At 40.1% G+C, this 47,298-nt stretch carries 38 protein-coding genes and 1 CRISPR repeat array (1 of these 39 running past the window's edge); of the genes, 13 read left to right on the top strand and 25 right to left on the bottom strand.

Annotation, left to right across the window (positions count from 1 at the left end; genetic code table 11):
• Window positions 1-275 precede the first annotated feature (275 nt).
• Together AC27FM_RS06470 and AC27FM_RS06465 are read right to left on the bottom strand one after the other, a co-directional pair.
• Window positions 276-1,817 (bottom strand): ABC-F family ATP-binding cassette domain-containing protein, encoded by a 1,542-nt coding sequence (locus tag AC27FM_RS06470; RefSeq protein ID WP_487086871.1) that lies wholly within the window; start codon window positions 1,815-1,817, stop codon window positions 276-278.
• Between the two features lie 116 nt (window positions 1,818-1,933).
• Window positions 1,934-3,169, bottom strand: a complete 1,236-nt coding sequence (locus AC27FM_RS06465) for an LCP family glycopolymer transferase (RefSeq protein WP_487086870.1) — start codon at window positions 3,167-3,169, stop codon at window positions 1,934-1,936.
• A 239-nt stretch (window positions 3,170-3,408) separates the two neighbouring features.
• On the opposite strand from AC27FM_RS06465, the gene AC27FM_RS06460 reads away from it, so the two are divergent.
• Genes AC27FM_RS06460 through AC27FM_RS06450 form a run of 3 tightly spaced genes read left to right on the top strand, consistent with a single transcriptional unit; the run spans window position 3,409 to window position 6,124 of the window.
• Window positions 3,409-4,158: a threonine/serine exporter family protein gene (locus tag AC27FM_RS06460; RefSeq protein WP_487086869.1), complete on the top strand. Its 750-nt coding sequence runs from the start codon at window positions 3,409-3,411 to the stop codon at window positions 4,156-4,158.
• A gap of 12 nt (window positions 4,159-4,170) precedes the next feature.
• A complete protein-coding gene (locus AC27FM_RS06455) occupies window positions 4,171-4,623 on the top strand; it encodes a threonine/serine exporter family protein (RefSeq protein ID WP_487086867.1) in 453 nt (150 codons plus the stop codon).
• A gap of 55 nt (window positions 4,624-4,678) precedes the next feature.
• Entirely contained in the window at window positions 4,679-6,124 is a 1,446-nt protein-coding gene (locus AC27FM_RS06450; protein WP_487086866.1) for an APC family permease, read from the top strand.
• 42 nt (window positions 6,125-6,166) lie between these two features.
• Here AC27FM_RS06450 and AC27FM_RS06445 read toward each other — a convergent pair whose 3' ends face one another.
• Genes AC27FM_RS06445 through AC27FM_RS06435 form a run of 3 tightly spaced genes read right to left on the bottom strand, consistent with a single transcriptional unit; the run spans window position 6,167 to window position 10,446 of the window.
• On the bottom strand, window positions 6,167-6,421 hold the full coding sequence (locus AC27FM_RS06445; protein WP_487086865.1) for a hypothetical protein: 255 nt from the start codon (window positions 6,419-6,421) through the stop codon (window positions 6,167-6,169).
• Between the two features lie 60 nt (window positions 6,422-6,481).
• Window positions 6,482-9,151 (bottom strand): transglycosylase domain-containing protein, encoded by a 2,670-nt coding sequence (locus tag AC27FM_RS06440; RefSeq protein WP_487086864.1) that lies wholly within the window; start codon window positions 9,149-9,151, stop codon window positions 6,482-6,484.
• An 8-nt stretch (window positions 9,152-9,159) separates the two neighbouring features.
• Complete coding sequence (locus AC27FM_RS06435) at window positions 9,160-10,446, bottom strand: hypothetical protein (protein ID WP_487086862.1); 1,287 nt, start codon at window positions 10,444-10,446, stop codon at window positions 9,160-9,162.
• Between the two features lie 74 nt (window positions 10,447-10,520).
• On the opposite strand from AC27FM_RS06435, the gene AC27FM_RS06430 reads away from it, so the two are divergent.
• Complete coding sequence (locus AC27FM_RS06430; protein ID WP_487086860.1) at window positions 10,521-11,447, top strand: hypothetical protein; 927 nt, start codon at window positions 10,521-10,523, stop codon at window positions 11,445-11,447.
• A gap of 198 nt (window positions 11,448-11,645) precedes the next feature.
• On the opposite strand, the gene AC27FM_RS06425 is transcribed toward AC27FM_RS06430, so the two are convergent.
• From AC27FM_RS06425 to dnaA, 13 genes are all read right to left on the bottom strand, one after another.
• The gene (locus AC27FM_RS06425; protein ID WP_487086858.1) at window positions 11,646-12,929 is read right to left on the bottom strand and encodes an adenylosuccinate synthase; all 1,284 of its coding nucleotides are present in this window, start codon (window positions 12,927-12,929) and stop codon (window positions 11,646-11,648) included.
• A 53-nt stretch (window positions 12,930-12,982) separates the two neighbouring features.
• Window positions 12,983-14,362: a replicative DNA helicase gene (gene dnaB / locus AC27FM_RS06420; RefSeq protein WP_487086856.1), complete on the bottom strand. Its 1,380-nt coding sequence runs from the start codon at window positions 14,360-14,362 to the stop codon at window positions 12,983-12,985.
• A 6-nt stretch (window positions 14,363-14,368) separates the two neighbouring features.
• Window positions 14,369-14,824: a 50S ribosomal protein L9 gene (gene rplI / locus AC27FM_RS06415; protein ID WP_487086854.1), complete on the bottom strand. Its 456-nt coding sequence runs from the start codon at window positions 14,822-14,824 to the stop codon at window positions 14,369-14,371.
• Between the two features lie 14 nt (window positions 14,825-14,838).
• Window positions 14,839-16,851 carry a DHH family phosphoesterase gene (locus tag AC27FM_RS06410; protein ID WP_487086853.1) on the bottom strand — a complete coding sequence of 671 codons (2,013 nt, stop codon included), beginning with the start codon at window positions 16,849-16,851 and terminating at the stop codon, window positions 14,839-14,841.
• A gap of 141 nt (window positions 16,852-16,992) precedes the next feature.
• Window positions 16,993-17,229: a 30S ribosomal protein S18 gene (gene rpsR / locus AC27FM_RS06405; RefSeq protein WP_057738857.1), complete on the bottom strand. Its 237-nt coding sequence runs from the start codon at window positions 17,227-17,229 to the stop codon at window positions 16,993-16,995.
• Window positions 17,230-17,249: 20 nt separating this feature from the next.
• Entirely contained in the window at window positions 17,250-17,819 is a 570-nt protein-coding gene (gene ssb / locus AC27FM_RS06400) for a single-stranded DNA-binding protein (protein WP_487086852.1), read from the bottom strand.
• Between the two features lie 36 nt (window positions 17,820-17,855).
• Window positions 17,856-18,146, bottom strand: coding sequence for a 30S ribosomal protein S6 (gene rpsF, locus AC27FM_RS06395; RefSeq protein WP_487086851.1), 291 nt, complete (start codon window positions 18,144-18,146; stop codon window positions 17,856-17,858).
• Between the two features lie 198 nt (window positions 18,147-18,344).
• On the bottom strand, window positions 18,345-20,855 hold the full coding sequence (gyrA, locus tag AC27FM_RS06390) for a DNA gyrase subunit A (protein ID WP_487086850.1): 2,511 nt from the start codon (window positions 20,853-20,855) through the stop codon (window positions 18,345-18,347).
• An 11-nt stretch (window positions 20,856-20,866) separates the two neighbouring features.
• The gene (gyrB, locus tag AC27FM_RS06385; RefSeq protein WP_487086848.1) at window positions 20,867-22,819 is read right to left on the bottom strand and encodes a DNA topoisomerase (ATP-hydrolyzing) subunit B; all 1,953 of its coding nucleotides are present in this window, start codon (window positions 22,817-22,819) and stop codon (window positions 20,867-20,869) included.
• Complete coding sequence (recF, locus tag AC27FM_RS06380; protein WP_487086847.1) at window positions 22,819-23,940, bottom strand: DNA replication/repair protein RecF; 1,122 nt, start codon at window positions 23,938-23,940, stop codon at window positions 22,819-22,821. The genes gyrB and recF overlap by 1 nt, the downstream gene beginning before the upstream one ends.
• Window positions 23,941-24,150 (bottom strand): S4 domain-containing protein YaaA, encoded by a 210-nt coding sequence (yaaA, locus tag AC27FM_RS06375; RefSeq protein ID WP_487086845.1) that lies wholly within the window; start codon window positions 24,148-24,150, stop codon window positions 23,941-23,943.
• A gap of 244 nt (window positions 24,151-24,394) precedes the next feature.
• Window positions 24,395-25,531, bottom strand: coding sequence for a DNA polymerase III subunit beta (gene dnaN / locus AC27FM_RS06370; protein WP_487086843.1), 1,137 nt, complete (start codon window positions 25,529-25,531; stop codon window positions 24,395-24,397).
• Between the two features lie 158 nt (window positions 25,532-25,689).
• A complete protein-coding gene (gene dnaA, locus AC27FM_RS06365; protein WP_487086841.1) occupies window positions 25,690-27,066 on the bottom strand; it encodes a chromosomal replication initiator protein DnaA in 1,377 nt (458 codons plus the stop codon).
• 514 nt (window positions 27,067-27,580) lie between these two features.
• Here dnaA and rpmH point away from each other — a divergent pair.
• The 7 genes from rpmH (at window position 27,581) to AC27FM_RS06330 (ending at window position 36,609) form a co-directional block, all read left to right on the top strand.
• Complete coding sequence (gene rpmH / locus AC27FM_RS06360; protein ID WP_010625561.1) at window positions 27,581-27,721, top strand: 50S ribosomal protein L34; 141 nt, start codon at window positions 27,581-27,583, stop codon at window positions 27,719-27,721.
• A 64-nt stretch (window positions 27,722-27,785) separates the two neighbouring features.
• Window positions 27,786-28,127 (top strand): ribonuclease P protein component, encoded by a 342-nt coding sequence (gene rnpA, locus AC27FM_RS06355; RefSeq protein WP_487086838.1) that lies wholly within the window; start codon window positions 27,786-27,788, stop codon window positions 28,125-28,127.
• Between the two features lie 30 nt (window positions 28,128-28,157).
• The gene (yidC, locus tag AC27FM_RS06350; protein WP_487086836.1) at window positions 28,158-29,000 is read left to right on the top strand and encodes a membrane protein insertase YidC; all 843 of its coding nucleotides are present in this window, start codon (window positions 28,158-28,160) and stop codon (window positions 28,998-29,000) included.
• Between the two features lie 197 nt (window positions 29,001-29,197).
• Window positions 29,198-30,586, top strand: coding sequence for a tRNA uridine-5-carboxymethylaminomethyl(34) synthesis GTPase MnmE (gene mnmE / locus AC27FM_RS06345; protein WP_487086834.1), 1,389 nt, complete (start codon window positions 29,198-29,200; stop codon window positions 30,584-30,586).
• Between the two features lie 15 nt (window positions 30,587-30,601).
• A complete protein-coding gene (gene mnmG, locus AC27FM_RS06340; RefSeq protein ID WP_487086833.1) occupies window positions 30,602-32,503 on the top strand; it encodes a tRNA uridine-5-carboxymethylaminomethyl(34) synthesis enzyme MnmG in 1,902 nt (633 codons plus the stop codon).
• Between the two features lie 174 nt (window positions 32,504-32,677).
• Window positions 32,678-35,458 (top strand): cation-translocating P-type ATPase, encoded by a 2,781-nt coding sequence (locus tag AC27FM_RS06335; RefSeq protein WP_487086900.1) that lies wholly within the window; start codon window positions 32,678-32,680, stop codon window positions 35,456-35,458.
• A 251-nt stretch (window positions 35,459-35,709) separates the two neighbouring features.
• On the top strand, window positions 35,710-36,609 hold the full coding sequence (locus AC27FM_RS06330) for a Gfo/Idh/MocA family protein (RefSeq protein WP_487086832.1): 900 nt from the start codon (window positions 35,710-35,712) through the stop codon (window positions 36,607-36,609).
• Window positions 36,610-36,709: 100 nt separating this feature from the next.
• On the opposite strand, the gene AC27FM_RS06325 is transcribed toward AC27FM_RS06330, so the two are convergent.
• The gene (locus AC27FM_RS06325) at window positions 36,710-38,080 is read right to left on the bottom strand and encodes an amino acid permease (RefSeq protein WP_487086830.1); all 1,371 of its coding nucleotides are present in this window, start codon (window positions 38,078-38,080) and stop codon (window positions 36,710-36,712) included.
• 121 nt (window positions 38,081-38,201) lie between these two features.
• Window positions 38,202-38,909 (bottom strand): glucosamine-6-phosphate deaminase, encoded by a 708-nt coding sequence (locus AC27FM_RS06320; RefSeq protein ID WP_487086829.1) that lies wholly within the window; start codon window positions 38,907-38,909, stop codon window positions 38,202-38,204.
• A 169-nt stretch (window positions 38,910-39,078) separates the two neighbouring features.
• Here AC27FM_RS06320 and AC27FM_RS06315 point away from each other — a divergent pair, with 169 nt between their 5' ends.
• Window positions 39,079-39,927 (top strand): alpha/beta fold hydrolase, encoded by an 849-nt coding sequence (locus AC27FM_RS06315; protein ID WP_487086827.1) that lies wholly within the window; start codon window positions 39,079-39,081, stop codon window positions 39,925-39,927.
• A 247-nt stretch (window positions 39,928-40,174) separates the two neighbouring features.
• Window positions 40,175-40,474: a CRISPR direct-repeat array (repeat unit 36 nt; unit sequence GGTTCTAAGCTACATGAAATGACGTACTACTAAAAC).
• A 125-nt stretch (window positions 40,475-40,599) separates the two neighbouring features.
• On the opposite strand, the gene csn2 is transcribed toward AC27FM_RS06315, so the two are convergent.
• The 5 genes from csn2 to cas9 all read right to left on the bottom strand — a co-directional run bounded on the left by csn2 (window position 40,600) and on the right by cas9 (window position 46,709).
• Window positions 40,600-41,310, bottom strand: coding sequence for a type II-A CRISPR-associated protein Csn2 (gene csn2, locus AC27FM_RS06310; protein ID WP_487086825.1), 711 nt, complete (start codon window positions 41,308-41,310; stop codon window positions 40,600-40,602).
• Complete coding sequence (cas2, locus tag AC27FM_RS06305) at window positions 41,307-41,627, bottom strand: CRISPR-associated endonuclease Cas2 (RefSeq protein ID WP_487086823.1); 321 nt, start codon at window positions 41,625-41,627, stop codon at window positions 41,307-41,309. The genes csn2 and cas2 overlap by 4 nt, the downstream gene beginning before the upstream one ends.
• Entirely contained in the window at window positions 41,617-42,087 is a 471-nt protein-coding gene (gene cas1, locus AC27FM_RS06300; protein WP_487086821.1) for a type II CRISPR-associated endonuclease Cas1, read from the bottom strand. Before cas1 ends, cas2 begins: the two co-directional genes overlap by 11 nt.
• Window positions 42,084-42,494, bottom strand: a complete 411-nt coding sequence (locus AC27FM_RS06295) for a CRISPR-associated endonuclease Cas1 (RefSeq protein ID WP_487086819.1) — start codon at window positions 42,492-42,494, stop codon at window positions 42,084-42,086. Before AC27FM_RS06295 ends, cas1 begins: the two co-directional genes overlap by 4 nt.
• Window positions 42,495-42,647: 153 nt before the next feature.
• On the bottom strand, window positions 42,648-46,709 hold the full coding sequence (cas9, locus tag AC27FM_RS06290; protein ID WP_487086817.1) for a type II CRISPR RNA-guided endonuclease Cas9: 4,062 nt from the start codon (window positions 46,707-46,709) through the stop codon (window positions 42,648-42,650).
• Window positions 46,710-46,876: 167 nt separating this feature from the next.
• On the opposite strand from cas9, the gene AC27FM_RS06285 reads away from it, so the two are divergent.
• Window positions 46,877-47,298: the 5' portion of a cysteine hydrolase family protein gene (locus AC27FM_RS06285; protein WP_487086815.1), read on the top strand. It continues 136 nt past the right edge of the window; the window shows 422 of its 558 coding nt (coding positions 1-422); the start codon lies at window positions 46,877-46,879; its stop codon lies off the right edge, out of view.

Raw genomic sequence — 47,298 nt, 5'->3', positions numbered from 1 at the left:
AAAACTTTAAACCTTAATTAAAAGGCCTACACAATTGATTGTTAAAACTTTGTTCAGTTTTCAAAGGTCTACCGTTGATAAGAAGTGAACTTCTTAACAAGCGACTTAATTATCTTATCAAGCAGTCAACATAATGTCAAGCACTTTTTAAAATAATTTTTCAACGAGATGAGAAGTTAAAAGCTCTCAAGTCGTTGTCGCCGTTGCTGTGTCGCAACAACAGGTAATATATTACTATTCAAGTAACACCTTTGCAAGTACTTTTTGAAAAAAAGTTAATTTTTTTTGATTTTCTCTATATCTAGGACTTTATCTATCCAATCACTACTGTAAAAATCCTCTTCGTGAGTAACGAGAATCATTGATCCATCATAGTTTCTAAGCCCTTTACGTAGAGCTGCCTTACTCTCGTCGTCCAAGTGATTGGTCGGTTCGTCCATGAATAAGAAGTTTGTTGGATCGAACATCAAGTCAGCTAATTTGACCTTAGTCTGCTCCCCACCAGAGAGTGAACGAATGTTAGACATGATCTGTTGGTTGGTCAATCCCGTCCTAGCCAAGACCCGTCGCACTTCTTTTCCATCCTTATCAGGGTGATCGCGACTGACGATCTGGAATGGTGTCTCCATGTTATTGTTCCAGACTAGATCCTGTTTGAAGTAGCCGACCTTAACTACCTCTGAAAAGTCAAAATTACCTTCGATCGGCTTGATTTGGCCTAACAAGGTCTTGATCAACGTCGATTTACCGATACCATTGAATCCCTTGATGACCATTTTCTCACCACTGACGATCGAGAAGTTAAGTTTTTGCTCAAATAAAGCTTGGTCGTAGCCAATCTTCAGGTCATTGACTTCCAATAACATTCTAGTACTAGGGATCTCAGCGTATGGGAAGCCAAAACTACCGATTTTTTTATTACCAGGTGGCGTCAAGACGTCCATATGGGCTAATTGTTTCTCCCGACTTTTGGCACTCTTAGACCTAGTCCCAGCCTTAAACTTGCGAATATAAGCCTTCGTCTTAGCGATTTTTTCCTGCTGTTTAACGTAAGCCTTCATATAAGTTTCTTTATTAGCTGATTTTTGCTTTTGAACTTGCTTCAAATTACCAGTATATTTTGTGATCTTACCAAACTCGATATCTGCGATACAATTGACGATCTTATCCAAGAAATTATAATCATGAGAAATAACAATGAAGGCACCTTCAAAATTATTTAAATAATCCGACAACCATTCGATATGATTAGTATCCAAATAGTTCGTTGGCTCATCTAATAAGATCATATCTGGCTTCTCCAATAGGATCTTTGCCAAGATGATCTTCGAACGTTGACCACCACTTAACTTAGAGACGTCGTGATCATAACCGATCGCATCTAGCCCCAATCCAGTTGCTACTTGTTCGATCTTAGTATCCAATTCATAGAAGTCATTAGCATCCAAGAGCTCTTGCAGTCTCCCAGCCTTAACTAAATCGTCTTCGTTTGGTTCATTCATATAGATTTCAGTCAACTTGTCATTCGCTTCATATAGATCACTAAAAGCCGTCTGTAGATATTCTCTGACTGAAATCCCCTCAACTAGTCGCGCTTGTTGATCCAGATAACCCACTGTCAGATGTTTCTGCCAAGTGATCTTACCTTCATCTGGTTCGATCTGTCCGGTCAATATTTTGATAAAAGTCGACTTACCGACCCCGTTTTGACCAGTGATCCCCAAATGATCTTCTTTATTTACTTGTAAACTTGCATCGTCATACAGTCTCTTGTCCAAAAACTGTTGCGTCAAGTCATGTACCTCTAAAACACTCATATTTATCTCCTTATTTCACTAAAACTATAACAGACGAGCTCGTGCCAACAAAAAAATTGAACTAATAAAGGCTGGGACAAAATCTCATCCCAGCCTCCTCGAATCAATCTATTCTATTAGTAATTATTTGGACCCGTGCTGTTGCCACCAAAACTGCCTTCAGTACTCGTTCCAAAACTTGTCCCACCCGTCGAACCGGTAGAACTTGTCGAAGTCACCTTTGTTTCGTAATTTTGTGTCTGTGTTCCTGTGTAATTAAATGAGAATCCAAGTTTCTCATTATACTTGTTTAATTTAGTCTCTTGATTATTCAATGTTTCTTGAGAGAGATCGAGTTGTTTTCTCAACTTATTAGATACTCTTTGTAATTCCTTAGTTGAAGCGATCTCGTAAGATGAGCCATCGATCATTGAACCGAAGCCTTGAACGTGGTCTGAGCCAATATTCTTAGCAGCACCACTATAATTCAAGAACATCGATTGCATGTCGGTAAAGCTCAAATTAGTCGTCATCGAATTAGAAATACTATCTAAGACTTTTTGATAACGAGTGAAAGTCTTTGCAGATGCGGCACTCTTGATGATAGCCGTGATAACTTGACGTTGACGCTTTTGTCGGCCATAGTCACCTTCAGGATCTTCATATCTCATTCGAGAGTAATCCAAGGCTTGTTTACCATTCAAGTGCATCTTGCCTTTTTTGAAAACCGAGGCCTTCTCACCAGTGTCACCATAGGAGAAGCTAAACGGTACATCAACATCAACACCACCAACGGCATTGACGATCTTCGTCAAGGAGTTGAAGTCGACTTTGACGTAATAATCGATCGGCACGTTCAAGAGCTTTTCAGTCGTTACGACCGCGCTCTCCTCGTTACCAACATTATAAGCTGAATTGATCTTAGCTATCTTATTGGTATTATTGTCAACGCCCTTCCAGATCTGAGCCATAGTATCACGTGGTACAGATACCATGGTAGTCTTATTGGTCTTAGGGTTGACCGTTACAACGATCATCGTATCAGAATTACCACGATAATCAGTCTCTGTATCTCTAACTCCATCATCGGTCGTATCAACACCCAATAACAAGATCGAAACTGGTTTTTTGTTACTGATCTTAGCCGAAGGTGTCTTGCCATCAAGAGCTTTGTACGTATTTCCCAGAGAATTTTGGGCTTGAGCATACAATCTGAATCCGTAAGCACCAACAACGAAGAAAACTACTAGAAGCGTCAGTCCCAGCACCTTTAAGAAAGGATGCTTGCCACCGCCACCGCCGTTACCACTCGATAAGGCTTTGTTTCTAGAAATTTTTCTTCCTTCTCTAGACATATTATTGTTATTGTCCATTATAAACTCCAATTAGTGTATCAGAAATTACTAACTACCATCTAATTATATATAGATAGAATGCAATTATACAGCTATTTTTAACCATCGGTATTAAAATAAGCACACAACTGCATTAGACACTATTATAAAAGTTTAATCAAAACTGTCAAATTGACATTTCAAAAAACAGGTTGACGTTATATTTTTTTACAACGATAATTGTTACGTTTTATATCATTCTCAAGGGGGGCTTAACAATGAGAAAAACTAGTACCGAACGGGTCTCAGAATTATGCCTAAAAACAGGCTATCTACTCATCAACGGTGGTGCCGAATCTTATCGAATCGAAGATACTATAGAAAGAATCGGTTCTTCGCTCGGTCATGAGGTAAACTGTTATGTAACAGTCACGGCCGTCTTCGTTGAGGTCGATGGTAAAAACTCAAAATTCATCAAGTCTTCCTTAGGTGGGACCAACCTGCAGATGATCGATGACATCAATACTTTGTCACGTCATCTGGCACAACGAAAGCTCAGTCCCAAAGATTTCACGATTGAGATCGAAAAAATCTATCAAGACAAGCACACGACTGACTTTCCCTTTTATGTCAAAGCTTTTGGAGCTGGTCTAGTTGCTATGGCACCGATGCTCTTATTCAAGATGCCGATATTTGACTTCGTGTACTGTTTTATCATCGGTACGATCGGATACGGTATTTCTTATTATCTAGCCAGATTATCTCGTATGCCTTACGCTGATTTATTTATTTCAGGGTTTGCGATCGCACTTCTTTCTATATTATTAGGACGCTTTGGTCTAGTCGACCAATACCACAACATCATCATCGGTGCGATCATGCCCTTAGTACCAGGTGTGGCGATCACCAATGCGATCAGAGAACTCGTCATGCGGCACGCCTTGAGTTCAGCGGTAAAGTTTCTCGATGCCATGTTAGTTGCTAGCAGTATCGGCTTTGGTATCGCTACGGCGTTAATTTTATTTTAGGAGGTGTACGAAGTGACAGCCTTATTATTAAATATCATCTTAAGTTCTGCCTCAGCGGTAGGATTTTCATTAATTACTAACGCGCCTCATCGCGTAGCTGGTATCATTGGTTTAACTGGTGGATTAAGTTGGACTGCTTTTTGGATCTTGAAAAATTGGTTACACGTCAATATATTACTAGCGAACTTCGTGGGGGCACTAGTGATCGGATTGATGACTTATTACCTTGCTCGCAAGTTCAAGATACCAGAGAACATCATCTACATCCCTTGTCTCGTCAATTTAGTTCCGGGGGGAAATGCTTATCGAACGATTCTTTATATGGTTCAAAATCGCTATATCGATTCATTGGAACAAGCTATAACGACTTTTTTGATTGCCTCATTCCTAGCGGTTGGTCTGTTCTCATCACAGTATTTGATTTCGATCTTCAACGGAATCGTTTATTTTAGGAAAAGACGATAGTCACTAAGCTCGATTACAAATGGATGCGGGTGCGCTTCCTTAGGAGGGTGTCTTCATGTTAGAAAATAATAATGCTAGAACTTTAAGATGGTGGAATATTTCTTTGATCGGTTTCACAGCTGTCTGGAGTTTTAATAATGTCATCAATAACTTCGCTAATCAGGGAGTAACGGTAATCACATCTTGGTTTTTGATCATGTTCTTATACTTCATGCCTTATACGATGATGGTCGGACAATTAGGGGCGACTTTTCAAAACTCAGGTGGTGGCGTCAGTTCTTGGATCAAAGTGTTGGCGAACAACCAACTGGCTTACTTTGCCGCTTGGACGTACTGGGTAGTTCACATCCCTTACCTAGCTCAAAAACCACAGATCATCATGATCAGCCTGGGGTGGCTCTTAGAGGGGAATGGCTCGTTCGTCAACACGAGTTCTCCAATATTAGTTCAGGGATTGAGCTTAGTGATCTTCTTGATCTTTGCTTGGATCGCCAGTAAGGGCGTAACTACCTTAAATAATATCGGTAGTATCGCTGGTATCGCCATGTTCTTCATGTCGATGTTGTTTATCATCTTAGGTGTCAGTGCACCTTTCATCACTGATATCAAAATTGCTACACCAAATATGTCAGACATCCATACTTACATCCCCAAGTTTGACATGCAATATTTCACGACTATCTCGATGTTAGTCTTCGCTGTCGGTGGCTGTGAGAAGATCTCGCCATATGTCAACAAGACTAAAAATGCTTCCAAGGAATTTCCGATCGGAATGACTATAATGGCCGTGATGGTCGTCGTTTCAGCTATCGTAGGTTCCTTTGCGGTCGGGATGATCATCGATTCCAACCATATTCCTAGTGACTTGATGGCTAACGGTACTTATATAGCCTTTCAATACCTAGGTGAGAGTTTTCACGTCGGCAACTTGTTCGTCTGGGCCTTTGCTTTGACTAATGCCTTTGCGACCGCCGCATCGCTGGCTATCTCGATCGACGCACCACTGCGGATACTGTTGAATGACGCTGACAAGCACTATATTCCTGAGTCATTGAGTAAGAAGAACAAGCACGGTATCGCTATCAACGGTTACAAGATGACAGCCATCTTAGTTTCCATCTTGATCATCGTACCGGCACTAGGTATCAATGGAACCAACGACTTGTATAATTGGTTACTCAATCTCAATTCTATCGTCATGCCAATGCGTTATCTCTGGGTCTTCTTAGCCTTCATGCTCTTGTCGATGCACTTAGATAAGTTCAAGACTGACTACATGTTCGTGAAGAATAAATACGTCGGTTTTGGAATCGGTCTCTGGGCCTTCATCCTGACGAGTTTTGCCTGCATCATGGGAATAGTTCCTAAGATGACGATGGCTTCAGACCCATCCTCGTGGTGGTTCCAATTGGCGCTCAACATCGCTACTCCGATCATCTTGATCCTATTAGGGTTCATCTTGCCAGCCATTGCTAAACGGACCAATAACTTACAGATATAATAAAAAAAAAAAACGGCCCCCCATTAAGGGAGCCGTTTTTGATTACAATACTTTTTTGAGATTAGGAACTTTTCCTGCTTCAGTAGCTTCTGAAGCAACGTCTAATGCACCGTCATTCAGAATAAAACTGTCTTCTTTTTGACAACGAGGACATTTCAAGGTGACATCAGATTTTTCTGAGCCATCTTCGTTATAACCCAAACTCTTGATCGCAGCAATCTGCATTGCTGGATGCTCACAATGGTAACACTTAAAAATCAACATTCTTCTTTCAACAAATTCGTCCGCTAAAGCCATGATCGTAACCTCCAGTTATCATTTTCCTTTAATATAACTGAATCCGGAGGTTAACTCAATCTAATTGCTGGGACTTGTATTGGAATCAGTGTTTGAACTACCGTCAACATTTAATTTGAGATCGGGAGCAGTGCCACCATAACTCCTGATTTCGTTCATGATATCGATCAATTTTTGTTTCTGAGCTTCCTTGTCGGAATCGTCATTCTTATAAGCATCTTTGACCTTTTGTAGTTGGGTATCGTATTGCGTCTGTAACTTAGCGACTTTATCTTTTCGTTCTTGTTCTCGCTGGCTTTCTAATGCTTCTTTTTGAGCATCATAGCTGGCGATCTTTTTATTATCCTTTTCAGACTGGAACATCGCCTGACTCATATTGAGCGCTTTTTGTAATTGTAAGATTTGATTATTAAATTTGATCTTAGCACTCTGTCGTTTGACGTTCGCATTCAAATAACGGATCTTCTGGATCTGATCTAGCTTTTTATCGTACTGAGATTGCTTTTTGATCGGGGTCTCATTGTACTTATCGATTGCCCTCTGCACTTTACGCTCACGACTGAATTCTTCTTTTTTAGTCAGATGATAGATGATTCGATAATCCATGTTGTAGAGACGTTTTGAATTCTTAGTCTCTTGAGTTTGATTGAACTTTTTAAAATCAGTCTCGATGATATCTTGGATACTAGGCTTCTCATTGCTGGCGACTACAGTCAAGTTATCACCACTGACTTTGACCGTGCTGGGCTTCTTGAAGTCAGTGTCTTTTTCTTTCAATTGATCGACCAAGTACTCACCTTCAGCCTTAAAAGTCGACATCGGTAGCGACTGTTCATTTCCACTCAGCGTTGAAGGTACATCATTACCAGTCCAGTTAGCGATCGTGAAATTCTTAGTCATCCCGACAAAATACGAGTCTTTAGTATTGTCAGTCGTACCTGTCTTACCAGCAGTGTGACTGTAATTGTCTAAGGAAGCTGCCTTCCCCAAGCCATCGGTGATGACTGACTGCATCGTATTGAGCATCATATAACTGGCATTAGTCGTATAGATCTTCTTCTTCAAGTGTGTATTCTGATAAATATATCGCTCGTGAGAAGTGTCATAAATACTAGTCAGATTACTTGGATGGACAAACTGACCGCTACGGGAGAAGGAGCTGTACGCTGAAGCCATCTCCGTCGTCGTAACACCATAGGTGAAGCCTCCGATAGCAATGATCGGATTGTTGTCCTGTGGCGTCAGTCTGGCGAATTCCATCTTCGTCAAGTCATCGTAATACGTGTGCTTAGTATCTGACTCCGCCAACTTATAAGCGACAGTATTGATCGAGTTCGCTAATGCATGTCGGACAGTCGTCTTACCAGTATAGCCGCTGTACCAGTTAGTGATCTTACCACCATCGACAGCCGAATCGACGACTGAACTCTGTGGTAGATACCCGCGTTCAAAGGCTGGAGCGTACGCTGTCAGTGGTTTAGCTGATGAACCCGGTTGACGATAACCATTGATAGCTCGATTGACCTGATCGCCTTCAGTCGTCCGGCCGCCGACGATCGCCAAGACATCCCCAGTTTTATTGTCGATCACAGTACTAGAGACTTGTGGCGCCAGCTTACCGTGCACATCTCTACCTGTATAAGCCTGGTATTGTTTTTGGACGATACTTTCGATCTGGTTTTGTAGGTCCATATCGATCGAGGTGTGAATACTGTAACCACCGTCCATCAACTCACCATGTGCTCGCTCATAAGCTTGCTGATACTTAGTGTTGTAATCCGTTCGCTGTGCATCAGTATCGAATTTGTATTTCATCGTGAAACCAGATGACTTCATCAATTCTTCAGTCGCATTGAAGACGGCGTAACTCAGAGCGTAATTGTTCGAGACGTCATTGTCATACTTATGTTCATTGACCTTCAGTCCTAAGGGACGTTGTCGAGCGTTATGATAGACCTTTTTACTGATCAGGCCGTTCTCATAGAATATAGACAAGACCATGTTGCGCCGCAACAAGGAACGTTTTGGATAGTTAACTGGGTCATAGTAGATCGGATTATTAGGGATGCCGACGAGCATAGCTACTTTATCGATCGATAAATCTCTTTGATCCTGAGAGAAATAATATTTGGCTGCTGAACTGAAGCCATATGAACCATGTCCCATATAGACATCATTGATATAAAACTCCAAAATTTGTTTTTTGGTGAATTTTTTTTCTAACTGTTGTGCGATGACCATCTCTTTGAGTTTTCGATTCAGCGTCTGTGATTGGTCCTTGAGGACAACGTTCTTAACCAATTGTTGTGTCAAAGTCGAACCACCTTCGACTCGTTGATGGAGCACTCTAGAAAAGAGTGAACGGACAATGGCGTATGGATCAACTCCATGATGGATATAAAAGCGCTGATCCTCCACCTTAACTAGCCCCTTAGTTATCTTCTGGTTGATTTCATTTATCGGTGTATAATCAGAACTCGACTGTGACAGTTTTTTGATAACTTTACCGTTACGATCATATATAACGGTGCTGTTTTTTGGCTTAAAATCACTCTTTGTCAGTCCCTGACTGTATGAATAACCATCAGCGATGTTATTTTTGATATCATAACCGTACTTGGCCCAGAACAAACCAATGCTCCCCAAAAACAAGACCACGATAACTAAGATGATCCAAGGCCATTTTCTATGTCGTTTAATATGTTTCTTTCTAAGATTCTTCTCTCTCATAATGACCTCTAATTAACATAGAATGTGATACCTGAAGATACTTCAGATTTCAAACTCGATAGACTTGATGAACTGACTTGCAAGCTGTTGTTGTAACTAGAACCACCCGCATAGATGAAGCCGATCGTACTACCATTACTGAAGTAGATCGAACTCGTTAGAGCACTGTTGTTCTTGAACCAAAAGACTGGAGTAGCAGAGTTGAAGTCTGAGGTCGAATTGTCAGCACCAGTAATCCCTAAGTCTGACAAGTCATCAGTCGTAGCACTAGTTACGTACTGTCCAAAATTACTATTACTACTGTCAGTTATGATGGCATCTGATGATCCAGCTGAAACTATCCGCTTGATCGTATACTTGCCCTTACTTACTTGTGAATTCGAAACACTAACATATCCATCTTGAGCCACATACTTACCACTGACTCTCGTCATCAAGGCTAACTTATTCGAACTAGAGTCGTAATACAAGACGTACTTACCAGTTAGACCAGCAGCACTCAAAACATCCTCGGCATCGCTAGAGAAGTCGAGACTGGAGACGATGTCGACTTGCGCCGGCGTATATTTTTCGGTCAGTGGAGAATTTTTGAGTTCTTCCAATTCTTGTTTAGCCGCAGCAACTTGTGTACTTTCACCTTGATGACTGGCATAATAGTCACGCATCTTATTCACTGCATCAGTCCATTGTTTTTTGACCGATTTATTTTTGATCAACTTATAATAAGTGCTCGACATCGAAACCTTCTTAAAACTCAAACTCGAATTATCTTCATTGTAAGCATCCCAGACTTTGGAGATGTATTTGTTCGCATCTTCCGTCTGTTCATACCAGATCTGGATCGTATCCAATTTATTACGTAATTTTTGGTAGACGTCTTGATTCTTCTCATGCAGAAGCGACTTGTCTAATTGATCTATCGTGTCCTTAGTAACATCATCTCGGTAGTGATCCTTACCGTCATAAAGGTCACTGATAGCAGCTGATCGTTGCTTTCTCGCTCTGACATAATCTTCAAGCTCGTTGTAACGCTTGACATTGTCGTCGGTGATCACGTAACCATCCGAGACCTTGATCAGTTTACCGATCGTATTCAGCGAATTATAATCAAGGTCGGTCTTCAAGACTTCCAATTCCTTATCCTGATACTGATTGGATATCTTGGAAGTTACTACCGCATTGACTACCCCGCGTGAAAGCATGACAAAGAAAATCACGGCTGTAATAATACCGACAGTCGCAGCACCGATAAGCATATAATCCTTGCGGCCCTTTAAATCTTTCTTATCTTTCATTATTTTCTCCAAATACACGTATCTTTTTGTATATTATATATATTAAGGTAACACACTTACAAAGGGTGAAAAATTTGAAAAAATTAAACAAAAAATATATCAAATGGTTTGTGTTACTAGGATTGCTTATCCTAGTCGGTATCGCCTATGGTTTTAACCTTTATAATATAAAAGATAAAACCGTTAACAAAATATCTAGCCTGACGATTCCTTTTTCGCTGATAGTCAATCCTAACAAAGTGGACGAGGGGCTTGCGCCCAAGTCGATCTCCTTGAAGACTGGTGACATGGAAAAGACAAAATCTCAGGCTATCAATCTCGTTAGTCAGATCAACGATGATTATCAGAACACTCAGCAGCTAGACTTTTTGTCGAGCGATCAAGAAACTGCTCTGAAAAAACGAGTTCATAAAGAACCACATCGTTATATTTACAAGATGACCTTGCTCAACTTCGGTCGTGATAGTCATGGCAAGTTCATCACCATCAGCTGTAATCGTTACGATGATACTAAGAATATCGTTAGTTATCGCTATCGTCTCTATTACAAAGGTGACAGTATCGTCTCGGCTAAGTATTTGAATACCAAGTCGAATAAATTTCCACCACAGTATGTCATCGAAAATACCGAGTTAGGTAATTCTGGCATCGACCAAGCTAAGGCCTTCATGGAACGAGTTAAAACTACTATCATCAATTCTAATTTGACAATGACTAACGCGACCGATCCCGGAAACTTCAACCAATTGTCACTCAACCTAGGATTGAATCCCGACGACAGTAATAACGGTCTCTACAACTTAGCTCGAAATTCTAATTCACGTGTGACTAACTTCGGTATCGTCGGTTACCAATTGTCCGATGTTCCCCGCTACTCACGGATCTACCTGAAACAACGGACTAAGGACAAAGACTACTATTATACATTGACCTTTAATCGCAACAGTAACAAATTCGTCAAGTTTCAACGCGGTATTATTTCGACTGATAATAAGAATTGATCTACTTTGAATTTAACTAAAAAATAATGGTCAAATCCAAAATAAGATAAATATACCTGGCTCTAAGTCAAATCTTCACCAATATGATTTGATTTAGGCCTTTTTTGTATATCAAAATGAAGATAAAAAAAACTGGTATTGGTTTTCACCAAATACCAGAAAGTTTAGATTTAATTTCTTTTGAATTGAAAAATTTATTTAACTCTTCCAAACATCGTTGACTTCAATCGTCTGTTCACGATCTGGTCCGACTGAAACCGTAGCGTATTCAACGCCTAGTTCACCCTTTAGGAAGTCCAAGTATACTTGAGCTTGTTCTGGAAGATCATCCAAGCTCTTAGCTTGAGTGATGTCTTCATCCCAGCCTTCAAACGTCTTATAAACTGGCTGACATTGTGCCAAGATATTCAAGTTTGCTGGATATTCTTCGATGATCTTACCGTTGAGATCATAGCCCGTACATACTTTGATTTCTTTAAGACCTGTCAAGACATCCAAACAGTTCAATGACAAGTGAGTTACACCTGAGACATTAGCTGAGTGACGTAATACAACTGTATCTAGCCAACCCACACGACGTGGACGATGAGTTACGGTACCGTACTCATGACCAGCTTCACGCAAGAAGTCACCAGTTTCATTCTCTTGTTCTGTTGGGAATGGACCAGCACCGACACGTGATGTGTAAGCCTTGACTACCCCGATGACATTGTCGATCAATGGTGCACCGATACCGGCACCAGTTGTCACACCACCAGCGGGACTAGATGAAGTAACGTATGGATAAGTACCGTGGTCGATATCGAGCATGATACCTTGTGCGCCTTCAAATAATACATTCTTACCAGCTTTTAATTCACGATTCAAGTAAGCTGACGTATCGATCACACGATCTTTTAAACTTTGACCGATCTCATAATACTTATTGAAGATCTGATCGAAGTCCATAGCTTCTGCACCATAAACTTTAGTGAACAATTCATTTTTTTGTTTGAGGTTTTCGGTTAGTTCTGCTTTGAAGATGTCTTTGTCCAAGACATCAGCCATCCGAATACCAACACGTGCAGCCTTATCCATGTAAGCAGGTCCGATACCACGATTAGTCGTTCCGACCTTGGAGTTTCTTGCTTGTTCTTGGCACTTATCTAATTGAATATGATAAGGAAGGATCAGTTGAGCACGGTTTGAAATCTTCAAGTTAGTTGTATCAACACCTTGATCGTGCAGACGTTGCAATTCCTCTGCTAACGATTCCAGATTCAAGACCACGCCGTTACCGATTACACTAGTTTTATCTGAATATAAGATACCTGATGGCACTGATCTTAACTTGTAGACATTACCCTCGATATTCAAAGTATGTCCAGCATTGTCACCACCTTGATATCTGGCGATAATATTAGCTTCACCACTAAAGTAATCAGTAATCTTACCTTTACCTTCGTCCCCCCACTGGGTTCCTACTACAACAACTGTTGTCATATCCAATTCTCCTCTTGCACTTTATATTTTAGGATCTTGGTTCGCTTATCTTTTTAATTTTCAGGGATATTAGCAATCGAAGAAAATTTATTATACGATTTCACGAACAATAGCTTAGCCGTTCCACGAGGACCTGAACGGTTTTTTCCGACAATCACTTCGACTTCGCCGACATCTTGATCCTCTTGATTTTCAGGTTCGCTATTATTATCATCGCCATCTTCATCTCGATAATAATCATCACGATATAAGAAGGCAACAATATCAGCGTCCTGTTCAATTGAACCAGATTCACGGATATCTGACAACATCGGCCGCTTGTCTTGACGAGCTTCAACTCCACGGGAAAGCTGTGATAACGCGATTACTGGCACATGCAATTCTTTTGCTAATTTTTTTAAATTTCGAGAAATAACTGAGACTTCTTGTTGCCGATTCTCTTGACCAGTACCTTCGATCAGTTGTAGGTAGTCGATGATGACCAAATCTAGTTTGCCAGTTTCCTTCAGAAGTCGACGACATTTCGATCTGATCTCAGCCATTTTTGAACCCGGAGTGTCATCGATATAAACATTAGTTCGTGATAAACTCCCCATGGCCACAACTAAACTATTCCATTGATTCTCATCTAATTGTCCGGTTCTAAGTGAATTGGCATCAATACTACCTTCAGAACAGAGCATACGATTGACTAATTGTTCTGCCCCCATTTCCAGTGAGAAGATGGCGACAGTCGCTTGGTCCTTCGTAGCCGCATTTTGGGCTAGATTCAAAGCAAAGGCAGTCTTACCCATACCAGGACGAGCAGCTAAGATGACTAACTCATCCTTATGTAGTCCCGTCGTCAACGCATCGAGATCCTTGTAGCCAGTCGATAATCCAGTAACGTCAGAATCTTGGTCATACAGACGGTCGATCTCCTCAAAGGACGATTTGACGACATCTGAGATTTTGCGAAAACCTTTGTTGTTGCGATTCTCCGAAACATCCATGATATCTCGTTCAGACTGGTCGATGATCGTATCAAGATCATCATCGCCATCAAAACTGCGGCTAACAATGTTCGTAGCCGCATTAATCAGTCGTCTCAAAACTGCTTTGTTCTGAACGATCTTAGCATAGTAAGCTGTATTAGCAGCGGTTGGAACGGCATTAGCGAGGTCAGCCAAATAGCTGACTCCACCGATATCTTCGATCTGATTCATCTTATCCAGTTCATTTTGAACCGTAACGACATCGACCGGTTCCTCGCGGTCATTCAGATTGACCATCGCTTGGAATACTAATTGGTTAGCATGTTGATAAAAATCTTCTGCTTCAACGTATTCCATCGCCTCAATTAGTGCATCTTGACTGAGAAATACCGCCCCTAAGACAGCTTGTTCAGCGTCCTTGTCATTGGGCGGTATGCGTGAAGTTATATCATTATTCATTTGTTCCTAGCTCTTTTCAACGATATGAACTCTTATGGTAGCTTCTACACCATCAAAAATCTTTGCGGGTACATTTATGTATCCCAGTGCTTTAGCACCTTCAGAGAGCGTCATTTTATGTTTGTCGACTTTCAAATTATATTGTTTGTCGAGTTCTTCAGAGATTTTTTTAGTCGTGACTGAACCGAACAAACGACCGTCAGTTCCAGCCTTAGCCGAAATTTCAACGACCGTACTATCCTTTTCGATCTCTAGCTTGAGCTGTTGAGCTTCCGCCAATTCAGCTTGATAGTCTTTTTCTTCACGATTTTGTTCTGCTTTTAATTTAGCCAAGTTAGCTTTAGTAGCTTCGATAGCTTGATTATTCTTGATCAAAAAATTTTGTGCGTAACCAGCGGCGACATTCTTAACCTCGCCTTTTTTGCCTTTTCCTCTAACATCTTGAGTAAAGATTACTTTCATAATAAAAATTCCTCCTACTTTTTACTACTGTCCGATAAAACATCGATCAATTGATCCTTAGCTTCATCGACAGTCACATCACCGATCTGCGTGGCGGCATCAGTCAAATGTCCGCCTCCGCCCAGTTTCTCCATGATAACTTGGACATTGATCTTGCCCAAACTCCTTGCAGAGATGCCGACCCGTCCATCTGGTCGTTTACTGATGACGAATGATGCTTCAACATTGTTCAATGATAACAATGTATCGGCAGCTTGGGCAACAATCACCGGATCGTAAGAACGATCGTTTTCTCCGAAACAAACTGCCATCTGACCACCGACCATCGTGATAGTCTCGATCAAGTGGTTGCGTTGGATGAATGAATCGATATTTTCTTTTAATAAATTCTGAATCAATGCTTCATCCGCTCCAACTGAACGCAAATAACTGGCTGCGTCGAATGTTCTCGTCCCAGTTCTCAAAGAGAATGACTTCGTATCGACTGTGATACCAGCTAACAGAGCCGTCGCCTCGATCTTTTCGATCGCTTTCTTATTCTTTGGTTGATACTCCAACATCTCGGTGATCAGTTCACTAGTTGAAGAAGCGTATGGTTCGATATAGATCAGCATTGGATTCTCAGGGAATTCTTCCCCACGTCTGTGATGATCGATAACGACTACTTTTTCATTAGCATTGTTGAACAAATTAGGATTGATCGAGATGCTCTGTTTGGAGTGGTCGACCATGACGATCAAAGTATTTGAGGTTCTAATGTTCATTGATTCCTCAGGTGTAACGATGTCATTCTTGATCTCAGGGTCTTTGTTGATCAGTTGCAACAAGCGACTGACATCCGTGTGGATCGTTTTTGGATCGATCACTACCTTACAAGGCGTATTGTTCATCAGGGCAATCCGTCTGATGCCTAGTGAGGAACCAACGACATCCATATCCGGATGAGAATGACCCATAACGATCACTTGATCGCTGTCCTTTAGTAATTCTTGCAGGGCTTCACTGATCATCCTTGCACGAACACGCGTTCGTTTCTCCATCGGATCAGTATTTCCACCATAAAATCGAGCTTTCTGTCCGATCTCTTTGACAACGACCTGATCGCCCCCACGACCAAGTGCTAAGTTCAGGTTCTTTTGAGCTTCATCATTGAGCGTATTCAAGTCATCGACTCCATAGGAGAAGCCCATGCTCAAAGTCAGTGGTACATTTTGTTGCGAAGTATACTCTCTGATGGCGTCAAGGATCTTGAAACCATTTTCTTCCATCTTAAATATTTTGCCAGTGTAGGCAACGATGAAGAAGTGATCATCATCGATCCGTTTTAGAAACATTTGTTCATGCGATGCCCAATTCGATAATTCATTCGTAATGTAATTATCCAAATTGGAAATATCACGATCACTCATTGACTGTGTGATTTCAGCGTAGTTATCCAAATAAACTTGACCAATCACTGAACGATTCTTTTCATAGCGTTTCTCGATCTTCGAATATTGTGTTATATCCATGAAATAAATGACTTTTAATTCAGTTTGAACTTGTACTAGATAGTATTTTTTATCGATCTGAATCGTCTGATGCTTACCATGATTTTCTTCGTCTTCATCGTCGTCAACAAAAGATGCTAGTTCGGATGAGATGTCAGAGATATTCATATTATAGACTGAATCGATCCCCGTCTTTTCAACGAAGTAAGGATTGACCCACTGTACTTGTTTATCATCATCATAGAGCAAAATTCCCAATGGATACTCGACAAAACTATTGTCCGTTCCTCGATCAATTCGATATTGCAAATTGTTGGTATATTTACCAGCCTTCTCACCGAGAAGTAAAAACAAGTAGATAAATAATACAAATGCAATCACAACTAATAGAGCCTGAATATATCCACTGATCGAACCGTGAATAATACCGACTATAAAAATCGATACCAACATTACAATCAACGAAATGGCCGTCAATTGTGTTGAGTAATCAACTCGAGAAAGGAAGAAACGTAGATTAGATTTTATCTTTTTCATATTAGTCCCCTCTTAGATATACCCCTTAATTTTATCACAGCCGCGGTTCTTTTATAGAATAAAATAGTGTGGTGATACGGTATGATCAAAATTTAAGTAAAAAAAAAGCCTGGACCAAAGTCCTGACTTGAATTTTCAAAATTAATCTTCTGCAACGAATGGTAATAGAGCCATGATTCTTGCACGCTTGATAGCGATTGTAAGCTTTCTTTGGTTCTTTGCACTTGTGCCTGTAACACGTCTTGGCAAAATCTTACCACGTTCTGAGATAAATCTCTTGAGTAAATCTGTATCTTTATAATCGATGTATTCGATATGGTTAGCTGCGATGAAGTCAACTTTACGTCTTCTACGTCCGCCACGTCTTTGTTGAGCCATTTTAGTCATTCCTCTCTATATTAGAATGGTAAGTCGTCATCCGATATGTCGATAGGCTTGCTGTTATCAGCAAAAGGATCGTTCATATTATTTGAGTTGTTACTGTTATTGTTAGATTGATTGTTGTTGTTATTATTGTTTCCAAATGGAGACTGATTTGATTGATTTTGTTGGTTATATGGAGCTTGATTAGGATTACTGTTATTGCTGTTATTGTTGTTGCCGCCAAAGTTATTGTTTGGAGCTCCAGCATTTCTCTTTTCACTTTCAGATCTAGATTCTAGTAGTGAGAAGTTTTCGACTACGACTTCTGTCACATAGACTCTTTGACCTTGTTGGTTCTCATACGAACGTGATTGAAGACGTCCATCGATTCCCACAAGTGAACCTTTATTAGTAAAGTTTGAAAAGTTTTCAGCAGATTTTCTCCAGATGACGCAGTTGATGAAATCAGCTTCACGTTCACCTTGAGCGTTAGTAAATGTTCGATTTACTGCCACTGTAAAACTAGCAACGGCAGCCCCACTAGACGTGTATCTTAATTCAGGATCACGTGTCAGGCGTCCAGTCAATACAACTCGATTAATCATATGTCTGCCTCCTTAAAATGTTTCACGTGAAACAAATTAGTCTTCACGTTTGATGATCATGTGACGTAGCATGTTGTCATCGATCTTTGATAGACGGTCGAATTCGTTGATAGCTACATCGTCGTTGGCATCTACATTAACAATATGGTAAATACCTTCTTTGTAATTAGCAATTTCGTATGCTAAACGTTTCTTTTCCCAGTCTTTTGAGTCGATTACGGTTGAGCCGTTGTCTGTAATGATCTTGTCGTAACGATCAATAAGAGTCTTCTTAGCTTCTTCTTCAATATCAGGTTTGATGATATATGTAATTTCGTAATGTGTCATAAATACTGCACCTCCTTATGGTCTAATGGTTCTAATAAAAGAACAAGGAGCATAAATTAACTACATTTTATACTCACAATGTTAGATTCTATCATAATTTTTTAGTGATTACCATAATAAATTTCAACAAAAAACGTTTCTGCCTGACACGTATCTCAGCGATACATAATCAAATTACGCAGAAACGTCGATTATTTTTTATTCTTCTGAATCATTTCCAGCATCATCATCTGATCCTGAGTCATCAGGTTTAGCAGGAGCTTTTTCTTCTGTCTCCGGCTCATCAGCTTCTTCGATCTTAGCCATAGTTGACACGATCGAATCATCGTCCACTTTGATCAAGCGAACTCCGAGCGTCGCACGTCCAGTTTGTGAAACACTGTCAACTTCAAAGCGGATCATAACGCCTTTGTCAGTGATCAGCATGATATCTTCGTCACCATTGACCGCTGTAACGCCAGCGATCGGACCATTCTTCTCTGTTACATTAGCAGTCTTGATACCTTTACCGCCACGACCCTTGATCGGGTATTCAGTAACTGAAGTACGTTTACCATAACCCTTTTCAGAGATAGTCAGCACTTCTTGTCCCGCTGCAACGATCGACGAACCGACGACATAATCTTCATCACGTAGTTTGATACCACGCACACCGGCGGCAGTCCGTCCCATTGGACGAACATCGCTTTCTCTGAAGGTCACTGCGTAACCCTTATGTGTCCCGATGAAGATGACCTTGTCGCCATCAGTTAGGAAGACGTGGTCCAGCTCATCCCCATCCTTGAGAGTGATCGAACGTAGACCTGAGTGTCTGATGTTGGCAAAATCAACTACCGGTGTACGTTTGACCGTACCATATTTAGTCACGAAGAATAAGTACGAATTCTCACGATCAACGTCACGATCGACATTGATGACCGTTTGGATCGTCTCACCCTTCTCGATATTCAATAAGTTGATCACAGGGATACCCTTAGCTGTTCGGCCGTATTCAGGGACTTCATAACCCTTAGTCCGATAGACTTTACCTGTATTGGTAAAGAACAATAGTCGGTCATGAGTTGACGTATAGACCATGTGCTCGATGAAGTCGTCGTCATGTACGCCCATACCTTGGACACCACGACCACCACGATTTTGAACACGGAATTCATCCATCGACAAGCGCTTGATGTAGCCCTTGTGTGTCAAGACAATCAAGATGTTCTCTTCCTCGATCAGATCTTCATCCTCGATGTTAGCAACTTCACTTGCTCTGATCTCAGTTCTTCTAGCATCACCGAATTTTTCTTGAATGTCCAACAATTCATCATAGATGATCTTGTCAACACGTTCAGATTTGGCCAAGATGTCCTTGTAGTCAGCTATCTTAACTAACAAGTCTTGATATTCAGCTTCGACTTTTTCACGTTCCAAACCAGTCAAACGAACCAAACGCATATCCAAGATAGCTTGTGATTGTTTGTCTGATAATTCAAAACGGTCCATCAACGTTTGCTTAGCAATACTTGAGGTTTGAGAACCACGAATGACTTTGATGATCTCATCGATATGATCCAATGCGATTCGTAGACCTTCCAAGATATGAGCCCGTGCCTCAGCACGACGTAGTTCATATTCAGTTCTACGTCTGATCACAACTTCTTGATGTCTCAAGTAATACGACAAGACTTCTTTTAGTGACAAGACACGTGGTGTCTTATCAACGATCGCAACCATATTGATACCGTATGAGATTTGTAATTGCGTCAACTTGTACAAGTTATTCAAGACGACTGAAGCACTCATATCACGACGAATGTCGATCACGATCCGCATACCTTCACGGTCTGATTCATCATTCAAGTCAGTGATACCTTCAAGTTTCTTGTCACGAGCAAGTTCGGCGATACGTTCAACCAAGTTAGCCTTGTTGACCATATATGGCAATTCTGTAACGATGATCTGTTCAGCACCGTTTTTCTTTGTAACGACATCGACTTTGGCGCGGAGGATGATCGTCCCCTTACCGTTTTCGTAAGCCTTTCTGATCCCGGAGCGACCCATGATGATACCACCAGTTGGGAAGTCTGGACCGGGAATAGCTTTCATTAAGTCAGCGATAGTCGCATCTTTGTCTCGCATCAAAATATGTAACGCATCGATTACTTCTTTTAAGTTATGTGAAGGTATATTAGTCGTCATACCAACAGCGATACCAGTCGCACCATTAACTAATAAGTTAGGGAAACGGGCTGGTAGGACCATCGGTTCTTTTTCTTCACCATCGTAGTTAGGAACTAGATCGACCGTATCCTTATTGATGTCACGCAACATCTCAACTGCCATCTTACTCATTCTAGCTTCGGTATAACGCATAGCAGCCGGTGGATCACCATCGATCGAACCGAAGTTACCATGTCCATCAACTAATGGATAACGGTAACTGAAGTCCTGCGCCATTCTAACCATCGATTCATAGATGGCTGAATCACCGTGTGGGTGATACTTACCCATGATGTCACCGACGAAACGGGCACTCTTTTTGTAAGGCTTGTCAGGTGTAACGCCCAGTTCATTCATACCGTATAGAATTCGACGGTGAACTGGTTTTAATCCATCACGTACATCTGGAAGCGCACGAGATACGATAACACTGGCAGCGTAATCGACGAAAGATTTTTTCATTACTTCCGTCAAATTAACATTTGCTATTCTTCTATCGTCCAATTTGCAACCCCCTAATAATCAACTTCAGCGTATTGAGCATTTGCTTCGATAAATTCTCTTCTTGGTTCAACTTTGTCACCCATCAACATTGAGAAGATCTTGTTGGCTTCGATAGCGTCATCTAAATTAACTCGATCCAATCTTCTCTTATCTGGGTCCATTGTCGTATCCCACAATTGATCAGCGTCCATTTCACCAAGACCCTTGTAACGTTGGATCTTTGGTTCTGGCTTGGCAGGTAATTGGGAAACGAAGTCGTCCTTTTCCTTATCAGTATCGAAGTATCTCATCATCTTACCTTGGCGAACTTGATACAAAGGTGGCTTAGCGATATAAACATAGCCTGCGTCAACGATCGGACGCATGTATCTATACAGTAGTGTCAACAATAAAGTTCTGATATGAGCACCATCGACATCGGCATCAGTCATGATGATGACTTTGTGATAGCGAGCCTTGGAAATATCAAAGTCATCCCCAAAACCTGTACCCATGGCTGTAAAAAGCGTTCTGATTTCTTCATTAGCTAAGATTTTGTCCATTGAAGCTTTTTCAACGTTCAAGATCTTACCTCTGATTGGCAAAATAGCCTGTGTCAAACGGGAGCGGCCAGTCTTGGCAGAACCACCAGCTGAGTCACCCTCGACAATAAATAATTCAGAGATTGCAGGGTCTTTACTAGAGTTATCAGCTAACTTACCTGGTAAATTACTGATCTCCAAACCATTTTGCTTTCTAGTCACTTCACGAGCACGTTTGGCAGCCATCCGTGCCTTAGTAGCTAAGCTACCTTTTTCAACGATCTTCCTAGCAACACCAGGATTTTCCATCATGAACTTCATGAAGTGCTCGCTGAAAAGACGGTCAGTGATCGTTCGAGCGTCGGAATTACCCAACTTCGTCTTCGTCTGACCTTCGAATTGTGGATCTGGATGTTTGACACTGACTACTGCCGTCATACCTTCACGAACATCCTCACCAGATAATTTTTCATTTTCTTTTAATAGTTTATTCTTGTGCGCGTAGTCATTGATGACACGTGTCAAAGCTGTCTTAAAACCAACTTCGTGCGTTCCACCTTCATAAGTATGGATGTTGTTGGCAAAAGTCATCAAGTTAGTATGGAATTCATCTGTGTATTGCAACGCAACTTCCACGGTGATCCCTTTTTGAATACCTTCTAGATAGATCGGCTCATCAAAGACGACGTCCTTGTCCTTGTCCATGAACTCGACGTAACTCTTGATACCACCTTCATAGTGGAAGACTAATTTCTCAGCCGTATCAGCACGCTTGTCTGTGAAAGTCAATTTCAAACCTTTGTTCAAGAATGCTAGTTCACGAATTCTCGTCGTCAAGATCTTGTCATCATAGACTACCGTCTCCGTGAAAATATCAGGATCAGGAACGAAGTGTACCCGTGTGCCGTGTTCAAATTCTGGCGCATCGCCGATCAAGTGCATAGGATGTGTCACCTTACCCTTAGAGAAGTTGACACCATATTGCTTGCCAGCTCGAGTAACGACAACGTCTAATTCCGTACTCAAAGCATTAACTACAGAAGCACCAACACCGTGAAGTCCACCCGAGACTTTGTATCCGCCACCGCCGAATTTACCACCGGCATGCAGGATAGTGAAGACAGTTTCTAGCGCAGGCTTGCCTGTCTTCTTTTGGATATCGATCGGAATACCACGACCATCATCGGTAACGGTGATTGAATTGTCAGGCTCAACAGTCACTTCGATCTTTGTCGCAAATCCAGCTAAGGCTTCATCGATACCATTGTCGATGATTTCCCAAACTAGATGGTGTAAACCTTGCTTACTAGTAGAACCGATGTACATACCGGGTCTTTTACGAACAGCTTCAAGTCCTTCAAGGACTTGAATTTGGCTAGCGTCATATTCTTCAGCTAACTCTTCTTTTTTCTCTAGTTCAGCTTTTTTACTGTTTTCAGCCATTAAACTTCCTCCTGTTGAACTTTCCCATTAGTAATATTTAAAATATTCGGATTCTTAACGATCGATGAGTCGACATCTTCGAGCGACGTTGTTGTGATAAAGGTTTGAATGCCACGGCCGATCGATGAAAGCAAGTGCGTCTGACGTTTCTGATCCAACTCTGACAGAACATCATCCAATAAGAGGATTGGATAGTCACCCACTTGTTCTTTTATCAATTCCACCTCAGCTAATTTCAAACTCAGAGCAACCGAACGCTGCTGTCCTTGAGAACCGAAATCTTGAACGTTTTTATCGTTGATCAAAAATTTAATATCATCCCGATGTGGTCCGAATAGCGTCACACCGCGTTGAATCTCCTTTTGATAGTTATCCTTAAAAGCCTTCTTATAAATATCATATATATCTTCTAAAGATTTTTCGTTACTATCGTAAAAACTCGAGTAGACAACTTGCAAGACTTCTTGGTGATCAGTGATCTGGTCGTGGATCTTTGCAATGTGGACTTGCAGTTTTTTCAGAAAATCCAGACGTGTCCTGACCACTTCCGCGCAATAAGCTGCCAGTTGATCGGACAAAACCTCCAAATAAACTAGATCTTTGGTCTGATGGTGTTGAAGTTTTTTCAGATAGGCATTCCGTTGCTTCAAGACTTGTCGGAATTGACTGACAGTCTTCAAGTACTGTCCTGAGATCTGTCCAAACTCCATATCAATAAATTTCCGGCGGATACCAGGATTGCCTTTGACAATCGATAAATCCTCCGGAGAAAACAAAACAACGTTCAAATTTCCTATGTAACTAGATAATTTACGTTGTTCTAAATTATTCAGTTTTGCTTTTTTTCCTGACTTACTGATCACCAAGTCTAATTTTAGTCGACTAGAATTATCCTTGATCACAATACCGGAGATTCGGGCAAACTCACTACCCCATCTGATTAAATCTTTGTCGTTCGACGTTCGATGGCTTCTGGTCAAAGCTAAAAAATACATAGCCTCTAATAAATTCGTTTTACCTTGGGCATTATGTCCCAAAAAAACATTAATGTTCGGTGAAAAACCAATCGTCAAAGACTCGTAGTTTCGATAATCTTGAAGTCGAAGTTCTTTTATATACAACTATTCGATTTCAAAACTTTGATCATCGATTACGACTACATCGCCCTTGTGCAATTTCTTGCCGCGACGGTTTTCCGGTTCACCATTCAGAGAGACTGAATTCTCTTGCAAGAACCACTTAGCTTGGCCGCCAGTTGAAATTATCCCAGCATCCTTGAGTAGTTGACCTAATGTGATAAATTCAGTATCGATCGTTATTTTTTGCGACATATTAACACCCTATTTATTAGATTTATACCAGTAAAGACATACCATAATTATAGTTGTTTTCACTTTAAAAGACAACTGAAATGTAATTTATAGGCTCTCTAAGCAATTTTTGACAAAACTAGTATCCACCCACTAAAAAAGTTTTAAAAATCGCGTAAAGCAAAAAAGAACGCTTAAAACGTAATCAAGGGAAAAAAAAGCTCAGAACGAAATGTTCTGAGCTTTTTTCATCCAGTCAAGAAATTTAGAAAGTTCTCACTGGAGTGATCAGTTGTACAAAATTGTCTTTATCATCCACGGGACGAAGTGTAAATGGGTGTAATGGTGAGGTAAAACTCATCTCGATCATCGTGTTACTACCAAATGAACGTAGAGCGTCTTTCAAATAATCTGGATTAAAGGAAATATCCAAATCATCTCCTTCAAGGTTTTCAAAGTCTAAGACTTCTTCAACTGTACCTACTTCAGGAGAGTTGCCATAGAGTGTTGCTTTCTTGTCAGCTGACTTGATCTCCAATTTGATCACGTTATTGCGGCTTTCGTGTGAAAGCAATGAAGCACGTTCAACTGAAGCTAGTAGATTGGAAGTGTCAAATGTCAGACGGGTGTTGGAATCTTCTGGGATCAGACGGTCGGTTTCAGGATATCTACCATCCAATAGTCGTGAATAAAACATCACATTGTCAAAGCTATACAGAACTTGATTCTCAGAGATCGACATTGAGATCTCTTTGACCGAGTCACTGATCGTTCTAACTAATTCAATCAGACTCTTACCGGGAATGATCAAGTTGTATTCTTCTTCACTCGTGATGTTGATCTTTCTTTGTGAGAGACGATGAGAGTCGGTCGCAACCAGAGTCAGACCTTCGCTATTGATGATGAAGTTGACACCAGTCAAAACCGGACGGCTCTCTTGATTGGAGACGGCGATAACAGTCTGATTGATCACTTCTTTGAAGAGGTCTGTTGGGAAGAGCAATTGATTGTCCACTTCTACTTCGGGAAGCCGTGGATAATTATTTGCATCCAGACCATTGATAGTGAATTCAGAAACTCCGGATGTAATTAGAGTCTGATTGTTGTTCAAGACTTCTAATTCGAAGTTGTCACCAGGAAGTTTCTTGATGATCTCATTGAAGAAACGAGCTGGCAAGACGATTGCTCCAATACTTTCGATCTTGAGATCGTTGTCAGCATCATCCTTAGAAATAAAAGCAGTGATCGAGATATCAGAATTACTACCAGTGATAGTTAGACCTGATTCAGTTAAGTCGAGTTTCATCCCAGTTAAAATCGGAATAGTAGTTTTGGTTGAAATTGCACGTTGAACATTTGTAGTTTGATTGACGAATTTAGTACGATCAATTGAAAATTTCATTGACGCGTCTCCTTTTTAATTAATTAATATATAAATAGAAGTAGTAGTAGGTGCTGTGGATTCTGTGGAAAACTTATTTGAAGCCAACAACCTGTTGAAAACTACTTGTTATTAACAGCTGTGGAAAACTTTAGAAAAAGTGAAAAGTTATCAACATGTTAATTTCTCAGTTCATCCTTGAGTTCATTGACAGCCATTTTGATCTCATCATCTTTAATGACTAACTCGGCTATTTTATCACATGAATGCATAACTGTCGTATGATCTTTGCCGCCAAATTCCATTCCGATCTGTGGTAATGAACGATCGGTCAATTCTCTAGCTAGATACATCGCGATCTGACGGGGCACAACGATCGTTTTGACACGTTTTTTCCCTTTCAAGTCATTGATGGAAACGTGATAGTATTTTGCAACTTTATTTTGGATGTTCGCAATCGAGAGTCCCTTTTTCTCTTTTGAGAGTTTGAATAATTTCAAAGCATCCGCGGCGACTGATTTAGTTATATCAGCGTTTTCTAAAGTCGAATAAGCCTGAACTCTGATCAGGGCACCTTCTAATTCACGGACGTTAGTGTCGACTTGTTCGGCGATATAAGACAGAGTGTCATTTGGAATCTCCAGTTTTTCAGCCTCGGCCTTATTGCGCAAGATAGCAATTCTAGTTTCCAAGTCTGGGGCCGTGATATCGACTGATAGTCCCCATTTAAAGCGAGAAACTAATCGTTCTTGTAACTTTGGGATCTCATTTGGTAGGCGATCCGAAGTCATGACGATCTGTTTACCGTTGTCATGTAATTCGTTGAAAGTGTGGAAAAATTCTTCTTGTGTCCCCTCTTTTTCAGCGAAAAACTGAATGTCGTCTATTAATAAGAGATCAACATTGCGATATTCTTGTCGGAAATCATCCTGCGTTCTAGTTTGGATGGAATTGATAAAGTCGTTGGCAAACGTCTCACTCGTAACGTATTTGACTTTAGATCCGGGATCGATCTTGATCATTTGATGGCCGATGGCTTGCATCAGATGGGTTTTTCCTAGTCCTACACCTCCGTAGATGAATAACGGATTGTAAATGACTCCCGGTTCTTCAGCGACCGCTAGAGCAGCAGCGTGAGCCATTTGGTTACCTGATCCAGTGATGAAAGAATCAAAGGTGTATTTAGGATTTAGATGAGAGTTGTGGAAAACATGACCCTCATTTTTTTTGTCAGTTTCAGCTTTTCTTGGAGATTCTTCACGTGGCTGTTCACTTTTAGCGTGCTCATCTTCAGTTTCGATAACAGGATTGAGCTCGATTCCGTTCAGTTCATAAGAATAAATGGCAATGTCTTCGGCGTAGTGACGTTCCCAATAATCTTTGTGAAGTTCAGTCGGAACCGTAATGTGGATGTCGTTTCCTTGGATATACAAAGGTTTGGCACTTCCGACCCAAGTAGTGTAGCTGACTGAGGTAAGGTTCTTTTTAAGTTTTTCGGTCAAATAAGTCCAAAAGTCAGTTAATGCTGAATCGGATGAATTATTTATATTTTGCACGGATTTCCCCCCAATCACATTTGTGGATATTTTTTTACGGAAAAAAGACATGGTATATTTTAGCATTCTATATAATAGTTTTCCACAGAACAGATGTTTAAATTTATTTATTTTAACAAGCTGTTTATCAACAAGTTATTTAGCTGTGGATTTATGTTGATTTTTTGAGTTATCAACACAGTTATCCACAGATATGGAATCTGTAAACCCCTGATATGACGCCAAAAAAGCAACTTGGTAACTGGACTTTTTAACCTGTGGATAACTAAAACACAGTCAAAATCTTCGTGGGAAAAGAATGTTTAACTAGCTGTGGATAAAAATACTTGTTCGACTAATCCACAAATTATCCACAATCGATTTTGTTAAAAACTTTTCCGAACTTTTTGTGAAATTACTATTAACTATCCAAAAAAAATAGTTTAAATTGCTTGCAAAGCATGGTATTATATACGAGCAATTGTCTGAAGAAGTGAAATTTTAAATTAAAGTTTAAAGTCAGGAGGTTTATTGAATGACTACAAAGAGAACATTTCAACCTAAGAAGCGTCATCGTGAACGTGTCCATGGTTTCATGAAAAGAATGAGTACAAGTAATGGTCGCAAGGTTCTTGCAAGACGCCGCAAAAAGGGTAGAAAAGTATTATCAGCTTAGTTTTGAAGGATCACTAATTTTTGGTGGTCTTTTTTTATTACAACTTAAGAGACTATGGTGACATATGAGAAAAAGTTATCGCATTAAAAAAGAAAATGAATACCAATATGTCTATTCACAAGGAAAATCTTGCGCCAATCGCAATTTTGTTTTGTATCAGATCCCCAAAGAGGGCCAGAAACATTTTCGAGTGGGGTTATCAGTTGGTAAAAAAGTTTCCCATACCGCTGTTGGACGAAATCGTATCAAAAGATATGTTCGACAATCTTTATTGGAATTGAAACCAGAAATACCGGCTGAATTGGACTTCTTGATCATCGCAAGAAAACCAGCCGTGAACTTAGACATGTTTGAAACGAAAAAAAATATCGTACATTTACTGAAATTAGGTAAAATAATAGGGTAAGAAAAATATATAGACTTATAGGTGTAAAAGGTGAATAAAAAAAGCTTAAAGAAGTACTTAGGTGTTGCACTCTTATTGAGTGTGGTTCTAGTTTTAGCCGGTTGTTCCAACCTAAATGAGCCAATTACAAGTAACAGTACAGGATTCTGGGATCACTATGTTATTTATAGTTTTTCAAGATTTATTCTGTGGTTGGCATCACTGGTTGGAAACAGCTATGGTTGGGCAATTATCCTCTTTACTATCGTTATTAGAGTTGTCTTATTGCCGCTTAACTGGTTCCAGATTAGAAGTATGAACAAACAGATGCAGATCCAGCCACAGATGCAGGCTCTGCAAAAGAAATACTCTGACAAAGATGTCGATACACAACAGAAGTTACGTGAAGAAACACAGAAACTATACAGTGAAGCTGGTGTCAATCCGGTCGCAGGATGTCTACCATTAGTCGTTCAGATGCCAGTTATGTTCGCGTTGTATCAAGCGATTTACAAGACGACGCAATTGCGTGATGGTAGTTTCTTATGGATGCAGTTAGGTAAGGCTGACCCTTATTACATCATGGCGATCCTCGCTGCTGCCTTTACTTTCTTGAGTACTTACATTTCTAGTTACTCACAACCAACGCAAAACGCTACTACGAAGATGATGACTTACATCATGCCAATCTTCATCCTTGTACCAGCCTTGACATTCCCATCTGCTATCACACTTTATTGGGTTGTCACTAATGCGTTCCAAGTTCTCCAGACATTGGCTTTCCAAAATCCTTTCAAGTACCGTCGCGAAAAGAGGGAAAAGGAAGAAGCAGAACGTGAGAAACAACGTCGACTCAGAAGAGCCAAAAAACGTGTTTACAAGCGTCGTAAATAATTGACAATTTGAACAAATGTCGTTAAGATGTTTTAGAAATTTGTTTTGAAAATTGTTATATATAGAAAAGTAGTCAAAGTGCTTTTCCGCCTTAGGCGGATTATGCACTTTTTTTGTGCCTTAAAACACAAAAAAAGCCGCAGAGATTTCAAAAATGAATTCAATAATACTACTGAATAAACAATTCAAAGGAGATTATGATGGCAACAGTTACCGAATATGACACAATAGCAGCTATTTCGACTCCACCGGGGGAGGGCGGTATTTCTATCGTCCGTGTTTCTGGTGATCAAGCACTTGAGGTCGCACAAAAAATCTATAAGGGCAAAGATCTAGCAAAAGTTCCAACACATACGATCAATTATGGCCATATCTACGATCCGACTGATAACAGTCTCGTAGATGAGGTCATGGTATCCGTGATGCGTGCCCCTAAGACTTTTACGCGTGAAGACATCGTGGAGATCAATACACACGGTGGGATCGTACCTACGAATAAGGTCTTGCAACTATTGATCGGTGCCGGTGCACGCATGGCTGAACCGGGTGAATTCACTAAGCGCGCCTTCTTGAATGGTCGTATCGACCTAACTGAGGCCGAGTCCGTCATGGATCTGATCCGAGCTAAGACAGACAAGGCGATGCAAGTTGCTGTCAATCAACTAGATGGTAATTTGAACCATTTGATCTCTAATCTACGTCAAGAGATCCTCGATGCTTTAGCTCAAGTTGAAGTCAATATCGACTACCCAGAATATGATACTGAGCAGATGACCACGAAGATGTTGTTAGAAAAGGCCAGACTGGTCGGGACTAATATCGATAGTCTTCTCAAGACTGCGGATTCGGGTGAGATCTTGCAACATGGACTAGCTACTGCGATCGTTGGTAAGCCTAACGTTGGTAAATCTAGTTTGCTGAACCGATTATTGGACGAAGATAAGGCGATCGTAACAGATGTTGCTGGGACGACCCGTGATGTCGTTGAACAGTATGTCAATATCGACGGTGTACCTCTGAAATTGATCGACACGGCTGGTGTCCGTGATACTGATGATAAGGTCGAAAAAATCGGAGTCGAACGCTCGATCAAAGCGCTGAATGAAGCTGATTTGGTGATCTTAGTGATCGACTCAAGTCGTGACCTAGAGGCAGACGACCTTGAATTATTGAATGCCACAAAAGAGAAACGTCGGATCATCATCTTCAATAAGAATGACTTAGTACCCGTTATAACGCCGATGGACGTCAAGCAATTGAAAGACGACGATATTATTTTGGTCACTTCTGCTATCAAAAATGACGGTATCGACCAGATCAAACAAACGATCGGTAAGATCTTCAACGCCGGGATCGAAGACAGTAGCACTGACGTGATCATTACCAGTGCCCGTCAAGCGGGATTATTGCGTCAAGCCAAAGAAAACTTGAACGACGTGATCTCTGGAATCGAAGCGGGGATGCCGATTGACTTAGTTCAGATCGACATGACTTCTTGTTGGGATACATTAGGTGAAATAACTGGTGAGAGCTACCCAGACGAATTGATAACACAATTGTTCTCACAATTCTGCTTAGGAAAATAGAAAATAGGTGAAAGAATGCAAGTAAAGGAATTTGATTCAGAGAATTACGATGTAGTCGTTGTAGGAGCCGGACATGCTGGTTCTGAGGCTGCCTTAGCAAGTGCCCGTATGGGTCAAAAAACACTCTTAGTTACGATAAATTTGGACATGGTAGCATTTATGCCATGTAACCCTTCAGTCGGAGGACCTGCCAAAGGGATCGTAGTTAGAGAAGTCGATGCTCTCGGTGGTGAGATGGCTAAGACGATCGACAAGACTTATATCCAGATGCGGATGTTGAATACCGGTAAGGGTCCAGCAGTCCGTGCCTTGCGTGCTCAAGCAGATAAGAACTTATATCACCGAATGATGAAAGAAACTTTGGAAAATGAGCCTAATTTGACTTTGCGTCAGGGGATCGTTGACAAATTGATCGTGGAAGATGGCGTCTGTAAAGGTGTCGTTACCGCTACTGGTGCCAGATACCATGCCAAGTCAATCGTCTTGACAGCCGGTACTTCATCACGTGGTAAGATCATCATCGGAGAGTTGATGTACTCATCTGGACCTAACAACAGTATCCCATCGATCAAATTATCTGAAGACCTTGAGAAAAATGGCTTCAAATTGACTCGCTTCAAGACAGGAACGCCACCACGAGTGAACAAGTCTACGATCGACTTCGATAAGACCGAAGAACAACCGGGTGACAAGGAACCAAATCACTTTTCTTTCGAGACACCTGATTCACAATATTTGAAAGACCAACTTTCATGTTGGATGACTTATACTAATGCGACGACACATTCGATCATTCGTGAGAACCTAGATCGTGCGCCAATGTTCTCTGGAGTGATCAAAGGTGTCGGTCCTAGATACTGTCCTTCAATTGAAGATAAGATCGTTCGTTTCGCTGACAAGCCCCGCCATCAGATCTTCTTGGAACCTGAAGGCAAGGATACTGAAGAATATTACGTGGGTGACTTCTCGACTTCGATGCCAGAAGAAGTCCAATTGAAGATGTTACATTCAGTCGCTGGCTTGGAAAATGCCAAGCTGATGCGTCCAGGCTATGCGATCGAGTACGATGTGATTGAACCATGGCAATTGAAGTTGAATCTTGAGACCAAAGTCGTTAAGAATCTCTTCACCGCTGGTCAGATGAATGGTACTTCGGGTTATGAAGAAGCTGCTGGTCAAGGATTGATGGCTGGTATCAACGCTGCTTTGCGGGCGGAAAACAAAGAACCATTTATTTTACGTCGTGATGAAGCATACATCGGCGTTATGATCGACGACTTAGTTACTAAGGGAACTAACGAGCCATATCGCCTGTTGACTAGCCGAGCAGAATATCGATTGATCTTGCGCCACGATAACGCTGATCTGCGTTTAACTGACAAGGGTCATGATCTTGGCTTGATCAGTGAAGACCGTTACATTAAGTTCAATGACAAACGTAACGCTACAGAACAAGAACTAAAACGCCTGAATCGTAAGATGATAACACCTAAGATGGCTGAACCATTCATGGCTAGCCATAATTTGAAAAGCCTCAAGGACGGCATCTTAGCCGACCATCTTTTGAGACGTCCGGAAGTCCATTATGAAGATATCATCGATATGGTCGGTGATCCTGAGGAGGGACCAGTCGATCGTCGTGTGAAAGAACAAGTGGAGATTGCTATCAAGTATGCGGGCTATATTAAGAAAGAACAGATGAAGATCGAACGATTGAAAAAGATGGAGTCGAAGAAGATCCCTGACCGTATCGACTATACGAAAGTCCCTTCATTAGCGACTGAGGCTGTTCAGAAGTTGAGTAAGATCACTCCGGAAACGATTGCTCAAGCCAGCCGTATCAGTGGTGTCAACCCAGCTGATATTGGTATTTTGAGCGTCTATATCGAACAAGGTCGGATCGCCAAGATATCGTAAAAAACGAGTTGATTAAAATTATTCTGATAAGATTAAATTAATATTTATTATAAGTTTTTATTGAAAATAAACTAAAATCTATGCTAAAATTAATTTACTAAGAAATAGAAATGCGAGCCAAGCACAGCCATAATGACTGCAACTTGACCCGCATTTTTTGTCAGGAGGGATTTTATTAGCTACTATACAAAAGAGACCAAGGAAATTTTAAAGGACTTAAACGTTGAACGTACCAAAGGTTTGAGTCAAAAAGAGGCACAGTACCGACTGGAAAAGAACGGTCGAAATGAACTGGCTCAAGAAAAAGAAGTTTCTAAAATAAAACTGTTCTTTAAGAGTTTTAAGGAACCGATCGTAATTATCCTGTTGATCGCGATCGCATTAGCGATTTTTAGTTCGATCTATGATTTTCAGGTTACTAAAAATATCAAACACGCATGGGCTTCAGTCTATGAAGCAATCGCCATCGTGGTAATAATTTTTGTGAATGCTTTTATTTCGTTTTATCAAGCCAACAGTGCACGAAAATCACTGGCGGCTTTGCAAGAGATGTCACATCATCATATCAACACCTTGCGAGATGGTAATTGGCAGCTGGTCGACACGACCCAATTAGTTCCCGGTGACATCGTGAGCGTTAAGATGGGTGACTTCATCGAAGGTGACGTTAGATGGTTGCGAGTGTCAGAATTACAAGTCAACGAATCACATTTGACCGGTGAAGCAGATGCGATCATCAAATCAATTGTGCCATTATCCAAAGATGCCCAGTTAGGCGACCGCACGAATATGGGTTATTCAGGTTCGACCGTCGTTAACGGTAGTGGGATCGGGGTGATCGTGCAAACGGGGATGACGACTGAGTTAGGTAAGATTGCCGGATTACTTCAAAAATCTCCTGATTCCAAAACTCCGATCGAGAAGAATGTTTCGGCACTAGCAAAGAAATTGATGTTCATGGCGGGTGGGATCATTATCTTTACGATCCTCTATGACATCATCAAAGAATTCCTCAATACTGGTGCAATTCAGGTCAACAAGATCCCGGAGATCTTATCTAGTGCGATTGCACTAGCTGTGGCGGCGATACCAGATGCCATGCCAGTTGTTTTGTCGATTGTCTTGACGATCGGCGCAACCATCCTGTCGCGCAACAACGGCCTGATCAAGTCACTCAATAGCGTTGAGACTTTAGGTGCTACGTCATATATTGCCTCAGATAAGACGGGGACTTTGACGAAGAATCAAATGACCGCCGTTAAATTTTGGACTAACAATGCGACTTTTGAAGTCGAGGGACGCGGCTACGACCCAATTGGTGAGATAGCTCCTCTGACGAGTGACCGCAACTATCAGAGCTTCTTAGAAGCCGCAGTACTCGATAATGAAGCTGAGATTCGACAAGATGAGGACCAAAATTGGCAACCGTATGGTAATCCAACTGATGTCTCCTTAGTAGTCCTGGCCGCCAAGGCTGGTATCACACGTAGTGAACTACTCGAAAAGAATAATGATCGTGACATCGACGTCGTAAGGATCTTGCCATTTGACAGTAAGCGCAAGATGATGAGTGTCGTGATCGAAAAAGATGGTGCTTATCAAGTCATTACCAAAGGAGCACCGGATGTTATTTTGAAAAAATCCGACCAGATCTTATTGGATGATGAGATTCGCCCAATTGCGAAGTATCGTCAGAAATTCGACAGTAAGATTTTGGAATTCGCAAATGATGCGCTGAGAACACTGGCAGTCAGTGTCCGTTCAGTGGATGAAAAAATAGCTTTGCACGGAACGGCACAGGAGTTGGAGCAACATCTGACCGTTCTTGGAATTGCCGGTATCATCGATCCACCTAGGGATGAAGTGAAAGATTCAGTAGAAAACTTGAACCAAGCTGGTATCCACGTGGTGATGATCACTGGTGACCATGCGGCCACAGCTCGTGCGATCGCCTATCAATTAGGTATCGTCGATGACAAGGAAGCAAAAGTTGTAGAAGGTAAGCAATTGGAGGAAATGACAGATGATGAATTATTCGAAATCGTTCCTGATACCTACGTCTACGCACGGGTGACACCAGAGCATAAGCAACGGATTATCAAACAATTGCAACGTCACGAAGCCGTAGTTGCGATGACGGGTGATGGTATCAATGACGCCCCAGCTCTGCGAGCAGCTGATATTGGTATCGCGATGGGGATCAATGGCACTGAAGTAACGAAGGATGCTGCGGATCTGGTCTTGCTGGACGACAAGTTCACCACCATCGAAAAGTCAGTTCAGTCTGGGCGTCGTATCTTCGCCAACATTCGCAATTTCATGCGCCAAGAGTTAGTAACGAATGTGGCTGAAGTCTTGTCACTAGTTTTGGGAGTGATATTAATCGCTCGTCCGATCGGACAGATCACGGAGACGACTCCAACCTTAACAGCATTGATGGTCTTGTGGGTCAACATGATCAGCGATTCATTACCATCATTTACCTTAGGATACGACAAACCCGAAGGGGACTTGATGAAGCAGAAACCGCGTAATACGCAAAAATCGATCTTAGACGGCATGCTCGGACGTATCTTCGTTCGCGGTATCGTCATGGGACTGATGGTATTTCTCGCCTTCGTTTGGGCTGCTAAGAGGGGGATGTCGATTCCCGAAGCACAGACGATTGCTTTCTTAACACTTGTTTTTGGACAACTATGGCACATTTTTGATGCCCGTAGTAATCGAACGATTTTTAATCGCCGACCATTGGAGAATAGTCGCTTGAATTTAGCAGTAGCTTTTGCAGCGACTAGTTCGATTTTGGTGACAGTCTTCCCATTCTTCAATAAAGTTATGGGAACAACTTCGTTAGATCCATTAATGTATCTAGCGATAATCTTGATCTCCGCTATCCCCACCTTTGTTATTTCAGGGATCAAGTTGGTAGTTTTGAATATCAGAGAAGGAAAATAATAAATTTTCAGAAGAGCTAGTCATGATTCATTTAAAAATCATGACTAGCTTTTTTTATAAATAAATCCAATTACTCTCGAGGACAAATATTAATTAATAAATAGTTTCATACAAGATATAGTATAAAATTAACCGCCGACTACCATATGTTCCACATGAAACAATTTGCTTCAAAATCGCGTTGTTTCAACATTTATTTGTAAGCGATGACAGAGATTTGGTACACTAATCTGGAAAGTTGAGGTTACGATATGGAAAAAATAGGTGTCATGGGATTAGGGAATATCGCACAGAAGGCATATTTACCAGTAATGGCTAGTTTACAAGATCAGTTTGAATGGCATTTGACGACTAGAAATGTCGAGAAGGGGGAAGCTCTGTGTGCGAAATATGGTTTCAATCATTTACATCAAACGTTGGAACAGCTGATCGATGAGAAGCCACTGGCTGTTTTTGTCCATACACCAACGAAGACGCACGAGGAGATCATCACACAATTATTGCAGGCGGGAATCAATGTTTACGTTGATAAGCCCGTTTCTGAGGATTTGGCAGTAGTTGAGAGATTGTATCGATTAGCGGATGAAAACAATCTGATGCTGACCTGTGGTTTCAATCGCCGTTTCGCACCATTCAATCAAGAACTCAAACAGATTGCTGACAAAAGAACGATAGTTTCTGAAAAAATCAGAGCCAAGGCTCTGGAGCCAGTTAAATTTGCGATCTTTGATTTAATGATACATTCAGTCGATACCGCACTTTATTTGATGGACGAACCGATTCAAACTGCCACAAATCACTTGGTAGTTAAAGATGGCAACCTAGAGCAAGGCTACATCACTCTGACCTCTACACATGAACAAGTGCAAATCATAACCAATATGATCGGCTCGGTGAACTTAGAGAAATCGACCGTTCAAGGGGTAGGTGGTCGTTCGGAAGTCACGAATCTAAATTTATTGAATCAATATCAGACGCAGAGCACGACCCAGATCGCCCGCCCGGACTGGGAACGTAATTTAGTTACGAGAGGCTTTGAACCAATCATCTTAAAATTCTTAGCAGCTGTTTCAGGTGGCTTAGAAAATCCAGTCAAACCAGAGTCGGCTATTTTGAGTCATAAGCTCTGTTCTGACTTATTGAATAGTTAACACTATATCTAGTGAGAACGAATGTTCAAAATACCATATGTTCCATGTGAAACAATTGGGATGAAAAAAAGCGATTAGGAAAACCCTAATCGCTCTTTTATTATGCTTTTCGATAACCATAGGCGAAGTAAATAATGATACCGATGGCAAACCAGCCGATAGAAGCAATCCACGAATTAAGACTGACTTGAGTCATCAGTAGGACACAGAGTCCGGCTGAAATAGCTGGAAACCAAGGATACAGCGGCACTTTGAAGCTACTCTCTGGAACATCTGTCCGATGTCGAAGCTTGATCACACCGATCGACACGAAGACGAATGATAATAAAGTCCCGATATTGACTAAGCTAGTCAGTTCCTTCAACGAAACGAAACCACCTAATAAGACGGCTAAGATCGTGATGGCATTCAGCGAAGTCATCGGCATCTTGGATTTGTCGTCGATTTTGCCGAAGACCTCAGGGATGAGTTTGTCCCGACCTAAGGCATAGACTAGTCGTGAACCTCCATAGATGGTGTTCAACATCATTGTGAACATCCCGGCTAAAGCACCGATACTGATCAAGAAAGTGATCTTACTGAGGCCAACTTGTCGCAGGGCAAAGACGACAGGATCGGAGACGTTCAATTGTCTATAATTGACCATCCCCGTCAAAACTGCCGCCATGATCAAATATAGAGCCGCACAGATAGCTAGAGAAATCATGATTCCGGCAGGGATATTCTTCTGAGGGTTCTTGACCTCTGGCGCTGATGAGGGGATAACGTCGAATCCTAAGTAGGCAAAGAAGACTAAGGCGGCGCCTTTGACGACCCCTAGACCACCCATAGGGAAGTACGGCTGGTAATTTTTGGGTTCGATATAGAATAGACCAATAATGATGAAGGCGATGATGACTGCCAATTTGATAAAGACGACGACGGTATTCATGCGAGCTGACGATTGGACACCGCGTCGTAACAAGAAGTAAATCAAGATCAAAACGACGATCGATGGCAAGTTGATGAAGGTCCCTTCACTGGGGATGAAAGGTCCTGTCAAAGCGTGCGGCATATGGACGCCAAAATTATTGAACATACTGACGAAATAAGCCGAGAATCCAGATGAAACTGCCGCTACTCCGAGGATGTATTCTAGGCACAAAGCCCAACCAACGATCCACCCAGGAAACTGTCCAAAAATAATACTGCCGTAGGAATAGGTACTCCCTGCAACGGGAAACGTTGATGCTAACTCCGCAAAGCACATCGCAGCTAGGACGCAGACGACGGCCGCAAGGATAAAGGAAACGGTGATCGCGGGACCGGAAGTAGAGTAGGCCACGATACCTGGTAAAATAAAGATCCCAGTACCGATGATCGAACCGATCCCCATGGCGATCAAATTATTTTTGGTTAATGTTTTTGAAAAATGAGCGTCATTAGCCATGTAATTTTTATAATCTGCTTTTTTGAATAATTTTTTTAACATAATTTCTCCTCAACCTTTACTAGGCTACTGGTTTTGCTACATTTATGTCAATAAAAAATAGCCTTTTGAAATAAAAATAATTATTCCAAAAGACTATTTATTTTTGCTTAAAAATTTAGTTTTAAAGTTTTGATGCTGCAGCATCGTCAAGAATCAAAGTTACGTCTGGGTGATTTTGTAGTGCACTTGCGGGAACGTCTTCAGTTACAGGTCCGTTGACAGTAGCAGCGACTGCATCAGCTTTGTTCTCACCATATGCAACCAGGATGATCTTCTTAGCTTTGAGGATCGAGCCGATACCCATTGAATAAGCATAACGGGGAACGTCTTTTTCGTCAGCGAAGAAGCGCTTGTTAGCTTCGATAGTTGAGTCAGTTAGAGAAACCTTGCTAGTCTTGCCATCAAGTGGAGAACCGGGTTCGTTGAAGCCGATGTGACCATTTCTACCAATACCTAATACTTGTACATCGATCGGATTGTCTTCGATGATCTTGTCGTAGTCTGAAGTAGCGGCTTCTGCGTCAGGATTAGAACCATCAGGAACGTATGAGTCCTTGAATGGTTTCTTGCTGAATAGATGTTCCTTCATGAAGTAGTGATAACTTTGTTCGTTATCAGCAGTTAGACCAACGTATTCGTCTAGGTTAACTGATGTCATGTTTGAAAAATCAATGTCGCTGCTAGTCATTTCGTTATAGAGAGTGATGGGGCTACTACCAGTTGCCAGTCCCAATACCTTGGCACCATTCTTGATAGCTGAAGCGATGATATTGAATGCTTCCTTACCGCCTAATTCTTGATCTTTAACTTTAATAATGTTCATATCCATAATCTCCCATCTCTTTGTCTGGTCTAGTCCAATTTAACGTTTTTTGTCGAAAAAGTCAATAAAAATCATCGTGAATCATAAAAAAACTAAAAACTTCAGCATAATCAATGCAAAGTCAGGCGAATTTCGGTATATTTTTGATAGTGAGAAAAATTAAAGAGGCTTAAAATTGGAAAAAATATATGAAGTAACTAGTGGTAAGGTAAATATCAAAATCACCGGTGACCTTGAGAGCGACAAGCGGATCATCGTCTTGATACCGGGCATCAATGGCACCGTTGAATACTATAACGATATCACACCTTATCTTCAAAAAAAATACACTGTCATCGCTATGGACCTGTTAGGTCAAGGGAAGTCTAGTCTTTCTAAGACTGATGAATATGACATGGATACGCAAGCTTGGGCTATGCTCGAAGGGATCGCCAGATTACGCATCACTGATAACATGTTGCTGTTCGGATATGGTATCGGTGGCTTAATTGCCAATAGAATGGCAGAATTACGTGATTTCAGCGTTTCTAAACTAATCCTACTCAATACACCAGCTAATGAAAAATACGCTGAGATGGACGCAAATTCATCGTTTGCGGCAATACCAGTATTGGGTAAGATGGCTAAATCACCAGTCAAGTCCAACCTGTACTTTGCCAAGGATTTTGACACTAGCAAGTTGAAGAACCCAAACGTCATCAATGACGCTGCTAATACCGTTGACCGTAAAGTGGCTAAGAAGTTGACGAAGATGGCCGATGATTACTTAGATCAAAAGGCAATGAACAAACGCCTTCGTGCTACCGACTTGCCAACCCTAGCCATCTTCTCTGATGACGATCAGATCTTGACCGAAGCAGGGATCAAAGATGCTAAAGCAACTATTGGTAGAGTACCACGTTTGATGATGAAAGATCTGAAAGATGCCGGTCATGCAGGGATGTTAGAACAACCCGAAGAAGTCGCAAAAATGATTATTGACTTTGATGAGAGTGTTGAAGACGTTGTTAAGATCGACATGTAGTTTTTGAAATTTTAATATGATATAAAAAATCCGCCTGATTATAAGTTTATAATCGGACGGATTTTTAGCATATGGTGAATGCTGTTCTAATTACATGAATGACGAACTTCTAAAACACAGTACTACAATGTAGTCGGTATTTAGATGAACTTTTTGCATTCAAACAATTCTAACATAATATGTTACAAAAGTTGGTTTAATAATGCTATATATTGTTTAACACATATATGAAATTATGCACATGGTAGGTTCTAAGCTACATGAAATGACGTACTACTAAAACCCGATCATTAAAATAGAATTAACTATATCCGGTTCTAAGCTACATGAAATGACGTACTACTAAAACTGGGAGCTACTGTATCCAGCGCCTTGTAGTGGTTCTAAGCTACATGAAATGACGTACTACTAAAACATTAACTAAATTGCGAGTTATCCTATCATTGGTTCTAAGCTACATGAAATGACGTACTACTAAAACTAAACTTAATACTACTATTGAAATGTATATGGTTCTAAGCTACATGAAATGACGTACTACTAAAACCCTTTTATTATCGCCTTTTTTTCCAGCCTCGGTTCTTAACTACATGAAATTAGCCAGCAATAAGCTCTTAATACAAACAGATAGCATAAATTAAGTATATCATGCATTATTATTTGTAATATAAGTTAATAATCAAATCGAACATGATCTTCATCTATCGAATAAGTTTGAAAATCGGCACGAGGATCCTTTAACGTCAATGGATACGATTCAAAACTCACCACAGATAATTCAAGTGATTTCAAGTAATCATTAACCTCACTTAACTGTTGAGGACTACATAAGCGTTCCAAATTATAAAATAAGACTAATTTTTTCTGACTAAATTCTGAATAAAACCTAATAATTGATTGAAGTTTATCATAATAGTTATCCCAATTATCAGCATCTAATTGTAAACCCTTAGATTTCAACAGTTTTGTCAAATCAGACATTAGATTGTATTCAAAATCTACTTCGTAATTTATCACAGAGTCAAAAACCAATTCGTTAATTTGTTGGTTTATCTTTTCGATTTTATCCTTATTGATAATCTTGGTATCTTCAATGATTTTTTCAAAAACTAACTTGGAATTACTAGTAGAATTGATTTCAAAGCTAGGTAGGTCACCAACCATAGCTATTTGTTTCAACGATGATTTCAAATCGATATCTTCACCCATGAAGAAATGAATGATCTGGTCCACATCGTCTAGAAAAGTTTCATGGTGTTTTAATTGATTGATCCTAAACATCAAAGAGGAGAATTCTTCCTTACATTGGATGTTCAAAAACGTCAGACCATAATCAATTTCAAAAGGTTCATAAGGGTAGATGGTTATAGTTGCAGGAATCATATGACCACCAACCTTTCGAATTTTTTCTGCGGTTCATTACTCTGACTTCCGCAAATGAATTTCATGGATGTATATTGTTTTTCAGTGATAGTAAGAGCTTGAATCAGCCCTTTGTGTGGTGCGTAGAGACTGATCTTGTTTATCAAAAAGTTAGCTGCCGTTTTGTCGATCAGCAGACAGGAATAGATCGATTCTTGATCCATTGAAAAGCCATCTTTCTTGAGTTTTTTTAAAAACTGCCGATAATTTCTCCGGTCTTGTGATGTTAAAGTAGGTAAGTCGAACATAATTATCAAACGCATTGCTCTACACCTCATCTTTGAATTCCACCTTAGCTAAAGATAGCTTCCTGGCATCTAAGAACTTAAAACAATTTTGTACGTGCTGGTTGATGGCATTTTTTAAAATATAATTCTTCTCGTTATAAACGATTTCTTTTTCTAGTACGGCTAGTATTTCTAATTTCGTTGCCTCGTCGAAGTCAGCATCTTGATTTTCGATCACGATCTGGTCGACGAATTGGCGAAAGGGTTCCATCAGATCACTAGAAAGGTTGAAGTCGTTTTGGTTACTGTGATGGTGGATGCCCAATTGAGTCAGATAACCTTGAGCAATGATCTCTTGATTGACAGATGACAAGAGTATCGTGTAGCCATAGTTCAGCATCTTATTGATATTATCTTCCTTGTTGCCACGAGAGAAATCACTGCCAAAAAGCTCAGTAAAGTAATGCATGGCAACGACCGCTTCACGATTAGTTCGATCATTATCTTTCATGTCGTGGAATATTTCGGTGACCTTGGCCGTATCCAACTGTTGTTTTTTAAAAGCATGATTTGATTTTCAATTTTGTTAGTAACTATATTCGTCCATAAAAGTTCTTTTTTAGGAATAGACCAAGAGAATTGGGTATTAATATTCTGATTTCGACTGACGTTAGAATAATAGCCATTTAATTCAGCACAAGGATTGTGGTCATTGTCACAAAATATTATTTTGATATCAGCTTCTATTAGCTTAGTAATCAGATAACCAGTAATGACTGACTGTGTCGTTGCGACGACGATACAGTTGATATGGTGAAAGGGTATTTCAGTAATATTATTGGTAGTCTGTATTAATAGATGATTAGATTTATAAGATAATTTTGATTTAGAAGTTACATAGACCGTTTCCCATCCCATTAATGTTCTCCTTTTAATTGCATTTTATTAAGTAGTGACTTATAATGAACTTGTTCTAACTACATGGAATGACGTACTAAGTTAAAATCAACATTTATGTTACCTAGTCTTAATTGACTGCCTCCGCGCGGAGGCTTTTTTTTTGCCCTTTTTTTAGTCAATGTGGATTCTAGTCTCGAAGAGTCCGGTTGGTGATTGGTAGATCAAATCAGCGTTTGATAATTCCACGCCATTATTCTTTTGCATACGGCCAAATCTGGTAGATGAAATATTACCGAAATTTTTTAAATTGGCAGTTTCGGAAGTTGCTCTGGTTAACTTAAGTAATTCTTCAAGTACCTTCACTTTGTCGGGGATGGATAGTCCCGTGAATTCATCTTGGTTATCACTGAGGATCATTAACTCTTTTGAGTATAAAGGATAATATTTATCCAGATGTTTTAATATATTACTATAAATATGGTCTAAGAAATTTGGATCGAAATAACTAAGTATCAATCTATAATTTTCGACACTTTTACGGTCAAGTAATGACAAGAGTGCGACTTCATCAAATGGTAAGAATAATTGTTGCGCGTTAGCGATTTCTTTACCTGATTGTAAGGTGATTTTACCCATACTTTCACTATTAACCAGTTGGTTGAGCGGTATTTTATCTTTCAGTACTTTGAGCGATTTACTTTTTGGATACTTCTCCTGTAAATATTGCAATAGATCGATATTACCAGCATCTATTTCTTTAGCAATTCTTACAGGAATGTTATTAGTTTTGTTTTTACCATCTAGCTCAAATAAAGCTGCATAGGCAGTAACATCACCACTATATCCACCATAAATAAGAGTATCACGGTCTTTTTTCAGCGCGATAAGTTTGGTCTTAGTTTTACTATATATTGTTTGATCGTAAAGCATGCCATCATTAACGATGGTTTTTTTAGTAATATTGTATTGCTTATAAGTGAAGGCTTTGCGGATGCTGTCTTTTATCTTTTGGTCCCAAATGATTTCTCCATTCTTATCAGTTTGGACTTTACCATTGAACATTGAACCTATGATGAAACCGTTACTAGCATATTTAGGTATCTTTCCATTCTTTTTCCGTGTCTCTTTTTTCAAATCCTCAAAGAATTTGGAATAGGCATCAAAAATCAATCTGCTACTATCCTTTGGATATTTCTTGAGTTGATACATACCTACGATAGTAGCAATGTAGGCATCCTGAGCGTGATGTGTATCATTTACGTTTCTATTTTTAACAAACTCCGGGTATTGATAGTGATAAGTTTCCTCGTTGAAGTTACTGAATGCTTTTCGGAAGCCCGTGCCTAAGCCAGCACGAGTTTCTATTATCCTTGTATCGTGATAGATCAATCCTAAAATACTGGCGACATTTTTAACCACCTGTGAAGTCTGTACTAATTGCCGATTAATGAAATGTTCTTTTTGCTTCTTAGAAACATGGGTTCTAGTTAGATTAGCGAATTTCTTGGGACCCATTAAACCAGCTTCTTTGAGATATTTCCAACGTTCGAGATTGTTCTTAATAATATCTTCAGATAATAGTAAGTCATCCGCTTTTCTTTGATTTTCTCCCATCTTTACTAAGGCTCTATTCTCAAGGGAATTGTCTTTGATATAGGACTGTGGCAAAATATGATCGACTTGATATTTAGTGCCAAATATTTGATTGATATCTAATTCAGAATCACTATACAAACTCTTGCCCATTTGTGAGAAGTAAAGCATGAGTCGGTCGTTGGACAAGAAGTTTTTATTTTCTTTCAACATATCCTTTAATTCCTTGCTAGGGTAGATTCTAGTCTTTAATTCAGGGCTTAATTGTTTAGCGATTTTTTCAAGCTCTTTATATTTCTTATCCAACTGGTGATATCTGGTCTGAGAAACATTGCTATCTTGATCCTCACGAGTGAACTCGATAAATATATATTTGGGATCTTGTTTCATGACGGAGACGATGTCTTGAACTATGGCAAGGGATTGCCAAACTCCGCGTTTCAACGCGGGAGATAGATGAAGGTCATCGATCAAATCCTTTTTGTTTCTTTGACTACTATTAGCATCAGAATATTCTTCGATTTGAGATTCAAAGGTATATTTGTCACCGTGTAAAACTTCCATGAAATTACTATTGGTCAACCACATTAAATCTAGGATAGAACGACTGGCAGGTTGATGCTCATTTTCCATCTTTACATCAGTAGTCAATTCAGTAAGTAATTTTTTGGATAAGCGGCCCCATCCTCGATAACGAATAGCTGATAATTTTTCGATCTGCTTGTCAGTATAGAGTCCAGATGATGTCAACTTTAACTTCAATATTTTTTTATCTTCGAAAATAGTTTGCCATTCGATGATTTCTTCCAGTTGTTCTTGATTTTTAACGTCATCTACGAACTTCTGCCCGAAAATAGACACTAGTTTGCGATAACTGGAGAGGCTGGATAGAAACTTTGATTTATCTGCGAGACCCTTTATTTCCGGTGCTGAGTAATAGCTATTTTTTATCAGCCAATTTTTAAGTAGGGTGGTTGAGACATTGACGTGGGTTTTAAATAATTCATTGAAAATAGCTTGTTTGGTTGAAACTTCCAGACGTTGGCCGGGTTTGTTATCTTCTTCCGCACTAGTAATTCTAATATTGTTCAGTTCATTGATAACTTCATATCTCTGATAAATAAGACTATTTTTGGGAATTACAGGTTCTCCCACCAAAAAAGGATCGGTTCCCGTCATCCGCTTAATAAAATTGTTTGAAGATTGTTCTCGATCGACTTTTTCATCAAAGTTCCATGGTCGGATTTTACCTGCAGATTTTCTAATCATCCAAGCAAATTTGCTCTTGTCCTGGCTTTGTAATGGTCCGACATAATAGGGAATACGAAAGTTTACTAGTGAGAGAATCTTATCTCTGTCTTGTTTCAAAAATGGATAATATTTTTCTTGATTGTTCAATATTTGGATCAATTCGCTCTCGTTCAATTGATAGGGAATAACTCCATTGTCGGGAGTGCGCTGTTTGAGTAGATATTTTTTTAGCTCGATTTTTATCAGGGCGTTTTTGGCATCAATATTTTCTTTTTTTCCTAGATACTTTTGAAGCTTTTTATAAAAATCTTCTTGGTTATATTTACCAACATTAATATATTTGTCATATGATTCTCTAGCGTCCTTAACAGCTGTTCGATCAGGGTCATCTCGCCAGATTTTTTTAAGTTTTTGTAGATCATCGTGATGTTCTTGATATTTCTTAACTTGGGCAAAACTTAAATATTCCTCGTTATCGAGTATGTCATGCAAGATGATGACACTGTAAATAGAGCGAGCAAATAAAATAAGATTAAGTTGTTCTTCACTTAAATATTCCTCAATGTCCATTAAATCAGACTCAATGGTTTTATCAGATAATGATATTTTCACTTCGTCGATTTCGTCTAATGAAAATAATTTAACTAGGTCGGATTTGTTGCCCGCTAGTAAATTAAATAATTGAGTATATATCTTTTTGGTATTTTTGTCAGGCTTCAATAAATCAAGGATATTTTTTGTTTTTGTTGAAGGATTCAGGTCATCATCAAGCAGGATCTTACTGATGCTAGAAAAATCGGCATCTTCTGGTAAGTTGATTCCGAATTCTGCCAGCAAGTTATTTAATTCAAGTAAGTTATTATCGAATCCAGCGCTGATTTTGGAAACATCGAATTTTTGATTTTCTTTCACGAAATTACCACGATATTTAACAATATTATGAATAGCTAAATAAATTAATCTTATATCTTGTTTTTGAGGATTTTCGATAAGTTCTTTTCTTAGATGGAAAATTGTCGGAAATTTATTATAATAATCAACATCATTGAAGTCTTGTTCAATGAATAAGTTGTATTGATCCCGCTTTCTAGTAGTGTCATCTTTGGATACCCAAGAATGTTTCATACGATTTAAAAATCCTGGATCCACTTGAAATAGGGCCTCTGAAAATATCGCGTCTAACCAATTCAAACGGTTGCGACGACGTCGATATCTCCGTCGGGTTGAACGATTCAATCGTCGATTTTCAGCCGTTTCTGCATCTTTGAAGAGTCTAACCCCCCACAGGTTCTTATGTTTTTTTTGTAGTAAGTTATAATTTTCGTCTGTGACTGCCCAGCCTACGGAATTAGTACCGATATCTAAACCTATATTATATGTTTCATTCATGATTATTCCTCCAATCTATTATGTTCCTACAGTACTACATTTTTTTAATATCATTTACTTTATAAATATAAGTGTAAGCGTTTATATGGAATTTTTCAAACAATATTTGACACACACCCAAAAACCATTAATAATCTAAGTAACAAATAAGAAAGTAGGGGATAGACATGGCATCACATGAAGCTTTACTTATTATTGATTATACGAACGATTTTGTAGCAGACAAGGGAGCACTTACTTGCGGCAAGCCAGGGCAGGAGATTGAGCCTAACATCATCAAATTAGCTGAAAATATGCGTAAGGCTGATGACTGTGTCTGGTTACCAACGGATCTGCATATCCCCTTTGACCAATATCACCCTGAGTCGAAGCTCTTTCCAGCTCACAACGTCAAGGACACTTGGGGCAGAGAGTTATATGGTGAGTTGAAACCTTGGTATGAGAAGCATATTGGTGAGAGCAACATCAAACAATTCAGTAAGATGCGTTACAGTGCTTTCGCAGGAACAGATCTAGACCTTAGATTACGCGAACGTGATGTTGATACGCTCCACTTAGCGGGTGTCTGTACGGATATCTGTGTCTTGCA

It is taken from the genome of Companilactobacillus sp. y65-5 (assembly GCF_057541095.1).
The sequence above is the reverse complement of the archived record's forward strand: the minus strand, read 5'-3'. Positions and strand labels throughout refer to the sequence as shown.

What these genes read in the sequence shown, in the direction of transcription:
- gyrB (WP_487086848.1), bottom strand. Translation starts at nt 22,819, where the DNA reads ATGGCTGAAAACAGTAAAAAAGCTGAACTAGAGAAAAAAGAAGAGTTA.
- mnmG (WP_487086833.1), top strand. Translation starts at nt 30,602, where the DNA reads ATGCAAGTAAAGGAATTTGATTCAGAGAATTACGATGTAGTCGTTGTA.
- yaaA (WP_487086845.1), bottom strand. Translation starts at nt 24,150, where the DNA reads ATGTCGCAAAAAATAACGATCGATACTGAATTTATCACATTAGGTCAA.
- csn2 (WP_487086825.1), bottom strand. Translation starts at nt 41,310, where the DNA reads ATGATTCCTGCAACTATAACCATCTACCCTTATGAACCTTTTGAAATT.
- AC27FM_RS06465 (WP_487086870.1), bottom strand. Translation starts at nt 3,169, where the DNA reads ATGGACAATAACAATAATATGTCTAGAGAAGGAAGAAAAATTTCTAGA.
- rpsF (WP_487086851.1), bottom strand. Translation starts at nt 18,146, where the DNA reads ATGACACATTACGAAATTACATATATCATCAAACCTGATATTGAAGAA.
- rpmH (WP_010625561.1), top strand. Translation starts at nt 27,581, where the DNA reads ATGACTACAAAGAGAACATTTCAACCTAAGAAGCGTCATCGTGAACGT.
- AC27FM_RS06435 (WP_487086862.1), bottom strand. Translation starts at nt 10,446, where the DNA reads ATGAAAGATAAGAAAGATTTAAAGGGCCGCAAGGATTATATGCTTATC.
- dnaB (WP_487086856.1), bottom strand. Translation starts at nt 14,362, where the DNA reads ATGAATAATGATATAACTTCACGCATACCGCCCAATGACAAGGACGCT.
- cas9 (WP_487086817.1), bottom strand. Translation starts at nt 46,709, where the DNA reads ATGAATGAAACATATAATATAGGTTTAGATATCGGTACTAATTCCGTA.
- rpsR (WP_057738857.1), bottom strand. Translation starts at nt 17,229, where the DNA reads ATGGCTCAACAAAGACGTGGCGGACGTAGAAGACGTAAAGTTGACTTC.
- cas2 (WP_487086823.1), bottom strand. Translation starts at nt 41,627, where the DNA reads ATGAGGTGTAGAGCAATGCGTTTGATAATTATGTTCGACTTACCTACT.
- AC27FM_RS06330 (WP_487086832.1), top strand. Translation starts at nt 35,710, where the DNA reads ATGGAAAAAATAGGTGTCATGGGATTAGGGAATATCGCACAGAAGGCA.
- AC27FM_RS06425 (WP_487086858.1), bottom strand. Translation starts at nt 12,929, where the DNA reads ATGACAACAGTTGTTGTAGTAGGAACCCAGTGGGGGGACGAAGGTAAA.
- AC27FM_RS06325 (WP_487086830.1), bottom strand. Translation starts at nt 38,080, where the DNA reads ATGTTAAAAAAATTATTCAAAAAAGCAGATTATAAAAATTACATGGCT.
- AC27FM_RS06440 (WP_487086864.1), bottom strand. Translation starts at nt 9,151, where the DNA reads ATGAGAGAGAAGAATCTTAGAAAGAAACATATTAAACGACATAGAAAA.
- AC27FM_RS06410 (WP_487086853.1), bottom strand. Translation starts at nt 16,851, where the DNA reads ATGAAAAAGATAAAATCTAATCTACGTTTCTTCCTTTCTCGAGTTGAT.
- rnpA (WP_487086838.1), top strand. Translation starts at nt 27,786, where the DNA reads ATGAGAAAAAGTTATCGCATTAAAAAAGAAAATGAATACCAATATGTC.
- ssb (WP_487086852.1), bottom strand. Translation starts at nt 17,819, where the DNA reads ATGATTAATCGAGTTGTATTGACTGGACGCCTGACACGTGATCCTGAA.
- AC27FM_RS06450 (WP_487086866.1), top strand. Translation starts at nt 4,679, where the DNA reads ATGTTAGAAAATAATAATGCTAGAACTTTAAGATGGTGGAATATTTCT.
- AC27FM_RS06445 (WP_487086865.1), bottom strand. Translation starts at nt 6,421, where the DNA reads ATGGCTTTAGCGGACGAATTTGTTGAAAGAAGAATGTTGATTTTTAAG.
- mnmE (WP_487086834.1), top strand. Translation starts at nt 29,198, where the DNA reads ATGATGGCAACAGTTACCGAATATGACACAATAGCAGCTATTTCGACT.
- AC27FM_RS06470 (WP_487086871.1), bottom strand. Translation starts at nt 1,817, where the DNA reads ATGAGTGTTTTAGAGGTACATGACTTGACGCAACAGTTTTTGGACAAG.
- AC27FM_RS06460 (WP_487086869.1), top strand. Translation starts at nt 3,409, where the DNA reads ATGAGAAAAACTAGTACCGAACGGGTCTCAGAATTATGCCTAAAAACA.
- dnaN (WP_487086843.1), bottom strand. Translation starts at nt 25,531, where the DNA reads ATGAAATTTTCAATTGATCGTACTAAATTCGTCAATCAAACTACAAAT.
- AC27FM_RS06320 (WP_487086829.1), bottom strand. Translation starts at nt 38,909, where the DNA reads ATGGATATGAACATTATTAAAGTTAAAGATCAAGAATTAGGCGGTAAG.
- AC27FM_RS06295 (WP_487086819.1), bottom strand. Translation starts at nt 42,494, where the DNA reads ATGGGATGGGAAACGGTCTATGTAACTTCTAAATCAAAATTATCTTAT.
- cas1 (WP_487086821.1), bottom strand. Translation starts at nt 42,087, where the DNA reads ATGAAAGATAATGATCGAACTAATCGTGAAGCGGTCGTTGCCATGCAT.
- rplI (WP_487086854.1), bottom strand. Translation starts at nt 14,824, where the DNA reads ATGAAAGTAATCTTTACTCAAGATGTTAGAGGAAAAGGCAAAAAAGGC.